Raw genomic sequence first — 57,085 nt, 5'->3', positions numbered from 1 at the left:
TGAACGCGGTTATCTAGTTATCGGCGGGGATTTCGTCAGCGATACGAGCGGTACCGGAATTGTACACATTGCTCCTGCCCATGGGGAAGATGATTACAAGGCAGCGAGACAAAATAACATCAGCATGCTGCAAGTTGTAGACAGCTCAGGCCGTTACACAGATGTCGTTACGGATCTTGCTGGCCGATTCGTCAAAGATTGTGACGTTGATATTGTCAAGCTGCTTGCCGAGAGCAAGAAGCTGTACTCCAAGGAAAAATATGAACACAGTTATCCTTTCTGCTGGCGCTGTAAGTCTCCTTTGCTCTACTATGCTACGGAGAGCTGGTTTATTGAGACCACTGCTGTAAAAGATCAACTGATCGCCAACAACAATACCGTCAACTGGTATCCATCCCATCTTCGAGAAGGACGCTTCGGGAAGTTCCTTGAGGATTTGATCGATTGGAACATAAGCCGCAACCGTTACTGGGGAACGCCTCTCAACGTATGGGTCTGTGATGATTGCGATCATCAATATGCGCCTGATAGCTATCAGGACTTGAAGAACCGGGCCATCGGCGATATCGGAGACAGCCTGGAGCTGCACAAACCTTACATCGATGATGTGAAGCTTAGCTGTCCGCATTGTTCAGGCGTGATGACTCGCACATCCGAGGTAATTGATGTTTGGTTCGATAGCGGGTCGATGCCTTTTGCCCAGTATCACCATCCTTTTGACAACGAAGCCTTGTTCCAAGAGCAATACCCGGCTGACATGATTGTCGAAGGAATCGATCAGACCAGAGGCTGGTTTTTCAGCTTGCTGGCGGTCTCTACCTTATATAACGGGAAAGCCCCATACAAATCAGTAATGGCTACAGGCCATGTACTCGACGAGAATGGACAAAAGATGTCCAAGAGTAAGGGAAATGTTATAGATCCGTGGGAAATCATTAACGAGCTTGGAACTGATGCGTTCCGCTGGGCTCTGCTGACCGATAGCGCCCCTTGGAACAGCAAACGCTTCTCCAAGCAAATCGTATCGGAAGCCAAATCCAAATTAATCGATACCCTTCACAACACTCATGGCTTCTATGTGCTGTATGCCGGGATTGACGGGTTTAATCCAGAGGAGCACGAACCGCTTCCTAAGACGAATGAGTTGGATTGTTGGATTATGTCTCGACTGAACAGCATGCTGGCGGAAGTGAATAAAGGGCTGGAAGCTAACGATTTCCTGAACCCGTCCAAACATATTGAAGCGTTCGTCGATGAGCTCAGTAACTGGTATGTGCGCCGTTCACGGGATAGATTCTGGGAGAATGGATTGTCTGCTGATAAAGTGGCAGCCTACCAAACATTGCGTGAGGTGATGCTGACCGTTAGCCGGGTGCTTGCTCCATTCACTCCATTCATCGCGGAAGATATATACCGGAATTTGGGTGGAGAAGAGCAAAGCGTGCATTTTGCAAGCTATCCATTGGCAGATGAATCCGCAATCGACACTGTATTGGAGACAGAGATGGAGATTGTGCGCCAAATCGTCGAGCTCGCCCGTAATATCCGCAACGAGGTTAGTATCAAGACACGTCAACCGCTATCGGAGCTAATGGTCTCCTTGGACCAACAAGTAGATCTGAAGCGATATGAAGACATTATCAAGGATGAGATCAATGTCAAAGAAATTCGTATCGTTAGTGACGATAATCAATTCGTTGAATTCTCGTTCAAGCTTAACCTGAAGATCGGCGGCCGCAAGTACGGCAAACAGGTAGGTATGATCCAGAGCGGATTACAGAAGCTTACAGCTGAACAAGCTCAGAACGTAATAGATTCTGGTTGGGTCGAGATCAAGGAAGAGGATTCCGCGGAAACATTGCGCATCCCGCTTGAGGAATTGCTAGTGGAGAAACACTCCAAGCAAGGCTTCGCTTCTGCATCCGGCTACCAAATGACCGTAGCTATTAACACAGACATTACCCCTCAGTTAGCTCAAGAGGGATTAGTCCGAGAACTGATTCGCTCCATCCAGGATATGCGTAAGAAGCTGGATCTGGCGATAGAGAAACGTATTCATCTGACGCTCGATGCCGATCAGGAATTGAAAGAAGCGATTAGCAGCTGCGAAGACGTTCTGCGTGATAACGTATTGCTTCTAGAGCTTTCATTCGACAAGCTTGAGGGAATGGAATATGTGATGGTAGATCAGAAATCTGTAGGCATTCTGATTCGCTGATCAGTTAGGAACGAGGAACCGTCAGGCTGTAGATGCCTGACGGTTTATTTGTTATTCATAGCCGAGGGTGTCCCATTCGGTTAACCTATAAATTCTTGAACCCATTCTCCGTTATAATACGCTATTCCAATTTGGGTAAAACTATTATTCAGAATATTGGCTTTATGCCCTGGACTGTTCATCCAATCGTTCATAACTTGCGTCGGGCTGGTTTGGCCTTTTGCGATATTTTCTCCTGCTGAGGTGGATACGATCCCGAATTTCTTCATCATATCGAATGGAGATCCGTATGTCGGAGAATTATGATCAAAATAATTGTTGTTGTACATATCCTGTGCTTTGACCATTGCCACCTTCGATAATTCGCTATTCATGCTAAGGGATTGCAATCCCGCTTTGGATCTTTCTTGATTAACCAAATCCAATACTTGCTGTTCGAATTGGGATGTTTTTGTTGTCTGATCCGTTGTTTCTTTTGCAGGTACCTGTTCCGTTGGCTTTTGATTCGGTCCCTTCACGGGATTTAACCAATCCAAATTTGGAGCTGCGATGGGGGCTTGGTTCATCTTTACAGATGATTGTCCCACTCCCGGCATAGCAATTGATGATGCCTGTGTTACTGTAGGTGCCGGTGTAGTAGTAAGAGCATGAGTTTCAATGCGTGTTTGTTCAGGAGTCACTTGTTTTTGTCTCATGTTATCTTTGGCCGTACAACCTGTTACCAGTACTAGCGCTGCTAATACGATAATTTTTAACATTATTCCAACCTCCTCGATTGTCAAATCGAGTTTAAGGTTAGCCTCAGGAACTTTTTTTATTCCTCATTTGTCGCTCCCTGAATATCCCTAATGTTCTTTGTGAAGCTGTAGTGATTAGACTTGTTTCATCAGCTTGACGACCGTAATAAAAGACTCATTCTCAGGGACCACGACTCTTGTATCGCGATTCAACACTCCTTGTTCATATAAGTCGAATTCATGTTCGAGCAAAGAGGCAAGAGCAGGCTTCTCCAGCAGCAAATCCCATTTGTCCAACGCATGCTTTTGATCCCCATCTAAATCATTATTCAAAGTAACCAGTATTTTCCCGTTCCGGATTTACACAACCCCTGCGCAAAATGGTTGGTTACGTGTTAATTCTTCAACATTCAAGCTTTCATGAGTCATATCAGCCCTCCATCTGAGCATATTCCGCAGCTGCTTACGCTAAAATCTGAACATTAGACTCCTCATCATGAATAACCGATTGCTATTAACCAAATTATAAGGGAAATGGATGCTTTTTCAAGACTAACTTAGGCCATTGAGGTCATGAGTCGATTTCACACATCAAGCGGGAGCCTAACAACCATGAGCGGACTGCAGAGCTTGGCATTTATCTTCATTATGAATATCGTCTATGTATCCTTGTTCACCATTCGTATCATTCTCGTCATGAAAACCAGAAGAGTGCTTGCTTCATTCATCAGCATGATTGAAGTATTTGTCTATCTGATGAGCCTGACGATTGTACTGAATAATATCGACAAGCCCTTGAATCTAGCCGCTTATTGCATCGGTTGGGGGAGCGGTGTATGGCTCGGGATCAAGATTGAAGAATGGCTTGCCCTTGGTTACGTCACGATGCAGATTGTAGTCGATTCCAGCTCCAGCTCATTACCCCTCCTGTTAAGGGACAAAGGCTTCGGGGTGACGAGTTGGTCTGCTGAAGGCCGGGACGGATCGCGGGTGGTGATGGAGGTTCTGGCTAAGCGCAGCCTGGAAAAACATCTGATGCGCTTCATCCAGGAGCATGCTCCCAAGGCTTTTGTCATTTCGTACGAACCGAGAACATTCCGCGGCGGATTTTGGACCAAACGATTGAAGAATGAAAGACCCTGATTCAGAAAAAAAGCACCTATACCAAAAAGACGGCAGGTAACCACATGATACGATTCGAAAATATAAGCAAAACTTACGATGATGGTTTCGAAGCGCTGAAATCCATTAACATAACATTCAAGGAAGGCGAATTAACGGTCTTGATTGGCCCGAGCGGGTGCGGAAAGTCCACCTTGATGAAACATATCAATCGCTTGAACAATCCTACTAAAGGCAAAGTCTACATCAGGGAAAAGGACATCTCGCAGATCGATCCCATTAAGCTCAGGAGAAGCATTGGCTATGTAATCCAGAATGTGGGCTTGTTCCCTCATATGAATATAGCCAAGAATGTTGCCGTAGTGCTGCAATTGTTGAAATGGGACAAGGATAAGATTGATCAAAGAGTAGACGAGCTGCTCAGAATGGTCAATCTGGATCCGGAAACATATCGGAATCGGTATCCTTCTGAGTTAAGCGGCGGTCAGCAGCAACGTATCGGAGTAATACGGGCACTTTCTGCCGAGCCGGATATTATTCTGATGGATGAACCCTTCAGCGCTCTCGACCCCATTAGCCGAGAACAGCTTCAGGATGAATTAGCCCGGCTGCAGCAGGAGCTCAAGAAGACAGTGATCTTTGTTACGCACGACATGGATGAAGCGATAAAAATCGCCGATACCATTGTTCTGATGAAAGCCGGTGAAGTGGTGCAGCATGGAAGTCCCGAGCATATCCTCAGACATCCTGCCAATGACTTCGTCAAGGATTTCATAGGGGCGAAACGATTGCAAACCGAAACACTCTCTCCTGATCTTACAGTTGATGATGTGATGGTGGGCACTCCTGTAACAGCCTCTCCCGGACGCGGAATGGCAGAAGCAGTCAAGATTATGGAAAAACATCGCGTCGATTCCTTGATCATTGTTAGCAAACAAAAAGAATTGCTTGGGCATGCTACTATTTATCAAGTGTTAAAGCACTACAAGGATGAGTTTATCAAGTTGGGCGATGTGATGGTGCCCTTTCCCCATACGGTCGAGTCTGGTACATCCCTGGCCCTTGCCTTAGCACTCTTAACGGAACACGGTCTGCCATACGTTCCGGTCACAAGAGAAGGTCAGTTCGTTGGGCTTATAACCAAAGGCAGCGTGGTCCGTCATCTGGCTGAAGTATACAATCCGGATGAGATGAGCGTGGATGAGCTGACAGCGCTGGCTGAACAGCAGACAGAAGATAGCATAACCACCATTGAAGATTCGGGAGAGCCGTCGGAAAAAGAAGAAGACATGGCATCGTCCTCACATAAGGGCGGGACGTATGAATAACGGGCTGAGTCATTATTTCTCTTTTGTTCAAAGCCGAATGGGTGACATCCTCACAGCATTATCGGATCATATCGTGATCTCCTTGACTTCTGTTCTGCTCGGAGCTCTCGTCGCGATACCGATTGGAATTGTGCTCGCAGGCAATCGTATAAGCTGGTTGAACGGCATAGTCTTCGGGATCGCGAACGTGTTGCAGACGGTACCGAGTCTCGCTCTGCTGGCTATCCTGATTCCCATTCTGGGGATTGGCCGCACGCCTGCTATATTCGCGCTTTTCTTGTATTCGCTGATGCCTATTATGCGCAACACATATGCCGGCTTCCAGACTGTAGACCCCAATGTGCTTGAGGCTGCTCGCGGGATGGGGTATAGTCCCGTGCAAAGGCTCCTCCTCATTCAGCTCCCGCTTGCTTTTCCTTATATCATGTCAGGCTTTCGGGTCACGACCGTTTATATTATCAGTTGGGCAACGTTAGCAACCTTAATCGGAGCAGGCGGTCTCGGACAATTGATTTTTTCAGGCCTCGGGGTAAACAAGAATGAGCTTATTATCACAGGCGCTCTATTAGCCGTTCTGTTGGCTCTTGCGGCTGATTACCTGCTCGGGCTTGCTGAGAAATGGGTTACGGCCAAAACCAGAACCACGCCCGCCTCAAATATATAAGCAAGGGCACAATAGAAGGAGTTTGAGACCATAATGATGCAAACCTCACGATGGCGACGGATGTTTATTCTGCTATGCATGATTATCCTTCTTGGCGTAATAACCGGATGCGGTAACCGCAATACGATTCGAATCGGAACCCAGACCTTCTCCGAGCCGAAGATTATTGCCCAAATGTATAAGCAGCTTATTGAAGACCGTACCGATCTGAAGGTCGATATTCTCCCCGATCTGGCTTCAAGCACGGTAGTCTTGGATGCCATGACGAAGAATGATACTCAGATGGCGACCCTGTATTCAGGGATGATCTTCGATAATTACTTTCCTCTGGAACAAACGAATGATCGTCGAAAGGTGTTGGAGCAGGCTCAAAAAGGATTCGACCAATATTACGGTCTGAAATGGTTCGATCCTTACGGATTCGAGAACACCTATGCATTCACGGTCCGCAAGGACTTGGCTGCTCAGCACCAGTTAGAGAAAATATCGGATATGAGAGAAGAAGCTCCTTCCATGAGACTAGGCGTTGATACGACTTGGTTGGAAAGAGCGAATGACGGTTACCCGGCTTTTAAGCAAGTGTATGGAATTACGTTCGGCAAAACATATCCGATGGAAGTTGCCTTAGTCTACAGCGCTGTTGCAAATAACAAAATGGACGTTGTGCTGGCCTATTCCACAGACGCCAGGCTCAAGGAATATGATCTCAAAACATTGGTTGATGACAAGCAGTTTTTCCCGCCATACGATGCTTCCCCGGTCATTCGGAAAGATGTGTTAGAGAAGCACCCTGAGCTGAACGAAATTATCCATCTGCTGATCGGCAAAATCGATGCGCAGACGATAATTAATCTGAATTACGAAGTAGATGTGCAGAAGCGGAATGAGAAAAAAGTGGCGGAGCAATACTTGAAACAAGTAGGGTTACTGAAATAGGGAAGGGGCTGCTTGAGTGGAGTTTTTTGTTCGTTACGTCAGAGAGAATTGGCCGGACTTACTCGTCTTGGCCTATCAGCATATCCTTATGGTGGTGCTTGGGCTTATTCTGGCCTTGGCTGCAGGCATTCCTCTTGGCGTAATCGCTTCGCGGAATAAAAGGATGGCTAGTGTGATTCTTACTTTAGCGAATATTATTCAGGTGTTTCCCAGCCTGGCGCTGCTTGTAATGCTTATGATTGTATTCGGACTCGGGTTCACGACGGTTGTGATCGGGCTGTTCCTCTATTCCCTATTGCCGATTATCCGCAACACTTATGTAGGGCTTACTCAAGTAAGTCCTACCCTTATAGAGGCCGGTCGAGGGATCGGCATGAGCCCGCTCCAGGTTATGATGAATGTTCAATTGCCGCTCGCCCTCCCTTTTATTCTGACTGGGATCCGCATCGCAGCCGTGATTGCTATAGGGGTAGCGACTATAGCACCCCTCGTAGGCGGTGACGGGCTTGGCCGTGAAATCTATTCCGGCATCAACATGGACAACTCCGCGCGGCTCTATGCGGGGGCCGTCCCAGCCGCTCTGCTTGCTTTGCTGGCAGATTTCGCGCTAGGTCGCCTGCAACGCCGTACAACAGTGGCTAAGCGGGCTTAATCGTGACGACCAATAAGCTGCTGGATTACGCTCACCAACGAGTGTAATCCAGCAGCTTGTTAGTTATCAGCCTTTGGTAACAACGGTCAATCCCAAACTATTCAAACATCTGCAAACGCTTGTTCAACGAGCCGCGCGGCACACCGAAGGCTTCTGCCCGTTTCATACGAACGGGTGCGCCTCGAACGATCTTGAGCGCACTGTAGTACTCAATATACGGCCAGCCTGTCTCGCCGCGGGCAAAAGCATACTGGCTAAGCGCTTTTAACCATGTTTCATATGCTTCATCCGGAATGTCGATGGATACCTGCGGCTCGAAATCGTCCGCATCCTCCCAGTTGTCGGTGAAGTACATTTTACGTGCAAAATGATTAGGCAGCGGGCGCTCAATATTTTTAAGTGCTGCATAGAATTGTGCGTCCTGCACGATGTAGTGTGTGTTGGAATGATCCTTATGCATGCTGTTCTTCCAATGGGTGATCAAGATATCCGGCTTAACTTCGCGTATGACATCAGCGACCTGATACTTGATCTCATCATTGACAGGCAGCTCAGCATCTTTATAGTCGAAAAACTTCACATCAGCGCCAATAATGTCAGCGAACTTATGTGCTTCCTCAATTTTCTGCTTCGCATACTCTTCAGGAGTCAGCTTTTGATGACCTTTCTCACCGGGGGTTAAGTGCAACAAGGTTACCTTATGCCCTTCCTGAACGTACTTCGCCATAGTTGCGCCTGCGCAAAGCTCCATATCGCCGGCATGCGCTCCAATAGCCAAGATGTGTGATTTGGTCTGCTCTGTGCTCATGATAGTCGGTCATCTCCTTGAACGATTAGTAGATTACGCTTCGATAAGTTTCATAACATGAAAGCTGCGGGAGATCGAGAAGCCGGCTTTTTTATACAAATAACCGGCAGGTGTAGTTTCTCCAGTCCACAGGAACCAGGCTCCATGCAATCCTTGTGCCCGCATCGAGGTAAGGCAATCGTGCAGCAATATTTTGCCGAGGCCCTTCCCTTGCTGTCCTGGATCGACACCGAACGGCCCGAACCTTTCCTTCACTCCTTCATACCCGCCATGCAGGCAAAATCCAACCAGCTTGCCATTCTCACGAGCTACCAAAATGCTTGATAGCGGCAGCCCCTGCAGAACTCCCTCTCTAATCGCTCTTCCCCAGTCCGGGTTGAACACATTGGTTGCAAACTGGATAACCTCATACAAGTCACTGTCCTGAGCTGAACGGAAGGTGTAGCCTTCACTTCGCCGTTGCCGTTTCAATTCCGCTATATCTTCAGGTGCCTCATAATCGACAAGCGAGTAATCCATCGCGATAGGGGAATACAACCGCTTGAACCCAAGACTGAGCAAGAGTGCATAACCAGTTGGATAGTTCTTCTCGTCGATACCCGGTACAATATAGTTCGGCGCGTAAGAAGAGAAGAAAATGTTAGTGCGCCCCTGTTCACGGAGAAAAGAGGTTGCATTGTTCATCAATTGAGTCGCAATACCTTTACGACGCTCTTCTGGTGCTACAAAGAAGAACGGGATCCAACCGTTATCCGGCTCGAGCTCGGTCCCATGCATAGGCAGCAGACGGCGAACCGCATAAACACAACCAATAATTCTTTTCCCAAGATCTAGAGCCACTTGCAGCCCTTTCGGATCGAAATTAGCGTCAAGCAGCACGAGATTGCGGAAGCGCATCTGGGTTATGGGATCCTTCTTCAAACAGCGATTCCACAGCTCAACTAGCTGCAGCTCGTCACCCGATTGATATGTGCGATACGTAATCATGGGACAGGTCAACTCCTTTTAAGTCATGATGGTGGTCATTCCGGAAAAGCAAGCTTACCCATAATCGTATGTTGTCTAGCACCTGTTGCGGACGGCAGGTTGTTCGGGATGCCATGGATAAGATTATTCGCAAAGATGGCGAAGGCGACTGCTTCCTTTGCGTCCCCGGAGATGCCAAGCGAATCCGAGGTGCTGATCCGCTGCTCAGGCAGCAGCTCGGCGATCATCCGCAGCAGCGTCAGGTTGTGGGCGCCGCCGCCGGAGACGAACACCTCCTCGATCTGCATGAGCGGCAGCACGAAGTCGCGGTAGCTCTGTGCGATCGAGTGGGCGGTGAAGGCGGTGAACGTAGCGACGATATCTGCGTCGCTTAAGCCCTGCTGCTGCATGCGCTGGATATAGTCGAGCGCATAGGCCTTGCCGAACAGCTCCCGGCCGGTCGACTTCGCTGGCTTGCGAGCGAAGTACGGGTGGCTCATCATCTGTTCGACGAAGCTTGCATCTGCCGTGCCGCGAGCAGCCCACTCGCCTCCGGCATCGTAGCTGTGCTTGCCGCCAGACAAAGTGTACACCGCCTGGTCGATCAGCATGTTGCCGGGACCTGTATCGAAGGCTACTACCTGCTCCGGCTGCCCGTTGGCCGGTATGGCTGCGCAATTGCCGATCCCGCCGATATTCTGGGCGATGCGCCCCTGCGTCTCATGACGGAACAAGATGAAATCGCCATACGGAACAAGAGGCGCCCCTTGTCCGCCAACGGCCATATCAGCCGTCCGGTAATCGCCGACGACCGGCTTGCCCGTCTCCTTGGCGATTACAGAAATATCCCCAATCTGCAAAGTAGACCGAATCAGTGTCGGATCAGTTGGATCATCCTCCGGAATATGCCAGATGGTTTGACCGTGGGAGCTGACGAGATCGATATCATTCATGCTTAAACCGGCTTCTGAGACGGCTTTCTTAACCGCGTCAGCCAGCACATAAGCCATTCGAAAGTTCATTCCGCATACTTGTGCAACATCGGAATGCTCGACACTGCATAGCTCCTTGATCTTCTCACGCAATGTATCGTCGTACGATGTTGAGGTGAAGTGAACCAGCTCGACCTTAGAACCGAGCCCGCTCCCTTCGATGCGGACTATAGCCGCATCCACACCGTCCAGTGAAGTTCCTGACATTAGACCGACGACAAGTCGGCTAGGTTTGTTAAGCAGCTCTGCCAACATTATTGTTCGCCTCCATGTCCAGCCGCATATAAATTCCCAATGGAAACGGGTAACTTACCGGGAGCTGGTATATGTCCTAATAAATGTTTCGCAGCCGATTGCAGCGCGAGCGGTCTTGATTCATAAACGGCAATATAAGCCGGCACTTCCGGGAATTGCAACAAATCATATGGATTGCGCAGAGCAACAACAATCGGACGCTTGCCGAGCTCCATGATGCGGCGCACCAATTCACCTTGCGCCGGTTGGAACGCTGCGTTATACGTAGCGACTACGATCTGCTCATAGCCTGCGGCGAGCTTCACGAGCTCATCCACTCGCTCGGCGAGCGCAGCCAGCGCGACGACGCGCTCGTCTACGGCGGCGCCAAGCGCCCGCAGCGCGCCTCCAAGCGTGGTCGGCGCGGCGTATGCCTCGTCGACCTGCGACACCGCCGCGGGCTGCACGCCGAGCGCAAGCGTCGGCACGCCAGGCGCCAGCGGCAGCAGGCCCGCCTCCGCGCGGACGCGCGTGACGCTGGCCTCGCTCAGCGCTTGCGCCGCCGCAGCGTGCTCGCTGCCGCCAACGCTCGCGAACGCCTCGCTCGCCGCTGGAGCAGCCGTGCTAGCGGCGATGGCCGCTGCCGTCACGCCGCGCTTCTGCTTCAGCGCCAGCAGCCTGCGCACCGAAGCGTCGAGCCGCGCCTCAGTCAAGCGTCCGCTCGCTACCGCCTCCACTAGCGCTTCGATCGCCGCATACTGCAGGTCATGCCGATGGCTGAGCAGCACCGTGTCAGCCCCTGCCTCGATCGCCATAACGGTCGCCTCGACAGTCCCATAATGAACGGCAATGGCGTTCATCTCCATGCAATCGGTCATGATGACGCCCTCATAGGCAAGCTCTTCACGCAGCAATCCAGTCAAGACGCGGCGGGAAAGCGTTGCAGGCAGCTTATCCGGTTCGAATGCGGGGAAATAAATATGAGAAGACATAATAGCATCCACGTCGGCTTCAATCGCTCTGCGGAAGGGCGGAAGCTCCACCTCATAGATGCGCTCACGCGGATGGCTGATCGTCGGAAGATCAAGATGAGAATCGACATCCGTATCTCCGTGACCAGGAAAATGCTTCGCTGTCGCCACTACTTGCGCATCCTGCAGACCGCGTATCGCTTCTACTCCGAAGTCTCCTACCCGAGAGGAAGACTCTCCAAACGAACGCACGCCAATTACAGGATTGTTTGGATTGTTGTTCACATCGAGATCAGGAGCAAAATTCAAATTGATCCCTAATGCGTGAAGCTCCTGGCCTGTTATGTTAGCTGCCTGGTAAGCCGCTTCCGCAGATCCGCCAGCTGCAATGGCCATATTACCTGGCATTAAGGCAACGCCTTCGGTCAACCGAGCGACCATCCCGCCTTCCTGATCGATTGAAATCCAGAGCGGTTCCACGCCGGCTTCGAGCGCAGCACGCTGCAAGGAAGCATTCATTTCGGCAACCTGCCGGTTATCGCGAACATTCCTGGCGAACAAGATCACTCCGCCAATCGCATGCTCCTTGATCAGCTTCACAATATCTTCATTCGGCTCCAACCCGTCGAAGCCGCATTGAAGCATTTGCCCTATTTTCTGGCGAATCGTCCATTTGGACAGATCGACTAATTCCATATGGTTCGTGGAGTCATTTACAACATTGCTGCCCTGTGCCACTTCTCTCTCCTCCTCCGTTCTCTATGTCTAGGTCTAATATAATAAATACGGCGCTCGCTCCTGCTCCCACCTCAATACATCTTGCGACCAATCCTTGATGATGTTCTGCAGTCCTGCTTCCTCGTTAATCGTGGTTCGTACCCGATCACTGCCAGTCAAGTAATCGATGAAATTTTTCCGGCCTTCCTTGAAGGGAGGAATCCATTCGAACTTGTCTCTGTACAAACGAATCACCGTATGCAGCAAATACAAGCCGCTCTCTAATGACTTATAGGCTGCTTTATCCGTAACGAAGGTATGAACCCCGTTGCATAATACCCCATGATGTTTCGAGAACATGGGAGTAAATGTGACAGGATGAAAATGTACACCAGGCAGCCCGAGACGATTCATCTCGATACTCAGCTCTTCCCCATCGATCCAGGGTGCGCCGATTTGCTCAAACGGTTTCGTTGTGCCCCTGCCTTCAGACAAATTCGTCCCTTCGAACAAACAGTTGCCTGTGTAGACTCTCACTGTGTCCATAGTGGGCATATTCGGAGACGGCATCAACCATGGTAATCCTGTCTCCGGGTATTCCATTTCACGGCTCCACCCACTGAGAGGCACTACCCGCAAATCACATTTACGTCCCAATCGATCATTCACATATCGTGCATATTCACCAATCGTAAGACCTGTTCGGAACGGCACCCTGAAGGCGCCAACCATCGATTCGAATCCAGGCTCGAGCAGCCCGCCTTCACACATAAGTCCGCCAGTCGGATTAGGCCGATCCAGCACAACGAAGGTCTTCCCTGCTTCTGCACAAGCTTCCATCATATAGAGCATGGTGGTCATGTAAGTATAGAACCGAACTCCAAGGTCCTGAATGTCAAATAAGACCGCATCAACATGCTCCAGCATGGCGGCGGTCGGTTTCTTGTTCTTCCCGTACAAGCTATATACATGAATCCCTGTACGGCTGTCCAGTTCATCCTCGAATAATACGCCGGCTTGTCTTTCCCCGCGAAGACCGTGTTCGCAAGCATACAAAGCCTGCAGATGAACGGAAGTCATCTCAGCGCATATCTCAATCGTGGAACGGAACTGACTGTTCATACCGGTAGGATTTGTTAGTAATCCGATTTTAGCTCCGGCGAGATGCTGACTGGCCCATTCTGCCAGTTGATCCGCACCTGTTCTCACAAGCAAGCTATTCTGGTTCATCACGAATAACCACTCCTTTTTTTTGGGTAGCCCAAATAAAGGAACTGTGTCCCCCTATTCCGGCAAATCCATTGCTTGTTTAAGCTACTCTTACCGCAAAGAAGCCAAGGTCTGATCATTCCCTCTATCCTGAGAAAGCTCAGATTCCCAGTTATCTTGCACCTTCACACGACCCGATCCGTTATCTGCGTCTTCCTTCCGAATCAGGTTAGCCGTCAACATATTCACGTACACACTGATCATCCCTACATACAAAAACGCAAAACCTACAACCGTAATTCCCAGAATGACAGCCAGGCAGATGATCTGTACGAAAGCTCCAATCGTGTACAGAGGATTAGCCAGAAACAGCTTCACACTGCGCCCGATTGCTGTAAATACGCCAACACCCTCCTGCACAACCAATGGTAATGTGTACACCTGAGAAACGATCGCCATAGCTACAAAATAAGTCTGGAAAACAGCAAGCGCAAAATACAAGGTTCCGCCCTTACCTCCGTAATACCACCACGATGAAACCAGGATCATAATGAAGATCACCATTAATGCGCCGAATACAAGAGATGCTGGAAAAAACTTTACTGCGCCTTTCCACATCGTACGAACCTTGCCCTTGTCTCCGGACAGGATACGATGGGTAGCGTGCAGGACTCCCGTGCACAAAGGGACATATAACAGAACAGCAAATACTACAGCAAGTCCTACCGGGAGGAAGAACACGAACGGAAGCAGCACTAGAGAGCTTACGATGCTGAATAGAGCGATCGGCACAATCTCCCGATACACCTGAACCCCTGATCCCGTAACGATTTGACTTAATTTTTTCATCGTCCTGCTCCCTCCTCGGTGAACTCTGCCTTCATTGACATGCCTTTACGTTAAGCTACTTTTAATAAGAAATCCGATCTTCCGTAGATGGATCAAAGAACACTAACCGATTCCGATCGATTACGAACGTCTTCATTTGACCAAGGCGAGCTTCTGTCTCTGGATTAACACGAGCCGTCACCATGCGGTTGCCAATACGGAAATAAATCAGGTTCTCTGCCCCAAGGTTCTCAATGACTTGAACCTGTGCGCTCAAAGTGTGCTCCTTGGAAACCGTATGTGCGAAATCCTCGCCATAAATGTGCTCCGGACGAATACCCATCACTACTTCTTTTCCTTCATAGGCTTGCAAGCCTGCTGCCATTTCAGCCGTAAGCTGGAAAGAAGCTCCTTCAACAACTACCTTGCCGCCCTCGATCCTGGCATCGATAAAGTTCATCGCAGGTGAACCAATGAATCCAGCGACAAACATATTATTAGGTCGATTGTATAGTTCGGTCGGAGAGGCAATTTGCTGGATGGTCCCTTTGTTCATTACAACGATCCGCTCACCCAGAGTCATAGCTTCCACTTGGTCATGCGTTACGTAGATGATCGTTGCGCCAAGCCGCTTATGCAGCTCTGCAAGCTCAACACGCATTTGGATACGCAGCTTTGCATCCAGGTTAGATAACGGCTCATCGAATAAGAATACTTGCGGATCACGTACAATGGCACGACCTACGGCAACACGCTGACGTTGACCTCCGGACAGCTCGCGAGGCTTGCGATCCAACATATCCTGAAGCCCCAGAATATTGGCAGCATTATTCACCTTGGCTTCAATCTCTTCTTTGGGACGTTTCAAGTTCTTGAGCCCGAAGGACAAGTTTTCCTTGATCGTCATATGCGGGTACAAAGCATAATCCTGGAACACCATCGCGATATCGCGATCCTTCGGATGCATATCGTTGACGATGCGGTCGCCGATTATGATATCTCCGCTTGACTGCTGCTCCAAGCCAGCCATCATACGCAAGGATGTGGACTTCCCGCAGCCTGAAGGTCCAACGAATACTACAAATTCTTTATCGTTAATAACGAAGTCAGAGCCTGTCACTGCAGTAAAGTTTCCTCTTTTAGGATCCACATACTCTTTGACAACGTTTTTGAATTCGACTCTTGCCATTTAAGACCCTCCTTAAACATTTGTTTCTCGTCACTTTGTGGATTTGGGAATTGGTATTATCCTTTTACAGCGCCAATGGTGATCCCTTGCAGGAAGTACTTCTGCAGCGAAAAGAACAGAATAAACATCGGCAGGGCGCCAATCGTAGCACCAGCCATGATCGCTCCATAGTCCGTTGATTCGGCAAAGCGGAAACTGGCTAATCCTACCTGAATCGTCCTCATGTCGTTACTGCTCGTAACGAGCAGGGGCCAGAAGAAATCGTTCCAGTTGGCCACAAAGGTGAAGATCGCAAGTACGGCTAGACCCGGCTTGGCCAAAGGCATAATAATTTTCCAGAAAATTCCGAACTCGCTGCAGGCGTCGATACGCGCAGCGTGAATCAACGAGGTTGGCAAGGAGGACATATATTGCTTCATTAAGAAGATGTTCCCCACGCTAGCGATACCCGGCAACAAGATGGCCGTATAGGTATTTCCTAGATCAAAGACATTAATCATCAATACGTATAGCGGAATTAGCGTAACTTGAGCAGGAATCATCATCGTACTAAGGAGCACCCAGAAGATGGAGTTGCGTCCTGGAAATTTCAATTTAGCAAAAGCATAACCAGCCAGTGAAGCAAAGAAAACGTTAGTCACTGTCAAGATGGAAGATACAAGCAAGGAGTTGAATAACCAACGCAAAGCCATTGTTTTGCCGAAGAATCGTTCATACGGCTCGAGCGACCATATCTCTGGCCACCATTGCGGTTGGAATGAAGCAGAAGCTTTGGAATCCTGAAAGGAACCGATGATCATCCAATAGAGCGGAACGATGGAGATCAGTACCCAGAGGAGCAGCACCGCTACGGCAACACCTATAAAAAAGATTTTGGATTTGGATTGCAACGTACACACCACCCTAATATTCGATATCGGAGGAGAAGAACTTAAATTGGATGACGGATACAATAATAATCATGGCCGCCAAAATAAATGATTGTGCAGATGCTAGTCCGAAGTCCGAGAACTGGAATGCAGTCTGATAGATCAAATATGCGATTGTGGTCGTAGCGAAGTTCGGTCCGCCTTGTGTCATCAGGTAAACACTAATAAACACTTGGAAGGACGTGATAACTCCGGTAACAGCCAAATACAATGTGGTCGGTTTAAGCAGAGGCCAAGTGATCTTGCTGAATTTGGCCCAACCGCTGGCGTGGTCAATATCCGCCGCCTCATACAAAGACTTCGGGATACCGCCCATTGCCGCCAAATACAAGATAATCCCGGCTCCATGCGCGCCTAAGTAACTCATCAGCATCAGCGAGAAAAGCGCCGTGCTCGATGATCCTAACCATACCTGAGCGTCCACTCCAAAGATACCAATCACCTTGTTCATCAGGCCAGCAGGAGTTGGATCGAAGATGGCTAACCAAACAACCGATATGGTTACCCCCGAAGCAACAGCAGGCAAATAAAGCGATGCTTTGAAAAAAGTTTGCCACGAATTTTTCATCTGAAAAATGAAAAAGGCTAACACAAATGTGATGATGATGTTAACGGGAACCGTACCGATCGTAAACAAGACTGTATTTTTGATAGATTTCCAGAACACATCGTCATTGATCATATAGGCGTAGTTGTCCAGGCCAATCCATTTGGATTTCAATACGTTATACTTCTGAAAGCTCATAATAAAAGCAGAGATAACAGGGTAGAGCGTAAATACCACAAATAATAATACAGGAATCGAAATAAACAAATATGCGGAGCCATACTCTTTCCAGAAACGGGTAAAGGAAGAAGCGGCCGGTTTGGATGCAGTTACACGATTGTCCACCAAAGGTTCCTCCATTCTCGCAGGCATAAACGGTTTTCGCCGTCCACGCGGGACGGCACCGTTAAGCGTTCAAACCAAATACTGATGTGCTAGCATACCACAGACGATCACTTCTCGAAAAAAGAGAGCCCCTATATGTGAGATCAGTCAGGGCTCAATTTTCCATTAAACTTATAGCTATATTACCACAAAGCGTGGGGGGTATTAATCCAAATTCTTCGAAGAGTTACCCGCAAACCCGGGGTCCCCGAAAAGTAATAGGAATAATCTACAACGCTTTGCTTAAGAACCCGGGGTCCCCAAAAAGTAATCGGTATTTGCCACAAAGCTCTACTTCACTTTTTGGGGTGAATTGGGGGTTTATTTTAGCATTTGTGTTCCTTTGGATTTGAAGTCTTCAGCCGCTTGCTCAGGAGTTTTCTCACCAGCAAGAAGCGCTTGGAAAGTCGGTTTAACTACTTGCTCACGGAACTGCTTCAACTTAGCTGCTTTATCAAGATCGATTGCAAGCGATACGTTCGGTGATGCATTGTTACGCATATTTGTTGCAGCTACAACGTTCTCCGGCTTAGCAAGACCTTTACCTTCGAACAATTTCGCTTGGGACTTACGAACGAATGGCAATGCCAACTCATTAGCGGAGTTACCGCCTTTAGCGCCTGTTAATGCTTCCATTACCAAGAATGAATTTTTAGCATGCTGTGCGCCCTTATCGCTCTTTTGACGGAACATAATGTAGCCTTCGCCGTTTCCAGATGTTTTACCATAACCAGTAATGGAATCGCCGTGAGGAACTGGAAGTTGAACGTACTCAATCTTCTCGCCTTTTACTTTACCAGCGTCGATATCTTTATTACGGTTAGCAATCATAACATCGTAGTAAGGGATTGCTTTACTGATAATAGCAGCTGTTCCTGCATAGAACATTTCTGAACGTGCTGCCGGAGCAAGCGCTGCTGTTTCTTTTGGCATATAACCTTCTTTGCGAAGAGTGTCGATGAACTTCATGGTGTCAAGAATTTTGGCATCATTCCAAACGAAGTTACCTTTCTCATCAACAGCGTCAACCAAACCGTTCGCACGGCTCAACATATCGATGAAATCAGTCGATGTTCCATCTGTTACGATTGCATATTGTTGCTTGCCGTCTGGAAGCTTCTTGTTAAGCTTCTTAGCAGCGTCCAGGAATTCGGACCAAGACCAACCTTTTTCTTGAATTTTCTTATAGTCGATTCCAGCTTCAGTCAGGATGCGTTTGTTACCGCCCCAACCCCAAAGGGATTGATAGATCGGCAATCCATACTGCTTACCGCCCATTTGCATCGTTTCCAATGTTCCTGGTTGGAAATCTTCTTTAATTTGAGGAGTCAAGTGAGTATCCAGCGGAAGCGTTAATCCAGTGTTCACATAAGCACCGCTCAACGCCCCGAAATACAAATCAGGCGGATCTCCAGCATTCAGAGCAACGTCGAATTTCTTAGGACCTTCAGCCCAGGAAAGAACTTCATACTCAACCTTAATATGCGGGTATTGCTTATTGAAATCAGCGACCAAATCTTTAATGTCATTCTCATAAGTACCATGTACCGGGTAGGTCCATACTTTAACAGTATCAGGCGTCGTATCCACTTTTGTAGTGTCCCCGCCAGCTTGTGGTGTTTCTTCTTTCTTGCCGCAAGCCGCAGTAACAGCGACAAGCACTAAGACCATGAATAGCGCTAGCCATTTGTTCATCTTCATTCCTGTTTTCCCCCTATAAGTAGATTGGTTCAATACGTATGATTTCAGTTTGCATGGAAAATCAATAAGTTATTCGCAGTTTAGGAAATACTACGTTCAACAACCGTTCATTACCACGCAGCATGAAAACATGATAGCAATTCCGCTGAAAAATGAAAACTGAGTGGGACCGCTTTCACATAGTTATTATAACGCCACTGAAATATTATTTCAACATATTTTTATTTTTTGTAAATTTTATTTTACAAGACTTTGAGATTCACTTATACTCATATTAGAACCTCTATGTCAAGGAACAGGTGATGAAATGAAGCAGTTATTTGTTGGAATCGATGGCGGCGGTACGAAGACCGAAGCGGTTGTAATGGATGCCGACTGCAGGATCGTGCTCCGGCTAACCGGCGAATCGACCAATCCCCATGCCGTAACATTTCCTAAAGCTCTTCAGAACCTCGGTAATCTGCTTGACGCTATTCGATTCAATCCGGGTACATCTGAGTGGCAATCGATGGCAATTGGCTTGTCCGGCGTAAGTACCGAAGCAGAGCAAGCGACCGTTCACCGCTATCTGGAGCAATATAAGCAGGAACGCGGACTAAGATTCCAATGTTCGTTGCTGAACGATGCGCAGATCGCGCTCATGGCCACCCTTCAGCGAGAAGAAGGAATCATCGCCATATCTGGAACAGGCTCCATTATATATGGATTGACTCCAACTGCAGAGCAGTATCGCACTGGAGGCTGGGGGCATTTATTAGGAGATGAAGGCAGCGGGTACGATATTGGGGTACGAGCTCTAAAGGCAGTCATGCGCAGCTACGACGGCATAGCTCCTCCGACCCTCATGACATCATTAATTGAAGACAGCTATGGCTTTACCTCGATTACAGAGCTCAAACCTTTTATTTATCGGGACGCTATCCATAAGAGCGACATTGCGAAATTCGCAGAGATCGTAATAAGAGCAAGCGGTCAAGATGACTCAGCCGCTCTAACTATTATACAGCAAGCCGCTGGTGAAATGGCGAATGCTGCGATTACACTCATTGGTAAAAACGATTGGTTCAAGTCTTGTGATCTTGTCATGACAGGCTCTATATTCGCTCATAGTGAATTATTTAATCAAACTTTTCGTAATGCGATACGAGCGGCGTTTGCGGAAATAAAGTTTCATACCGCTTCCCATTCACCCGCTTATGGAGCCGCGCTTCTAGCGCTTAAACATAATATTGAGCCATTAATAGTAAAGGAGTCTGATTGACATGAGCAACTTGTTAAACGAACTTATAACGGAACAGGTCAATCCGAGAACCCGCAACATTGACTGTTTGTCCACTGAAGAAATTGTATGCCTTATTAATGACGAAGATCGGCTAATTGCCGATAAAATCAAGGAGCTTACTCCTGTCATAGCAAAAGCCGTGGATTGTATCCTCCGCTCCTTCCGCAGCGGCGGTCGCCTTCTGTACATTGGAGCAGGTACGAGTGGACGTTTAGGTATTCTGGATGCCAGTGAGTGTCCGCCTACTTACGGAACAGACCCTTCTATGGTGCAAGGGATTATCGCGGGCGGTGATCGTGCGATCAAAGATCCGGTAGAAGGTGCTGAAGACAGTCCGTCAACAGGTGCAGACGATATAGATCACCTTCAAGTCGGAGAGAATGATACAGTCGTTGGTATTGCTGCAAGCGGACGCACCCCTTACGTATTGGGCGCCATGAAGCGCGCTCGAGAGCTTGGTGCGACTGTCATCGGTCTATGCAACAATCACGATACACCTATGCGTGAATACTCCGATCTTGTTATTGAAGCCGTTGTTGGACCGGAGGTCGTATTGGGCTCTACACGTATGAAAGCTGGGACCGCACAGAAGCTTATTCTTAATATGTTGACCACAAGCGCAATGATCCGTATGGGTAAAGTGTACGATAATCTGATGGTCGACCTCAACCCGTCGAACGGCAAGCTCGTCCACCGCGCCAAACGTATAATCGGTTTAGCGACCAATGCTACTGACGCGGCCATCGAGCAAGCGTATGAGCAAGCAGACGGCCATGTGAAGACAGCGATCGTTATGCTGCTCGCTGATGTGGACCGTGCTAAAGCAGATCAACTGCTGGAGCAGACTGACGGCTTCGTGCGCGAGGCAGTGAAGCTGAAGTAATTCTGCAACTGGTTATCTGGCGAATCACTGCCTAATTAGCCAATATAGACATTATTATCCCTCAAACAAAAAGCAGGAGCCTAATCAGGCATCCTGCTTTTTTTCTGTTGGGTAGCTATATATCCGATGGTACTCTTGTTGCTGCTAACCCTTGAACAGCTCTTCATGAATCGCATCTAACGAATAGCAGCTTACAGGACCTGCTTCACGGCTGATCCATTTGCCTTTGGTGAAGTCGGGGATAGCGACCGGCGCACTGCCTAGTGCAACAGAATCCTCCGACAATACTGTTATCGCCATCCATACCGCCGTATCGTACACATCAATCGGCGTCTGAGTCTGGTTCATGACGCTCTCTGCAAATGCGCGGAGTACCAAGTAATCCATCCCGCCATGTCCGCCGCGTACACCTTCATCCAGGTACTGCTTCCAGATTGGGTGCTCATATTGCTCACGGTATTCATCGAATGACTCCCACTGATGCTCTGGACTTCTGCCCTCGATATGGATCGAGTTCTTATCCTCCATCCATATGCCCTTGGTCCCTTGCACTCTCCCCGCTCTCGAATATGGACGCGGGAGGGTCGTATCGTGAATAATATGAATCGTTTCGCCGCCGGCGCATTTGATCATCGTTGTCACGATATCGCCTTGGGCGAAGTTGATCTTGGCGAGCGGATCGGTCTCTCCGAACTTCTCAGTCGCCCAGTGCTGGATTCCGCGAGCTTTGGATGACATGGACGTTAAGGTTAACAATCGGTTGCCTCTGTTAATATCTAATACCTTGGAGATTGGACCGAGTCCATGGATCGGATACAGCTCACCGTTACGGTTCAAATAATTGCGGTAGCGGTTATGTTTTCTCTGCTCACCCAACGCTACTTCATCGCGCAGATCATGCTCATACCCGCATTGACAATGAATCAATTCGCCCAGCAGTCCTTGCTTCACCATATTCAGCACGGCAAGCTCTTCACGGCCATAACAGCAATTCTCGAGAAGCATGCAAGGCATACCCGTCTGCTCCGAGGTTCTGACCAGCTCCCAGCATTCTTCCAAGGATGCTGCTCCTCCCACTTCGATACCAGCATACTTGCCTGCCTTCATTGCCGCAATGGCAATCTCTGCATGAGTTACCCATGTGGTAGCAATAATAACACCTTGAAGATCCTCACGAGCTAGCAGCTTCTTGTAGTCGGTATAACCGTCTGCTAGAGTTCGTCCTGATTTCTGTACGATTTCAAGTCCGAGCTCAAGCCTTTCCTCGTATTGATCGCATATTGCCGTAATCTCCACATCTTCCATCGCAAGCAAGCACTCAAGCAGACCTCTGCCGCGTCCACCCAATCCGATGACGCCTAATTTGGCTACAGCATTCGTTTTCCCCATCGCTCCCAATCTCCCTTGGCCGCAAATATTAAAATCATGCACTTCTGATGACGTTACAAATCACACACAATCAATCATATACGAAATCATACGATCAATCAATGCTCAAAAACAAACAAATTTTCCCCTCTAAGGTCGCAAACGTTCTATCATATAAGAGCAGACATAGCTGTTAATCCGGGTATGTTTCTCGTCAATATGCGCTTCATTGAAGTGCAAGGGAACATCGCAGAATGTCATGTGGTCCGCTCCTTTTATGCTTACAATCTGCAGCTTCCGTCCTGACACACGCTTCAATTGCTCAACCCCTGAAAGGAACGGTTCTAGGATAGCAGGTGACATTACCCCTTCAAGCTGTTCAAAGGTTGTCTTTTCCTGACGCACAACGAGGAAAGGTGTCTGCAGCGCACCCTCTTCCTCCAAACACATTAAATGAAAGCTTGGATCCAGCATTACGCCGGCCTGGATGCGTTGGTCTCTTCTAGCCGCCTCGAGCACCGCCGCTCCGCCTAGCGAATGTCCGATTAAACCAATGGATTGCAAATCAAATATTCCTCGCAGCACAGGATCATTGTCGTGTAGCAGCTGCAGACTATCCAATACATATAAAAGATCTTTTGCTCTAGTCTCCTTCAGTCCGTACCAGCCTTCGAAATCCGCACTTTCCAAGCTGCCCACTTGCTCCGATTGCTTGACAGCGGTCCCGTCCGGAAACACCGTAATGATAGATTCATAGGTTGACCCCAACGCAACTACAACAAAGCCGCTCTCTACTAAATGCTGAATGTTGTAGGAATACATGTCCCTCACAACACCGAATGCAGGAGAGTACAGGATAACCGGTCTGGCGCTCCCGTTATAAGGCTCCTCATTCCGGAGTATACGAGTGCCAAGTTGTTGCAAATGCTGCGAATCCACACCCATGTCACTAAGCATAGTAAGCACAGTCTTTTCAGCAGGAGCAAACAGGTCCAAATATTTCTTCGTCCCCCCATTGCCAGAAACATTGTTGATGGGATAATACACGCTCACTGCAATGCTTCGATTCACATTCCGCGAATAGGGATCCGGCCTGCTCTCATCTTCAAACATGCGGACCGCTTGTCCAATTGCCATACTTATTCAACCTCGCTTCAATATTGCTTTTCCAGATTCACAAGGTTCCTCGAAGGTGTTCTTCCTTGAACGTAATCCTGCAGATTACGAAGCACAATCTCCATCGCCCGCTCATGATAATTTACCGTTGAACCGGAATTATGCGGGGTCATGATGACATTGTCCATTTGCCACAAAGGACTATATTCCTCCAATGGCTCCTTTTCGAACACATCGAGTCCTGCGCCGGCAATTCCTTTATTCTTAATCGCTTCTATTAGTGCACTCGTATCCGTCGTGCCGCCTCTTCCGATATTGATATAATAGGCCGAAGCTTTCATGGCCTGAAATTGTTCAGCTCCCATCAGATGTTGCGTATCTTTGGTCAAAGGCAGCGTATTGATTACATAATCACTGTGAGCAAGCATTCCGTGCAAGCCCTGACGATCGAACATTTGATCTACAAAAGGAGATGGCTGACCGGATTGACGGAAACCAAGTACCTTCATTCCAAAAGCTTTGGCAAGCCTTGCCGTTTCTTCGCCTATGGCTCCAATCCCTAATATTCCTATCGTTGCTCCGTGAATTTCACCTAACTCACCAACATTGACCCATTTTCCTTGAGCTTGATTAAGGGTCGTATGATGCATTTTTCTTGCAAAAGACAGCATCATGGCGAATATCGTTTCGGAGATTGGGAAGGCATGAACCCCGCTTGCATTCGTCAGCATAACACCATGCTGGATAAACTTCTCGAGCGGAATTCGATCGACGCCAGCTCCCCAAGCCTGCACCCAGCGGAGCTTACTCCCTGGTTGAAAGCACTCCTCCAGAACGGACTTTCCCCATCCGATCACAATCTCGGCCTCTCGAAGACGGGGCTTCAGCACTTCCTTATCGGTGCCATGCACGATCTCCCAATCGGGCGCTATCTGAGCGATCCGTTCTACATCCTGCGCAGCCAATGATTGCAGACATACGATTAGTTGTTTAGACATTGTGCGTCAGCTCCTTCAGCTTGTTTATACACTCAGTATATACCAGATTGGCTAGTTGTTGGGGATGGATGACTCACAGCTCTCAAAGAGCCGCTCTGCTCGGTTCCAAACGGAATATCCGCGTTAGAGCAGTGACAAGCACCGTTCCCTGTTTATGTTGAACAAAAAGAAGCGCCATCCGGCGCTTCTGCGAATTATGAAGGTTGCTCTGCAATTAATTTATTGATCTGATCCCGCTTAGCGAGCAACCACTGCGGGTCTTGCGGATATACATTGAAGGTGATCGGTTTGTCTAATCCCTCTTCTAGCAGCCCGAGCACCCGCTCGCGGCCTATAAGAGCTTCTAGCTTCTGAAGGGCGCGCAAATCCTGCAACGCCTCGAAGAACACTTCAAGTCGCAGCGATTCAATTGGACCGTCTGGACCCGGGTACACCACGAATGGATCTCCTGCCGGGAAAGCATGCCCTGCATCCGTAACACGGTAAGGATCGATTGGATAGCGAGAATATTGCGAGTAATAGAAATTATAGCCCCAGTGCAGGAACCCGGCGATGTTGAATTTGTAGAGCTGCAGCCCTAAGATTCGATTGCGAGCTGATGGCATACAGATGAACCGATTGGACACTTCCTGATATTGAGAGCAGCAATAGTACGTCCATAAGTTCTCCACCTCGTTCTCCAGGAAGGGTTCGATGTGGTTATTGGCCGGGATCGGCCGCTTTACCAATCCGCGCTCGTAGAAATCATATGCAGATAAGGCGTCCATCATCGGGAATTCGCCAATGAATTGGCGCAGCCAGTTACTTGCACTCTCATAGGACTCCAGATGCTGCGTAGAGGGCTCATCTGATACGTGGAAATAACTGCGCTGCTCTAATCCATGCTCCCGAATGAAGCTCACTAGCTGTGGCAGGAATTGAGCCAGGAAGCTCTTATAGTCGTCTCCTGTTGCATCCGTCTCCCAACCGAAGATTTTCTCAGTTGTACCGCTAGCCGTCTGAGTTACGATCTTAGGGGCGTGTTTGGCTCCCCATTGCGTGAAGAGATGAGAGAATTCGAAATATTCGACCCCGAGCTCATTACACATGTCTACCCAGCGCTTCAACCGATCGAAGCCGAAGCTATACTTCCCCGGGCCGTCTACCCTCACATCGATTAATTGCACGGTGGGACGCTCTCCCCCAATCTTCGTATCCAGAGGAGGAGTGAACAGAGGAGTCAGAATCATATTGATTCCGTGGGCTACTGCCGTCTTGATGAAAGAGCTTATCAACTCCCAATGACGTTCGCTGAACACTTCCACGCCATAATAAGTCGCCAAACAATCCGTATGGAACCATTCAGTATGGATTAATTGCTGCGCAGGCAGCGAAGCGCCAATAACGGTCAGCTCAAATGTGTTCTCACCTAAAGCTTGTCCTTCATTCGACTCGAATTGTATGGTAATGGGGTACGTACCAGGCTTAACGCTTCCATCCAACGAAACCGTTACCCATAAGGATCGCCATTGCCCTGGAACCAAAGAGATTCCTTCATTATCAGTCACAGGAAAAAGCGGATCCGGGTACAATCCAGGTGTTGTACGTAGTACATTGTCATCATGATTAGCATAGATAGGCATCTCGCACACAACTAATCCGACGGTACGGATGGAGACGACAGAGCTAAGAGCAGACACAACCTTAGCGCGTGCATGCTTCAGCAATTGATTGGAGCGATAAGCAATTTGGAACGAGAAGGTTTCATTTGCGAGAGCCGAGCCACGCAGGACGGGTTGGTCGCGTAATTCTTCGTCAGCGAATACTTTTGCAAGCGAGCTGAGACAGCAGGTTTCTAATGGATGAAGAACAATAGACAAGGAAGTTGCCTCCTTCAAAGTTCAAATTATGTTCATCATAACACAACCAAATGCTCCTATCCATACACATTCGAAACGAAACGTAATAAAAACGAAAGTAAATGAATCGAATTAATCACCTTGTTGGACAATGTAGTCTTCAAGCTGTCCCAGCGCCTTTAATTGTAACGGGTTCGAGATACCATAGAAGAACCCGTGGTCAGCACCCTCGCAAAAAATAACTTTCGATTCCGAACCTGCCTCGCGAATTTGATCACTCATTCTCTGTACCAGATCATGCGGAAAATACTTCTCATTCTCCACGTTGAAGAACAGGAAGTTCGGGCAGCCATTATGCACATAGTAATCCGGAGAAGCTTTCTGGAAATCACTACTTTTATCCTCGTATCTAGCACCGATTACTTTCTCTATACTTTCACGGATCGTCTCGTTCATATCGGGCCATTCCACAAGCGTCCCAGGTCCGTTAATTGATACGCAAGCATCTGGTTTACGCCATGCACCAGTCAATTTAACCTCTGCTTCTACCTGATCCGGCCGCATAAGAGCAAGCAATGAACCTAAGTGAGCACCCGCGGAGCTGCCGATTACGATCACTTTGTTATATCGAACCTGCTTGTCCGCAAGCAAACGAATAAACCGATCATAGCCTTCCATGATGTCCACAAGCTGATCGGTCCACTTTGCATTAGGCGCAAGTCTATATCCCACGCTCGCACACCAGTAGCCTTGGCCAGAGAAGTGCTCCAAATGATGGTGGAACGAGTCTCGGCTCCCTGCAGACCATCCTCCTCCATGAACGTAGAAAAGAACTGTCGACTTGGCCTCTATCGACGGCTCGGCGACATCGAGCGCTCTTTTTAACTGTAGGGGATGATCGAGATATACGGTACATAAATTCATATTACAACCTCCTCAATTTTCGTTTGTGTTCACTTACTTCTATAGGCAGGTCGGAATATCCTGTTCTATGAATCTAGAATAGTACACAAAAACCCATTGTTGACCTCCACGGCAGCTAGCATGAACCGCTGCTTGAGAGCAACAATGGGTTGTCTTTTCCATTTGGCCAAGCTGTAATAATTAATACACTTTCTTAGTATCCCGATCTTCCTTCAGCATCTCCACTGCTTCCCGGAATCGCAACGAGTGGACGATCTCCCGCTCACGCAGAAATTTCAACCCATCTTGCAAGTCTACGTCATCGGTCATATCAATCAACCACTGATAGGTGGCTCGTGCTTTCTCCTCTGCTGCAATGTCCTCATATAAATCCGCAATAGGATCACCCTTAGCCTGAATATAAGCAGCCGTAAAGGGCACTCCTGCCGCGTTCTCATAAAACAGCGCACTGTCATGGCTTACGTAATGCGCCCCTAGCCCAGCTGCTTCCAGCTGTTCCACCGACGCGTCTTTGGTCAGCTTGTAAATCATGGTGGCAATCATCTCAAGATGGGCAAATTCCTCGGTGCCTATATCCGTAAGCAGTCCAATAACTTTATCCGGAATGCTGTACCGTTGATTTAAGTATCGGAGAGCTGCAGCCAGCTCACCGTCCGCTCCGCCATATTGCTCAGCGAGATATTTGGCCATACGGGGATCGCACTTGCTTACTTTTACGGGATACTGCAGCTTCTTCTCATAGACCCACATTATTACTCACACCACTCTTTCGCTCAGGTTAGACTTGCCAAGGCCAAGGCGAATTTCTCCAATCCCAAGGATAACGGCTGTAGCTATGACCGAATTGCAGCAACGGACCATAAACACGCTCATATTCACTTGCCAATTGTGCGCGGAAATGAGCATACTGATTGAATTGCTCGATTGCTTTCATATCTTCCGGATGCGTGTCGAGATACAAGGTCAACTCGACCAGGACAAAGTCCGCCGCTTGCAGCCTATGCAGCAGCTGATAGTATTCGGCATTGAGCTCCATTTTGGATTCCATACTTTAAGGTCCTCCTTTCATCGTCTCTTCGATTGATAGGGGCTGAATAAGAGCGGCCACAGTGTCCCTCTTCTGAGAGCTTCTTCTGGGGGGAATTGAGGAAGGTTGGGCGGCTGGTAGGGAATGAATAGCTGGGGTGGTGTATCGTAAGTTTTAACTAGAACCGGGGGACAGGGGTCGAAAGGGCTGACATAGGGGAACCATTCGCGTGTTTGTTTAATCTGTTCCATAATCTCTTTCATGTGAACCTCCTTAAGCATTGTCTGCACAGGCTATTATGTAACATATGAGCACAGCCCAGAAATGATTAATATAGAACAAGCTGTGATTGTGAATTTATTTCCCAGAGACTTGGCCCAAACTAACCTTATATCTTTTCAAGTAAAGAGCAAGATGAAATGAGGGTTGTCCATATTTGCTTGGCAGGAATTGAATCAGAGGGACAAAAGACGAGGCCAATTCTTATATAAAAGTGTAAAAAGTACAATGGATGACGGAAACACTGCATTGTCATTACTGCTAACCGCGAGGATAATAGAGGAAAGAAGTCATTCACCTCATTCCATATGTTTAAGGAGAGATAGCTATGTCGTCCGTTACAGGTAATATATTACAAATTAATGAGGAACAGCTCCAACAATTTGAGGAACTTGGATATATCCGATTCGATAACTTATTCAAGGAAGAAGAGATCGATCCCATCCGAGTTATCATCGATTCAATCGACGAGCAGTCCGAACAAGCTCACCAGAATCAAGCGCCTTCTGATTCAATTAGTTCTGCAGGTAAAATCAACTTCACCTCCCAGTTGAATTTCATGCACCCCGATCTGCAGAGATTCGCTACTGATGCACGGTTTGTTGCTCTCAATACGGCGATATTGGGACCAAACGTTCAGCTGTATTGGGATCAGTCGGTCTATAAGCGTCCGGAGAGCACACGCGAGTTCCCTTGGCATCAGGATAACGGGTATGGACCGATTGAACCTATGATGTATGTGACTTGCTGGCTCGCACTCGAGGATGCAACGATAGAGAATGGGTGTGTGTGGATACAACCTGGAAGCCATAAGAAAGGGCTCGTCCCTCACGTGAAAACCGATATCGGCAAGCTCTGTTACTATGGGGAGGAGAGCGGAATACCGGTTGAACTGAAGAAAGGAAGTATGGTTGCCTTCCACTCGCTGCTCTTTCATCGAAGCGCACCGAATCGCAGTCAAGCTATGAGAAAAGCATATGTACTGCAATATTCGGTTGCCGGCGCATGGAACCCGGAAACGAATGTCGTATTCAACAACGGGCCCGTTATTGCCAGGAATGGTGAAGCTTGTTACTCCAATTTTCAGAATCGCGAACAATGCTAGAGAAGGAAATTCATATCATTAAGGGACCCGCTGACGTTGACGTCACTTCTCCATCAGGTTCCTCTTCACCTCAGCCTGCTCCAGTCGGCAGCGTACAAAGAGAATGGCAGATCAACGTCCATGCCGTCCATGAGGACAGCTATACCACCCTTCATATCCATGACCATGTGAATCCCAATTGGATCGTAAGTCATGTGGTGCAAGGAAGTGTAAGAACCGGTTCGCATAATCAGTTGGAGCTGGCAGAGTCCGGCAGCGTCATGATTCATCCGCCATACATACCATTCGCGGAGTATTCGGATCAGCCTGGAACGCACCAATGGATGTCACTATCGATTGTTGGAAAGTATCAGATGAATCTGTTCGAGCGATACCCTGTCGGTTTCGTCGTTCATCTGGAACGTCCGGAGTTATATCGGGAGACATTCTGTTCGCTTCTAACCCGATGGAATAGCCACACCTCCTCCTTCCGAGAGGTAGGTATTGCTGCTGATACGATGAGCCTGGTTACAATGATTCTAGAGAGCTATGAGCATCAGGCACAAATAACCCAGCAGCCCGCAATTGCTCGTTCTCCGAACAGCCGCTTCGCCGTTCTGATTCGGTATATGCAAATGCATATGGGCCGTAAGCTCTCTCGTGAGGAGCTAGCCGAGCAAGTTCATTTGAACCCGAACTACTTGGATCGCATATTCCAGGAGCTCCATAAGCTTACTCCTATGCAGATGCTGAGAGACATGCGACTGCAGGAGGCACGCAGGCTGCTCGGATATACGGACGCCCCGTTATCATCAATCGCTCAACAATGCGGGATGGGGGATGCCGCTTATTTGAACAGACAGTTCGTCAAAGCCTTTCAAATGACACCAGGTCAATTTCGGGAGTATCTCCGAAATGTTGGAATGAATTATTTGCAGACGAAATAAGAAAAACCTGACCGGAAGTAGTTCACCGGTCAGGTCCTTGGCGTTGGATTTCAGTTGGGCCCGTCGAATCGATTTGTACTATTCCAGCTTAATCTTAAACTGCAGCAGGCCCACCTTGCGCATCGCTTGATAAATAATGACGATGATCGGACCGAGGAACAGCCCTATGACCCCGAATATTTTGAACCCGACATACAAGCTGACAAGTGCTGCTAAAGCGCTGATTCCCACCGCATCCCCCAACACCTTTGGCTCGACAATTCGTCTTACAATCGTTATAACTCCGAACAAGATGAGCAACCCGATCGCGAGGAAGTTGTCCCCCGTGATGAAACCGTACAGTGCCCATGGAACCAGCACAGAACCTACGCCCAGAATCGGTAAAATATCAACGATCACTGTAAGCAGCGCTATCGCTAATGGGTAGTCCACATCAAGGATGAGCAGTCCCGTTAAGGCGATAATGTAGGTCATGGCGCTCAGAATCAATTGAGCACGCAGAAAGCCGAACACGGAGCTGCGAAGATTCACTAACACTTTATCCACTTTGTCCTGTGACTTCTCCTCGAATATGGACAGGAAGGAGCCCTTGAGCTGCGGCAAGCTGAAGCTGAACAAGAACAGGGCCACGAGGAAGACGATGAAAAAGATGAAGAAGTTCGGAATAAATTTGGCAAACCCGATGAAGTACCCCGATATTCCCTTCATTATTCCGTTCAGTGATTCCGTTAAGGTTTTGAGTCCAGTCTCGAATCCGCCTTGAAATTGCTCCGCCATATCTGCAGGCAACGAATTGTAAAACAATTGCGTTCGCTCGGCTGCATCCTTGATATAACGATTCGCTTCATTGAAATAAACAGGAGCTTTATCCCAGAACTCCACGAGCTGCGACACCATCTTAACTCCAAGCAAATAAGCTAATCCGAATAACAACAAAGTAAACAATGTGCATACAATGGCCGATGCAGCAACCCGATTCAACCGAAACAGCTTCATCATGGGGATAATGACAGGCTCCAAAAACAATGCAGCGACAATCGCAAGCAGAAAAGGAGAACCTACTGTAAATAGTCCATACAGAACCGCGATTCCAAGTGCGAGTAATAGAATGACTTTGGAGGACAACTACAACACTCCTTCTTATATATTTGGCAGTTCCGCTTCTGCCCAAGATTGGTCTTCCTTGCGGTATATATGTACTCTTACAATACGCAACCGGTCCACTTCAGCAACTTCGAAAACATAAGAACCTGCTGATACTTTCTGCCCTGTTTCCGGCATTCCCTCTAGCTGCTTGAATAACCAGCCGCCAATCGAATCCACTTCTTCATCCTCGAGCGTGATGTGGAGCATATCGCTTACCTCATCCAGAAGCACTCGTCCTTCAACAGAGGTAATATGTCCCTTCACTTCTACACTGGGACGAAATTCGTCGAATTCATCGTGCAGCTCACCCACGATCTCTTCAATAATCTCTTCACTCGTTAACAGGCCCGCTGTGCCCCCATATTCATCGATCACTATCGCTAACTGAGATTGACGCTTTTGCATTAATCGCAACACATGGCTGATCTCCATCGATTCAGGAACGGTTAATATGGGTCGGATGAATGAGTCCAGCTCATGCGTTACATTGGGGTCAACCGTAAGAAGATCGGTAATATGGACAAAACCAACGATACGATCCTTATCCTGCAGCGCTACAGGATACCGGGTGTGCTTCGTAGCGTACACAAGCTTCAAGTTCTCCTCCCAGCTAAGATCGGAGAAAAGACAATCCATATCGATACGAGGCAGCATCACTTCACGGGCCAGACGTTCAGAGAATTCGAATATATTATCGAACAGCACCATCTCTTCTTTATCGATATGACCGCTCTTAGCACTTTGATTCATAAGAATACGAATTTCTTCTTCGGTATGTGCCGCATCATGCTCGGTTGCGGGTCGTATGCCTATTAACCGGAGCAGCCAATTCGCTGTGCCGTTCAACACTACAATCACAGGAAGAAAGATCTTGTAGAACCACATAAGCGGAGCAGAGAGCCAGAGTGAGGTCACTTCTGAACGTTGAATCGCTAATGACTTCGGGGCAAGCTCACCTAACACGATGTGCATGAAGGTTATGATGGCGAATGAGATCGCGAACGAAATCGTATGAGACAGAACCACATCCACCACACCCATACGGCCAAGAACGGGCTCGACAATTAGACTGGATAGTGCTTTTTCACCGACCCAGCCAAGTCCAAGCGAGGCAAGAGTAATTCCAAGCTGAGTAGCCGACAAATAAGCATCCAGCTTCTGATTTACCTTTAAGGCATAGCGAGCCCGCTTATTGCCTTCATTCACCAACTGAGTAAGCCGAGTCTGCCTTACCTTTACCAAGGCAAACTCTGCGGCTACAAAGAAGCCGTTCAGAAGAACCAGTACTAGAATGAGCAGGAGGTTCCACATAATCGCGTTCCAGTGAAAAACATATTGTTCCAATGCGGGTTAATTCCTCTCGAAGATCGATTGACTGCCTGTTACATCGTCATTAGCCTACGAGCGCGGTGCGTTTCTTGAAATCAACTTCCTTGTAATACGTATCCGCGACGAGAAGATTCGGTCCGCAGCATGCGGCAGCCGGACAATGACAGTCTACCTTCTTATTAAGAGGATGGCTCAGCCATCGGTCGAATATACTCTCGAAGGAATCCGATTTCATATTCCCCAGTGCAGACAGATCAGAGAAATCCGTAACGTACACATCTCCCGTGAACATGCTCACATTAATACGATTGCGTCCATCCGGATCATTACGAACCGTCACGTTAGGCGCCTGCCGCAGCTTCTTAACCATCTGCAGGTCCTTCTCATTATCACTGCAAGCGAAGAACGGAAGCGTTCCGAACAGCATCCAGAGCTCAGGATTCCTGGCATCAAGCAACCGATCGATCGCCGTACGTGTCTCATCCAAGGAAAGCACTGGCAAAGCAGCGGCGAATGCGCTCGGATACATCGGATGGACTTCATGCCGCTTACAGCCCATCTCTTGAATCAGCTTGTGAATAGCGGGAAGTTTATCGTGAGTGCGGTAATTAATCATCGATTCAGCACTTACGAACATTCCTCCTTTGCTCAGAGCAATCGTATTCTCGACCATCCGTTCAAACAGCTTCGTTGCAGTCTCAAGACTAACGGGGTGGGCCGTATTTGTAAAGCCTACACGAAGAAAATCATCCGCGTTCAAATAATTATACGAGATATGCATCACATCGAGATAAGGTACCATCTGCTCATAGCGTGATAACTCCAACGTTACGTTGGAGTTAAGCTGAGTCCGGATGCCGCGCTCACGGGCGTATTTTAATATTGGAACTATATATTCTTTCACGGTTTTCGCGTGATAAGTCGGTTCTCCGCCAGTAATGCTTATCGTTTCTAAACGTTCTACCTCGTCCAATCGCTTAAGTATGGCCGAGAGAGGAATACGTTCTCCCTCTGTCATAGTTAGAGCGTCTCCAACCGCGCAATGCTCGCAACGCATATTACAGAGGTTGGTCATCGTCAGCTCCACGCTAGTAAGCACATGACGGCCGTATTGGCGCAGAGAGCGAATAGGATCCCAAGGATCGTTAGTCGGCGATAGAGAAGCATGACCGAGATTAGGAATGGGGGTACTCAAAGGACTCACCTAAATATCAAATTTCAAAGCATGACAAATCATGTTGATCTCTACATTGTAAACAAAAACCGCCCATCAATCAAACAAATGGACGGCGATCTGGCTCAAATCTAATATTTAGATTAAAGCATATTAGTTAAAACCTACCAAACTCATATACAAAATCACAATACCTGCCAAAATAAATCGATAATAAGCGAAATAAGTCAGCTTCAATCTTCCAACCAGTTTAATAAAAGTAACAACCGCGAGCAGCGCTACAAGGAAGGATACAATAAAACCCGTTGCAAAAAATCCGATATCTGCTGAGGTGAACTGATCATAGCTGCTTAACAGCTCGTAACCGGTAGCCGCACACATAACCGGAATAGCGATCAGGAATGTAAAGTCTGCCGCAGCTGCTCTTGTTGCCCCAGCCATCATCCCGCCTGCAATTGTCGCACCAGAACGAGAGAACCCCGGCCAAAGTGACAAACATTGGGCAATCCCAATGAACAGAACTTGACGGTACGACAATTGGTCCATGTCCGTGGCTGTAATCTGAGGTTGTTGCTTTTCTGCAATAATCATAAAGATACCGCCGACAATGAGTCCGATTACGACCGTTTCTGGTGAAAATAACAGCTTGATTTGATCCCGCAGCAGGAACGCAAGTCCCAGGGCAGGCACAATGGCAATAAGGATATGCAGTAAATTAATTTTTTGCGGCTTCGCTCGCGACACTTGATCTTTGAACCCGAACAATCTCAGCACTCTGCGCCAATAAATTATAGCTACCGCAAATATAGCCCCAAGCTGTATGACAACCTCGAATGTCTCTGCCTTGTCCCCTTCAAAACCAAGCATATGTCCTGCAAGGATCATATGCCCTGTAGATGAAACCGGTAAAAATTCAGTTAACCCTTCAACAATCCCAATAATAATCGCAATCCACAGATCGTACATAAATGACTATATCCTCCTTCAGCTTCATCCATCTAACGGCTAGCGACCCAACAACGTTCCGAGCAATGGATCAACTCATCCGGTCGCTGCAATTGTTCCTTCAACACGTCCCGAATAAATTCAGGGAGAAAAAAACGGGTGTCCATTCCATGGCTTAATGAAGTATAACCACTGTTGAACGTAAACATATCGATCATACCGACCTGATACATATGCTCCAAATCAAGTGGTAATCCGTTGAAGAAAACCCTATGTATTTTGTTCATCGACACGCCATCAGGGTCATACTCAATTCGAATCCCGCTTACACAAAGTACCCCTAACACGTTACCCCGAAAACCAAAACCGCGAATCGGGTGCTCATAGTATTCCGCCAACAAGGATTCTTCCAGAGCCTGCATAATGTCGCTGCCCTTTAGAAGAGTCAGACAAGGATTGATCGGCGAAGGACACATACCAAGCAATTGTCCTGCTGTAACCGGGCCGGCTTCCAACCCATTCAGGAGCTGTCCTGCATTGACCAGACCGATCTCAGCCCCCGTCCACCTTCGAATACCTGAGGCCAACAGATTGCCCAGCTCTGATTCCCCATACCAATCGATGGCAAGACTTGTATGAAGATGCGCAACCGGCTGCTCCAGCTTGTTATATCCAAGCACACGATAATCTTCAATCAAATCAGCCACCTGCGCATCTGCAGGAAAATCGTCAGCCAAAAGACAACATCCCTGTTCCAACGTCACGGTTCCGGTACGAAAATCATACCCAAGCGTAATATCCCCTACGTACTTGCCTAGACTTCCTGTAGCGGCAAGCCACGTATTCCCCTCCCGCTCAGGTTGTTCAAGCAAGTGATGGGTGTGACCTCCAAGAATCAGGTCAATGCCCTCCACCTTGTGAGCTAACAAACGATCCTGTCTCAGCCCTAGATGCGACATCACAATTGTAATATGAACGCCGCACTCCTTCTTTAGCTTGTAAATTTCATCCGCTATCGCCTGAATCGGTTCAAGAGCTGACCAGCCCAATAAAGTATAGAAGCTCTCATAGTAGGCTGTCACTCCAACGATACCGATCCGCAATGTGCCCTGCTCGATTACGAGTGAGGGAACCATCCATTCTGCTTGTTTTCCAGTTTCCAGCTCTAACAAGTTTGTTCCAAGCACAGCAAATTGCGCCTTGCCGTGATAGGCTGCGGAGATCGTGTCTTTTGGGAATGTAAGACCTTCATTATTACCAAGCACAATCGCGTCATAGCCGGTAGCGTTCAATACAGCTATGTTGGCTGCTCCCATACTGCCTTCCGTTTCTACACGCATACGATCCATATGATCACCGATATCTAACGTAATGACAGACTCGACTGGTCTCGATTGCTTCAAATATTGAATAGCAGACGCTATACGGGGCATTTGCTCGAATCGGCTGTGGATATCGTTCGTATGGATGATATGCAACTGTTGATATTCCGCTGGCAAACGAATCCCCTCCTATTCGCACTTTGCTTTTAGTTTATCCCTCAAAGGATTCGTCTTAGGATACGTAAATTCCTGCCGCTCGTCCTTGAACGGGATATTACTCATTGTATGCCTGAGCTTTGATTGACAATGCCACTCCGCTTTCTGTACGATAAAAATAAAACGATCCTAAGAGCAGGAGATTATGCCAGTGAATATTAATATCTTATTGTTTGCAGGATTAGCTGATGCAATCGGGACGAGCCGTCTGAGCCTATCCTTAGACAATGATTCCCTAACGGTCCAGCAATTGAAGGAAACTTTATGTGTACAATTTCCAAGCGCGGCTTCGTTAATACGCCTATCGTTCGTCGCTCGCAATCAGAGCTACGCTTCAGACGATACTGCCATTTCCCCTTCCGATGAAATCGCTCTAATTCCACCCGTATCAGGAGGACAACCTACTGATGCCGACTCCACCACCGTATCGTCTTCTCCCAACGGCTTATTTACCCTGACCTACGAACGGTTGTCTACAGAGGAAACTTGCACCAAAGTACAAGATTCCCGTTACGGGGCAGTAATTGCGTTTGTTGGCACAACCAGGGAATATACGAATGGAAAGCGTACTACATTGCTTGAGTACGAGGCATACGCACCCATGGCTCTTAAGACCATGGAGCAGATCGGCGAAGAAATAGACGCCCGCTGGCCGGGCGCCCTATGTGCGATCTCACATCGGCTTGGTGCTGTACCGCTTGGAGAGATCAGTGTCGTTATTGCCGTAGCCGCTCCCCATAGAGCGGAATGTTACGAAGCAAGCCGTTATGCCATTGAACGGTTGAAACAGATCGTTCCGATCTGGAAAAAAGAAATATGGGAAGACGGCTCGGAGTGGAAGGGCCATCAGCTCGGCCCCTGGAATCCCATGAATGGATAATATAGCTAAGCTTGTGGCTAGCGGGTTATACGAGTTGCTTTGAGATACGAGTTTTTCCAGTAAGGCTTATTTATATCTGTTAACTGTACGCCATCTTCAGGCTGGGGGGAGGAGTGAATCATCATTCCATCTCCCAAGTACAATCCCACGTGTCCCACAACCTCATCAGAACGGAATCTTCCTGGTACATAGAAGAATAACATATCCCCTTTCCTTATATCGTCCTTCCTTACACTAGTCCCTTCCTCTGCCTGCGCTCTTGCTGTGCGGGGCAGATCCACATTTTGCTTGGCGAACAGAAATTGCATGAAGGAAGAACAATCGAAGTAGCCCGTCTCTGAGAATGGACCTGTTCCGAATTGGTATTTGATCCCGAGGTAACGTTTGGCCGTAGCCTCCATCTGATTGAAATCCAACCCGCCATTGGCGTTAAGTGCTGCAGGCTGTTTGTAATGCGAACCTCTAACTCTGCCTAATGTTGGCTGATCCGGGCTCAATGCTGCTTTTTCCCAGAAGTACATATCCTCTTGAGGTGCCGGCGGATCCACGACATACTCTTCTAGGCTCTTGACCCGTATTAGAGCGGGGCTGACGCTAACTTCTGTATCTGTCGAACGAAAGGACATATCGCTTCCGAATAAGTCAGCCAAGGAGTCAACCGGGATGTACAACGCGTTCTCTTTCATCACCGGAGGTAATCCCAACGGAATCGGTTTATCGGCTTTGAGAGCCTTCTGATTATTGGCTTGCAGCTCAAATTCCGGTCCGTTAACACCTAGTTTCATTATATCTTCGTTCCAGACCGTCTTGTATTCCAACACATCCGCTAACAATTGGGCAGAAATGTACCGGTTATTCTCAAATGTCCTTACTGGAATCCTTGCATCGCTCCCATACGGGGTAACACTCAAGATGTGAACGCCTTTGTTGCTTTTCACTTGTTCCAGCACAACCTGTTGTCCCTCTGATTGCTGCTCCACAGGCTGCTTGGTAGTTGTGCATGCTGATACGCTTAGCAGGATCGTTACAAGTAATGCCGCTTTACCTGATCTTTTCACTCTGTTCACTATTGTCATGACCCTCAGCATCCTCCCTCTTCTTCTGTATTAGCGTAACCTTGTCTGTCCATTAGGTTGTGCGCTGCAATCGGAATTATGCGGAAAGGAGGGTTCACTTTTTTTGACAGATGATTGAAAAAACTATCGAGTTCATTTAGGTTCCTGCCCAGTCCTCTACAAATGAGATCCCGATAAAAAACGCGACCTCCTAAGAGGCCGCGCCGTCATGCTGGAAAACACCGTTAGGTTGGCGGAAAAAGGGGCTTCCAAATCCTCCAAATCCCCCAAAGCCAAACGGGCTTCCAAATCCCCCAAAGCCAAACGGGCTTCCAAATCCCCCAAAGCCAAACGGACTTCCAAATCCTCCAAAGCCAAACGGACTTCCAAATCCTCCAAAGCCAAACGGACTTCCAAATCCTCCAAAGCCAAACGGGCTTCCAAATCCTCCAAAGCCAAACGGGCTTCCAAATCCTCCATGCCCAAATCCTCCGTGACCAAATCCCCCGAGTCCTCCGTGACCAAATCCTCCGTGAAAGCCCATATGTGTTGTCCTCCTACTATGATGATATAGACATTTGACCATGTATTGTATGGGCATCTGTCATAATAAGTTCGCAGTTAGGTGTAAAAAATGCTTCTCGGATTCTCATTAAAACTCGGAAAATTGTCAGGGAAACAAGAACTTTTAGCTGCAGCGGTATCGGTGGTAGCCCCCTTAGCTTTTCACAAATCCTTAATCTGTTGTTGGGAATATATCATCGAGTATATTTACCATATTTGTGCATTTGACCTGCAATACTTACCCATACAGAATCGATTCCTCCCACATACACTACATTATCTTTATAAAAGGAGGAGAAGAAATATGGGATTTGATGGTGGAATTGGAGGATCCTTCGGGGGCTTTACTAGCGTTGGGATCATTCTCGTGCTTTTCATTCTGTTAGTCATTGTTTTGCGCGGTGTAATCATCTAATGCGGTTCTTCGTACACTGATTTCAATTTTCCTTTCACTCTGGATTATCCCATGATAAGTACTCCTCTTACTGTAGGTCGGTTCTTTGAACCGGCCATTTTTTTTCACAAAATAGGTGAAAACACACTCCGTATTGCAGACTATATACTCATATTAAACTCTACAAAAACGGAACTCCTCAGTAGTCCATTTTTCGTCCAGTTCCTCATTTTAACTCTTGCTTTAAGTCTTGGTTCTACATATACGTGTTGCTGATCTTCTGTTGTTATATATGGTTGGATTGCTTGATAAAATGCTTTTTTCTGTACTGAGGTAACACCGAATTCAATTATTCCGGCAGCAGTTTATAAGCCTGAACTGGTTAATCTTTGTGGCTAGATCATTCCATTCAAAAGCATAGACATTAACATTCGCCCCGCTCAATTTTGTAAATGTCCATGAGAAGTTTGTAGGTCTTGCCGGGCTAGCGGTAAAGCTACCGGATGCAGATAAGAATGAAATGTTCCCTTGAATATCAAATGCGTAAGCTGATAAGGTGTACGTCCCTCCACTTGCTAATCCAGTGAAGTTATAGCTGGCACTCCCTCCGCTTTGAAAAGCTACTCCATCATAGACTCCATTCTTATAAAAATAGAAGCCGCTCAGCCCCGAAGCGTTTCCCTGAGTCGGGTTATTGTCCCACCCAGATGCAGAGACTTGAATCGAGGTCGAGGTGGACGTTATTTTGCTAATGCTGTTAGCGTAAGGTAACGTTTCGTCCTTCGATCTGATGATATAAGGATCACTTGTTGTTCCGGAGCCTTATGCATTCGCAGGTACGATGGTTATCGAGTAATTCCAGTATTCCTTATCAATCGGAATAACTGTTGAGGTACCAGAAACGGAAGCTTTCCAAAAACCGTCTGCGTACACATCATAGCAGGTAGCTAGGTAAACGCTTGACCAGTTAACGCTCAGTTGCTTACCGACTAAAGCTGATCCACCCACACTCAGCTTACCGATCGGGGGTGAAGGCGCTGGATCAGTTGTATAAGATCCTGCTCCAGTTTCAACTAACAGCGTTCCAGATACTAAGCAATCATTAGCAATGCTATAGGTTGTGTTTGCACTCAAGCCGCTAAATGCTGTTCGATGTTGTGCTTCTTCAAGACTTCATCCACCCATATGTTATGGTCAATGAGTGGCATGCTTGTAGAGAATGGCTTCCAGTTCTCTTTATGCACCTGGGCGATACGCTTATGAATTATCAGACGTTACACCAATAGAACATATACCTGCAAAGGGGCAGTTAGGGATGTGGAATTATCCATTGGAAGGAGTAAGTATACCTTTCGAACCTAAGGAGGAATGATTCACTATGACCATCGTTGAGGTAAGAGAAGAAGGATCTAAAGACATAGAACTCATTCAGCAGCTTCAGTTCTTTGATAATGTGACCGGTGAAGACATAAGAAAAACCATCTGGTTATTGAACAGCTATGTAGACTGGATCGATATCAAAGCGGATCACAGGACAGGAGCTCACAGCCGATGTAACGGCCAATGCAGTTATCCTGAAGGATGAGAGGCAGTCCTACTACAAGTTGTACGTGGCGATAACAAATATCATCCGGTTTGCGATTAACAACATCAGAGATCAGCATGAAGCTATGATTGCTAAGATGTTGTTCCTGGAAGGAAAAAAATACGGGACTGTTCAATCATATATGGAAAAAGGGTTTAAGAAGGCAATCCATCCGATACAGGCCACAACATTTGCTGAGAAGCGTAGGAAAGTAATAAAAAACATCGCAAACAGCCTTAAGATCAACCGAACTCTTGATTTTGTAATCATAGATTATGGACGGGGGCGGAATGAAGAAGGAGAAATAGGTTTGAGACCGTTGAATCCGCAGTAAATCCGAATATATTAAAGGATAAGATGAAATTGTAAAAGACTTGGAGAGATACCAGACACTAAAACATACCTGTTTGCCGGTGGTGGGATATGCCAGAATCCCACATAAGTCGCAAGGGTAGGACAAGCTGGTTTATCTCTCCAATGTTGTACATCTTGATTGAGAAGGTGAGTACAATGTGAAACGTATATTCATCGACCGACGGTTGGCGGCACAGAGTAGCGTGTGAGCACTCACCCCAGTTATGGTATTAGTGTGAGACTTTTGCCTTTGTCGTTCTTGCTAGTCTCTGTAAAGAAACCTTGTAACGGCCTCGGCTCCATAAGACGACTTATGGTCACAGCTTATCCCTTTTGCTGAAATGAGAAAACAAAGGGATTTCTCACAGTATTACCATCCTCCATTCGAACACTCCCTTCCTCCCTAATGATCAACCACCCATTCATTGGACTCTTTTGCGGGGCAAAGCAAAATGAGAGGTTGACACTCCTCGCACGGTGACCGTAACCGTTGCACTAAGGAACTGGATCACGGCGGTAACCCCTCACCGAAATAAGAGGGGGATATAAACCCCCGCAAGACAGACTGTTCCGTCCTACGGACTACACAGACTGTCTTGATCATCAGCGCTGCACAAAGGCACTCCGCCTCGCAGACTTACCTTCGGCAAGACTACTCGGCTCCGCTTAGTTCGATTCAAAAACATACGACCTCTTTATGGGACGAAAAGTTTCAATAGACAGATGCTCAAAAAACAAACCACTTAACGAACATTAAATTCGTTAGTGGCTTTTATTTGTCCGCCGCAGAACAGATTACTCCGCCAAAAACAGAATAGCTGTCTACGGAGTCTTGTGATGCATTGGAAAATGGTGATGGTGATAGTGGTAATGGTGATGGTGATGGTGATGATGATACGTCATATGAGGATGCCCAGGATGATGTCCATGGTGAGGATAATGTGGATTAGATTCTCTTCCTTGAGGTACAGTTTGCTGAGGCTCCCTTTCCTGCATTTGCTGATATATATTTTCTTGACTCATTCGTGTAACTCCCTTCGTTTAGATTACACCATATTATGTGGAGAACCGAAATAAGGGCATGTACCCAAATAAATGGGCTCTGAATTACAACATCCGGTAGTGATCCATCATAACCTGCAAGCCTGGTATTTGTATCGAAGAGACTTGGGCATAAGACGATCAAAACGACTGCTGATACTTACCTAGATATCACCAAAAAAATAGAAGAAGACGAACTTAAAAAGTTCGCCTCCTACACCAAAAGAAAAATCTGAATCGGCACGAAATCGGCACAAACGATTTCGACCAGTATTTAAACAGCCTTTGAGCCTTACTGTAATAAGGCTTATGGCGACTTAACCGATAGAACCTTCCATCTCGAACTTGATGAGACGGTTCATCTCTACCGCGTACTCCATCGGAAGCTCTCTAGTGAAAGGCTCGATGAAGCCCATTACGATCATTTGTGTCGCTTCGGCTTCGGTAAGTCCGCGGCTCATGAGGTAGAACAATTGGTCCTCAGACACCTTGGACACCGTCGCTTCATGCTCCAATGTGATATTGTCGTTCATGATTTCGTTATAAGGAATCGTGTCGGATGTAGATTGTTTATCCATGATCAACGTATCGCATTTGATGTTCGCCTTGGAGCCTTGGGAGTTACGTCCGAAGGAAGCAAGACCGCGATATGTTACTTTACCGCCATGTTTACTGATCGACTTGGATACGATTGTAGAAGTTGTATCTGGTGCCAAGTGAATCATCTTCGCTCCAGCATCTTGATGCATCCCTTTACCGGCAACGGCGATTGACAATACCATCCCTTTGGCGCCGCGGCCTTTTAGTACTACGGCAGGGTATTTCATCGTAAGTTTGGAACCAATGTTACCATCGACCCATTCCATTGTGGCATTCTCTTCTGCAACTGCACGCTTCGTAACCAGGTTATAAATGTTCGGAGCCCAGTTCTGAATCGTTGTGTAACGCGCACGGGAATTCTTCTTACAAATAATTTCTACAACTGCGCTATGCAGGGAGTTCGTGCTGTAGATCGGAGCTGTACAGCCTTCCACGTAATGGACCAGGCTATCCTCATCTGTAATGATGAGAGTACGTTCGAACTGCCCCATATTCTCCGAGTTAATCCGGAAATAGGCTTGCAGAGGAACTTCACACTTAACACCTTTAGGTACGTAGATGAAGCTTCCGCCTGACCATACCGCACTGTTCAGTGCTGCAAATTTGTTATCTGTCGGCGGGACAATCGTCCCGAAGTATTCTCTGAACAACTCAGGGTACTCACGAAGCGCGGTGTCTGTATCTGTAAAGATAACACCTTGCTTCTCCAAGTCTTCCTGCATGCTGTGATACACAACCTCGGATTCATACTGAGCGGATACCCCAGCAAGGAACTTCTGTTCCGCTTCCGGGATCCCTAGCTTGTCGAACGTATTCTTAATCTCTTCCGGCACTTCTTCCCACGTCTTACCTTGTTTCTCAGATGGTTTGACATAGTACTGAATGTCGTTGAAATCAAGATCGTCCATGTTGCCGCCCCAAGTTGGCATTGGAGCCGCTCTGAACAGCTCTAATGATTTCATGCGGAAATCAAGCATCCACTGCGGTTCGTTTTTCATCCTGGAAATCTCTTCCACGATTTCATTGGTCAGTCCTTTTCCTGATTGGAAAATCGACTTATGCTCGTCACGAAATCCATACTTATAGGTTTCCATTTCTGGCATTTTCTTCGCCATTGTAATCCCTCCCTTAATTATGGTCTTGCTTATTCCCCGATAGATGCGAAAAATTTCTTAGTATTAACGAGTGCATCGACTAAACGATCGACATCCTGCTCTGTGTTATACAAATAAAAGCTTGCTCTTGCAGTAGCATTTGCATGCAACCATTTCATCAACGGTTGGCAGCAGTGATGGCCTGCACGAATCGCAATACCTTCTGAGTCCACTACAGTGGCCAAGTCATGAGCATGGATATCAGCCAAATTAAAGGTGACTAGCCCTGCTCTGCTTTGACGAGGACCGTAGATGACGAGATCCTCGATCGTTGACATTCGATCTACCGCATAAGCGGCAAGACTCTTGTCGTGTTCGAGAATGTTATCCAGCCCGACTTCCTGCAGGAAATCGATAGCTGCTCCAAGGCCTACTGCTCCAGCGATGATCGGAGTCCCGCCTTCGAACTTCCAAGGTAAATCCTTGAATGTCGAATCGTAAAGGTCCACCCGATCAATCATTTCACCGCCGAATTCAATCGGCTCCATGCGTTCAAGCAGCTCTTTCTTCCCGTATAGTGCGCCGATACCCGTAGGACCGCACATCTTGTGGCCCGACAACGTGTAGAAATCACAATCCAGTTCCTGCACATCAACCTTCATATGCGGGGTGCTCTGCGCGCCATCTACTAAGAGCTTGGCACCATGACGGTGAGCTATGGCGGCGATTTCTTTCACTGGATTCGTAACGCCCAGTACGTTCGACACATACGCAACCGCTACAATCTTCGTTCGATCGGTAATCGTCGCTTCTACATCCTTCAAGGAGATGGAACCATCGTCTTGCAAAGGAATATATTTGAGCGTAGCGCCTGTCGCCTTAGCGACCTGCTGCCACGGGATGAGATTGCTGTGATGCTCCATTACTGTAATGACGATCTCGTCACCTTCACGGCATATTTCCCGACCGTAGCTGGATGCCACAAGGTTAATTGCTGTCGTCGTACCGCGAGTAAAGATGATCTCTTCCCGATGTGCGGCGTTCAGCAGACCAGCTACCTTGTCGCGGGCTCCTTCATAAGCGTCGGTAGCCCGGGAACCAAGGGTATGCACACCTCTGTGAACATTAGAATTGTCCAGCTCGTAATAGTGCTTGAGGGCATCGATGACTTGACGCGGCTTCTGTGAAGTAGCCGCACTATCCAAGTATACGAGCGGATGACCATTGACTTCCTGATGAAGAATCGGGAACAATTCCCGGAGCTCGGCGCTGTTCAGCATTATCCCAGCTTCCTTTCAACCAGCACCTCAAGCTGCTTGCGGACATTCGCAAGAGGTACTTCGGAAATGACGGGTGCCAGGAATCCATAAATGATCAAGCGTTCTGCTTCAGCCTTCGATATACCGCGAGACATCAGATAGTATACTTGCTCCGGATTGACTTGCCCAACGCTCGCTGCATGACCTGCCTTAACATCGTCCTCATCAATCAAAAGGATTGGGTTCGCATCGCCGCGTGCTCTTGGGCTTAACATCAATACCCGCTCGGTTTGCTGTCCATTCGCTCCAGTTGCACCCTTTTCAATCTTGGTAATTCCGTTTATGATAGCGGTCGCTTCTTCCTTCATGACCGCACGTGTAATCATTTGGCTTGGTGTGTTCTTACCGAAGTGTATGGCGCGAGTAGTCTGATTAAGCTTCTGCTCGCCGCGCCCGATGCTGATGACCTTAGCATCCGAATCGGAGCCGTTGCCTTTCAAGATCGAGGTTGTATCAGCCATCGCATTGCCGCTATTCAGTTCGCCGATAATCCACTCTACCTTGCTATCATTGTCGAGCGATACACGGCGGTAAGTGATATCAGTGGAGCTTACTCCAAAGTTGTGAATGGATGCAAATGTAACTTTGGCTCCTGCTTGAACAACTAACTCTACAACTCCGTTGTGAACTAGGTTCAATCCATCAGCGGAGAAATAATTATCCACATAAGTGACGGAGCTGTTCGCTTCCGCGACGATCAGCACATGAGGAGCGAATGCTGTATCGGCTTCATCTGCGTAGAACAGGGCTTGAATCGGCAGTTCTACATGAACGTTGCGCGGTACGTATAGGAATACTCCACCGTTCCACATAGCTGCATGCAGCGCGGTGAGTCGGTTCTCATCAGGCTTGACCACCGTCATAAAATATTTTTTAACAAGCTCACTATGGGATTGCAGTGCTGTCTCCAGATCGGAGAACACAACGCCTTGTGCTGACAACTGTTCACTGATTTGCTTCCAGGCAATTCCTGAGTTGCGTTGAACGATAACATTGACTGAGTCGCCCTCAGCTTGCAGTAAGTCCTGAACTTGCTGCTCAAGCTGATCTGAGCTGCTTGCCAATTCGGTTTCTTTATAAGTACCAAAAGAACTAAGGTTCCAACGGTCAATTCTTGTTTTCTCTAACTTCGGCAGTTCCAATGAAGCCGCCGATTCCAATGCTTTCACGCGCAGATCAAGCATCCATTGTGGCTCGTTCTTACGGCCTGACAATTGTGTAATGGAATCGCGGTCGATTGGAAGAACGGTTTGTACACTCATTTCCATATCCTCCTGATCGGTTGTTCGTATTTACACTTCTTGACCTACGGTTTCATCCACAATGCCAAGCTCTTCCTTAATCCAATCGTAACCTTCGGCTTCCAGACGTTCAGCAAGCTCTGGTCCGCCTGACTTCACAATACGGCCTTGCATCATAACATGAACATAATCAGGCGTCACGTAACTCAGCAACCGTTGGTAATGCGTAATGATCAGGAATCCGCGATCAGGGCTGCGCATAGCATTAACCCCTTCAGCAACGATTCTCAAGGCATCGATATCGAGACCGGAATCAATCTCATCGAGAATGACGAGCTTCGGATCAAGCAACAACATCTGCAAAATCTCGTTGCGCTTCTTTTCTCCACCTGAGAAGCCTTCATTCAGGTAACGATGAGCAAATTCAGGGTTCATCTCAAGCTGCTTCATCTTGCTTTCCATTTGACGGATAAACTTAATCAGTGAAATCTCGCTGCCTTCCTCACGGCGGGCATTAATGGCGCTGCGAAGAAAGTCAGCATTCGTAACACCTGTGATTTCACTAGGATATTGCATAGCCAGGAACATACCGGCGCGAGCGCGCTCATCTACAGCCATCTCAAGCACTTGCTCGCCATCAAGTGTTACAGTGCCTTCTGTTACCTCATATTTGGGATGTCCCATTAAAGCAGAGGCAAGTGTGCTTTTCCCAGTACCGTTCGGTCCCATGATTGCATGTACTTCCCCGCCGTTGATTTTTAGGTCAATGCCTTTGAGAATTTCTTTGTCTTCAATAGAAGCTTTTAGGCCTTCTATTACAAATTGAGTGTTAGCCATTGTGTTTATACCGTTCCCTTCGACCATGTTATTTGGAATCATTATTAAATGATTCTCATTGATTCTCAATAATAACTTCATTATAACCTATTGTAGTCAACAATAGAAGCCTAAGCACTTTTCATTCTATTTATTGTGCTCTAGTGCAACGAGGATAGCGTTCCGTTGGGCTTGAAATTCCTCATCGGATAAGACGGGCTGAGCCTCGCATCCTGATTCTGAAGGAAGAATCAAATCGATCCAAGATTTACAACCATTGTATTCCGGTAGAATTTCCGCCTCCACAGGGTGAGTGAGCTTGTACACTCTTAACAAAATTAAATGAAGGGGCTGTGACTTTTTCCATCTCAGCCTTTCCTCCGCGAATTCATCCGTCCATATGTGGTGACCCCTGATCCGATTCAGCTCTTCCTGGCTGTAAATCTCGATATCATCTGTGGCTTCCGCATAACATGAAATGGAAACCGTCTTATTGTCCGGATGCCAGCCTTCAATTGTAACGTCAATCTGTTCCTGATCGGATGGCTTGAGAAGATGCTTCTTCTGATGCTCGTATGTTGGATACAAATAAAACTCAAGATTCCGCAGCTCAAAATGACGCGTTTCTTCTACGATCCCGCCCTTGCGCATAATTACGATTTGACGCCCCGCTTCGAGCGCCTGTATGGCTACCGCCCATTCTTTCAAAGCCGCCCCCTTCACAACACCCTCAGCAGCTCCTTGTACATTCGCTATTATCGACATCTCACACCTCCATCATTCAAATTATAAGGCTCCAGAGGAAAACAATGCAAACCCGCTGGAGGAATACAATCCGATCCACAAATGCAACCTAAAGATGCATTCCGGCCTTTCCATTTCGATGAAAAGAAGGTGAGCAGCATGAGAGAAGGTCTTATACCTGCGGTATTGGGAACGGCAGTCACGGCATCGGGTGTTGCGTTGAGAGGGAAATTCCCTGTCGTAGGTTGGGGCATCGTCGGCTTCGGTTTGGCTCATATTGTGCTAGGCGCCATCGATTTGGTCGAACATCGGAGGTAAAATGGGCTGCAGCAAGCGGAGAGCTTATAGCTCCCGCTTCTTACCTTTTAGACAGACATGCAATTAGAACCCTCCATCCTTTGATTGTAAAGGCGAAGGGTTCTATTATTTAAGTCAAATGAATTCTGGTCAGGACATTAGAGCTTCCAGCATCCAGACATGCTTCTCAAGCTTCGTTTGAATGCCAGTCAGTATGTCAGCTGTACCTGCGTCACCTTGCTCGTCGGCTTCTTCAATGCCTTTGGTAAGCTCTGTAGCCAAGGTCTGGAAATCCGCAATCAATGCTTTTATCATCTGATCCGGCGATTCATCGCCCTTAGCTTCCTTAATAGAAGCTGTTGCCAAATGTTCTTTAAGCGTTGCCTGAGGCTTCCCTTTAATAGCCAATATACGTTCAGCCACTTCATCCATGATCAGTGTAGCTTCATTATAGAGCTCTTCGAATTTGACATGCAGTGTATAGAAATCTTTCCCCTTTACAAACCAGTGGAAGCTGTGGAGCTTCATGTACATAACACTCCAATTGGCTACCTGCTTGTTAAGAATCTCGACTATGGACATGGTTGCTACTGCTTGCTTGACCATTTTGTAACGCCTCCTTGTATAATAATTGTTGGGTTTAGGGTTACACAAAATCGCTCCTATTATGTGCTCTGGTATTTGCACACATTAGGTTATAGCTTATACTAGGTGAAGAATACGTATGGAGGTGCTTTTATGACGCATTATCACCCATTAACAGAACTTGAGGCGATAGCCTTTTCCCGGACGATTCCGGATTTGTTTCAACCCGATGCGGACTTGACAAGCCGTGAGATAGGGGACGGGAACTTGAACTTGGTATTTCACATTCAGGATCGCCATTCTTCCGCAAGTGTGATCTTGAAACAAGCGCTGCCTTACGCCAAAGTCGTCGGGGAATCATGGCCGCTTACGCTGGACCGTGCCCGAATTGAGAGTGAAGTGCTGCAGATTCAGGGCAAGCTGTGTCCGAACCTGGTACCGAATGTATACACATACGTTCCGCACCTGGCATTGACGGTAATGGAGGACTTGAGCGATCACGTTATTATGCGGAAGGGGCTTATGGAAGGCAACCAATATCCATTGTTCGCCGACCATATCAGCACGTTTTTAGCCCATACTTTATATTACACATCCGATCTTGGAATGAATCAGCAGGACAAAAAATCCCAGGTCAAGCAGTTTATCAACCCGGAGCTGTGCAAAATAACCGAAGATTTGATCTTCGATGATCCTTATACCAATTCGCCTAACAACAGTTTCGATGAGGCGATTCGGACTGAGGCGGAAGCATTATGGTCTGACTCAGAGCTCCATCTTGAAGTCGCGCGGCTGCGACATGGCTTCTTGACGAACGCGCAAGCCTTGCTTCACGGTGATCTTCATACGGGAAGTGTATTCATTACTTCGGAATCAACAAAAGTCATTGATCCTGAATTCGCTTTTTACGGGCCAATGGGCTTTGATATTGGCGCGGTGATCGGCAATCTGCTGCTTAACTTTGCCGGGCAAGAAGGCCTGAGCGAGACGGACGAGCATCGCACCGAATTCCGCCAATATTTGCTAGACACGATCAAGCAGGTCTGGACAGGCTTCGAGCAAAAGTTCCGTGCTTTGTGGGACAACCATACGGTTGATCGAATCTCGCGCACACCGGGCTTTCAAGATATTTACTTGAACCAATTGCTGCAAGACACATTCGGATACGCGGGTTGCAAAATGGTTCGCCGTGTTGTAGGCTTGGCCCATGTAGCGGATATTGATAAAATTGCGGATGCAGCCAGCAAAGAACGCGCTCAGCGTATTGCCCTTACAATTGGCAAAGCGTTGATCAAACACCATCGTCAAGCTACCTCAATCGATGAGGTGTTGGGGATTGCGAAGGCAGCTGTAAGCTAGTGAACAAGGAGGTTGGACAGATCATGAATGACGATAAATTGGTATTGGAAAGCGAAGCGCGCACACCCCTGCAGTCCGTTCGTTGGGCAAGTGAGCACCTGGATTTGCTCGATCAACGGCTGCTGCCGGAGGAGATCGTGTATTTGCAGCTGACTACCGCGGAGGATGTATGGGAAGCCATCCGCCATCTGAAAGTGCGCGGCGCTCCCGCCATCGGTATTGCGGCAGCTTACGGGATTTATTTGGGCGTACGAGACGTTACCAATGGCGTGGACGCTGGGGAGCGTTTCTTGACCGAAGTGGAGCGGAAGGCCGATTATCTGGCCACGTCGCGACCCACTGCGGTCAATCTGTTCTGGGCGCTGGACCGCATGAAGCGCCGCGCGTTTGCCCTTGTGCGCGAGCAAGGCGAGACCGATCTGGAGCGGCTGAAGGCCGCGATGCTCGACGAGGCCGTGCAGATTCAGGCTGAGGATGAGGAGACGTGCCGGCTGATCGGCGAGCATGCGCTCGCGCTGTTCGAGGACGGCATGGGCGTCCTCACGCACTGTAACGCCGGAGGCTTGGCCACGGCGAAGTATGGCACTGCTACTGCGCCTATGTATTTGGCGCTAGAGCGCGGCATTCATCTGCGTGTCTTCGCAGATGAGACGCGTCCGGTGCTGCAGGGCGCCCGGTTGACAGCGTTCGAGCTGCAGCAAGCAGGGGTCGATGTGACACTGATCTGTGACAACATGGCCGGCATGGTCATGTCCAAAGGTTGGATTCAAGCTGTCATCGTAGGAACGGATCGTGTAGCAGCCAATGGAGACGTAGCCAACAAAATCGGTACGTACAGCGTTGCCGTTCTTGCCAAAGCACATGGCATTCCTTTCTATGTCGCTTGCCCAATGTCTACAATTGACCTCAGTACACCAACAGGTGAGCAAATCCCGATCGAAGAGCGTCATGAGGATGAGATTACACAAGGCTTCGGAAAACGCACTGCCCCGCAAGGGGTCAAGGTATACAACCCGGCCTTCGATATTACGCCGAATGAGTATGTTACGGCTATTATTACGGAGAAGGGAATCGTCCGAGCCCCATACTCCGAAACCTTGCCAACCCTATTCAACAACAATTAAACAGTTCTAAATAACCGTTAGGGGGTGCTTGCAGGCACAGCCCTAACGGTTATTTATATAGCGGTTAGACTACAGCTCTACAGCTCTGTGAATATGTTAAGCGAGCTCTCTCCCCCCACAATTCCTGCTTATGTTTCGAAATTATCTATATAGGCTTAAGTATATACAAAGACATAGGAAGAGGAGGAAACACCGATGATCCATTGCGGAGAACGAATGGCTGGCCTGCGCGATAAGGTTGGCCTTACCCAAGAAGAACTTTCAGGTAAGCTCGGCATTTCCCGTGCCGCCCTCTCTCATTACGAGACGAACCGGAGAGAACCCGATTACTTAACCTTATGTACGATTGCAGATTACTATCAAGTATCACTTGATTATATTTTATGCCGGACTGACGATCCTTCTCTTTCAAAGAATAGCGTAATTGCCGTAGATCTGGCTGAATATCCGGATTCGAATTATCAGGTTACGCTTGACGGATTGCCCCTTACCCCCGAAGAAGCAGAGAAATTCGCAAGCTGTATCCGAGACGAGCGAGTAGCGCGCTAACCATTAATACCCTATATTACGATTGAGGCCGCTCCATGCGGCCTGATGTAGGTCGGGATATAGTTGGAACAATACCGTTCTGCATGTCAATCTCCCCCCGCCCCTAGATCTGTAAATACTTCCCCTAGCCGATTTCACCTCCAGCAACTATAATGTATAGGACCGCTTAAAATCACAAAAAAAGAACGAGAAGGTTCTCGTTCTGAATCATAGCATTTTTAATATTGCTTCGCTTCCTTTCATTCCAGGAACGATTCCCATCTCTTCTGCCGTATGTGTTACAGATTCCAACGGGGCATCCAGTAAGTCTTCCAGCGTCCTTACCCCTGTTGCTCTTCCAGCGACGATATTTCGCGCTCTCAGCTTCTCGTTCAACAGTGCCACATCCAAGGCGCCGCACATGATATAACCTTTATCCGTCGTTACGATGATAAGTGTAGTCTTGGGAAGTTCTACGGTGATTCCCATTACAGTGTGATGGCCAATTTGGATCGGTTTGGCGTTAATCATCTTGCAATCCTCCTTAACACGAATCTTGATCTTTTATTGTATGCGCTCCATATGCCGCGGCATCCGCAATTATCTTGATTAGAACGCAACAATTTCTAGATTTTCATCTTTTCTCAGTACTCAACCAATCGAGAATTAGGTATAGTAATAATAGAAATTTAGCCATAGGACGTGGGAACAATGGGAAACAATACGCCAGCAACGGAAAACAAAAATCATTTGTTTCAAGTGGAAATTCTCCTTGAGAATTCCTCCCATGCTCTAGCGATTGCAGCACTCATGCAAGTGTTGAATCATGAGAAGGTGAAGGACTTCAGGATTACAGGTGGAATGGAGTTGGGCAAAATCATTGAAGCTGCTCTGCAAGCCGCTCCAACCTCCAATGCAGCACCTGCTGCTTCCAAAGGAAAGGGACCGACTGCCAAACAGCCAACGCCAATCGTAAATACTCAAATTCCTGCACCGGCACCAAATTCTGCATCTGCCCATCCCCCTGCTCCTACTCCTGCTCCTGCCTCTGCTCCGACAAAAGCAACCAAAGTTTATACGGATGCTGATAAGGATAAGCTCCAATCCGAGCTGCTCGAAGAGTACAGACAGAGCGGGACACTTATCCGGTTAACCGTTGTAAAAGCCAAGGGAGTAAAGCTTAGCATGCCTTGCAGAATTTTGAATTTCGACGCCTCTAACTCTCAATTGACAATCTATCACGTAGACGAGAAGAGAGTATATTCTTTTAAGTTGAACGAAATAGAAGATATGGTAGCTCATAAAGTTTAACAAGCCGCATCACGTATACGCTCTCTTCTATGGATCTACTATTCTTAGTCCGTCAGTCCAAGCAATTCGACTGCTTCAGGAATAAGATAGAGTAGCTTCATAGAAAGGAGGGCTTTGCATGAAATCTACAGTTTCCAAAGCACAAGTACGGAAGCTTATTGGCAAACCAATTTATGCGGTGAAAAAGGACGGGGCTAAAGTTTCGGGAATTCTTAGAGGTATTAGGGGAAATGAATTGATCCTGGAGCTTCCGAAGAATAAGAAAGTAAAAACCAAAGCAGTTATTCCTTTGGTTCTATTCGATTTATTGGCAGTAGGCACTTTTAGCGGCGGGTACGGCGGATATCCTGGGTATGGTGGTTACGGCGGGTATGGGTATGGCGGTTACGGCGGAGGTTTTTATTGATCCTGTAACTTTATCTGCTAAGATATACGATACGTTATGCCAAAAACCCTTTGAAGATATTCATCTTCAGAGGGTTTTTGGCCGTTGCTAAGAGCGGTATGCAATTATAGGATACTATTTGCGATTCAAGAAACTCTTCGCCAACAATGCCCAGCCTGCAAGGAAGGAGACTCCTCCTAATGGTGTAATAGCACCAAGCGGTCTAATATCCGTTACGGCCATTACATATAAACTGCCTGAGAATAAAACAATACCGATGGTGAGCAGTCTTGCTGACCATCGCAATGCCTTGGTCTCCCCTTGCTTATCAGCCGCAATAGCTAGGACAAGAAGTCCCAAAGCGTGAAACATATGATACTGCACTCCAGTCTTGAAAGCGGACAGAAGGTCATCGTCAATGACATCCTCCAGACCATGCGCACCGAATGCGCCTAGCGCTACGGCTAGCAAAGCTAGAACGCTTCCTAGGGCTCCGTACGTTCGAAACATAGCTGTCCCACACTCCTCTGATTCACCGTAATAATTCCCTCGTTTCATCATAACGAACTTAAGCCTTATTTGCCAGTGTTCAGAAAAAATCCCAAGTAAGGCATACATATTCACATGCATGCGTTACTTGGGACCGTTCACTCCGTTTATCCGTTCAAGGTTGCTTGACCTGGTTTCCAGTTAGCAGGACACAATCCGCCCGCCTGAAGGGCTTGAAGTACACGAAGCGTCTCATCCACACTGCGGCCGACATTCATATCGGTTACCACTTGGTATCGGAGGATCCCTTCGGGGTCTATGATGAACAATCCGCGATGTGCTGCTCCCGTTTCTTCATCAAGTACTCCGTAAGCATGCGCGGCAGCCTTAGTAACGTCTCCGCCGATAGGATATCGGATTGGACCAATCCCGCCTGCATCTCGAGGCGTATTCATCCAGGCGCGATGAGTATGAACACTGTCCACGGAAGCCCCTACAATTTCACAATCGAAATCAAGAAACTCATCATATCGATCACTGAATGCGATGATCTCTGTCGGGCAAACAAATGTAAAATCGAACGGCCAGAAGAAGAAAAGCAGCCATTTGCCTCGATAATCCTCTAAGCTTACTTTTTCACTCAAGGTGTCCAGGTTCTTCGTTGATAATAGTGAAAAATCAGGGGCAGGTAAACCCATTTTTACTACAGCCGGTTGTGCAGTTAATGTTTGTGTCATTGTTGTATCCTCCTAGTTGTTGGGTTAGTTGAGTTGTGGTGCTGTCGCAGATGCGGCCAATGCTTTCTTGATACGGCTTGGGTTAAGACCAAGAATAGTCATCTCACCAATGACCGTAACAGGAACTGACATCATGCCCAAATATGAAAGTTGTTTAGCGTATTCTTCGCTGGTATCTATGTTGCGCTCTTCATAAGTAACGCCCTGGTCCTGCAAATATTGTTTAAGCTGGGCGCAATAATGGCAATTGGTGCTCGAATATACAATTGCTTGCTCTGTTACTTGACTCATGAATTCTCTCTCCTTTTCCTGATTGGGCTTAGGACTGTTATTTGTACTGCGGGAGCACTTGGGTCCGCTTGTTCATAAATTTGTCTACAGCCATAGCTGCTATGGCGCCATCTGCTGCTGCTACAACGGCTTGCTTGACTGGTGTTCGCCTTACCTCACCCGCCCCGAATACACCGGGAACAGGGGATTGCATAAGGGAATCCAGCACCATAAAGCCTTCCTCATCCAAGGGGACTTGTCCTTGCAAGAAGTCTGTCCCTGGCTTGCTGCCCGACAGGAATACGAACACTCCGTCAGCTTCCACAATCTCCTCTTCTCCAGAAGGGCGGCGGACGCGAAGTCCCTCAACCCTCTGCTCTCCAACTACTTCAAGAGGTCGGGTACGGAAGTGAGTGCGAGTATTAGGTACCTCAGGCATCTCCGCTTCACCTTGAAGTTCAGCCCGCGGGATAAAGAAATCTATCTCCACTCCATATTTGGCCAGTGAAAGAACCTCGTCTACCGCCTCTTCCGAGTCACCGATGACAGCAACCTTCTTGCCTGTAAAAAAAGCCCCGTCACAAGTCGCGCAAGTACTGACGCCCTTGCCAAGCAGCCGTTCTTCACCTGGAAGCATCCGATTACGGCCTTTGGAGCCAGTTGCAATAATGACTGCTTTGGACTCATAAATACCGTCCGCCGTGAACACCATTTTCACTTCATCTTCTACATCAACGGCTGTTAAAGTCGTTTGTACATATTCGGCACCAAAGGATTGCGCTTGACGTCTGAATCGGTCGAGCAACTCCTTACCCGTCCATTCCCCTTCAACGCCTGGATAATTGGCTATCTTATGGGTCAAGGCCAGAGCTCCTGCATTTGGAGCTTTATCAATCACGAGCGTCTTGAAGCCGCCTCTGGCCGTATATAATGCAGCCGAAGAACCAGCCGGTCCTCCGCCTATAATGATCACGTCGTACATTCGCAAGCTCCTTTCTTTACTTTAGTTATATTCACTACTAAATTACAATCATTATAATATAGGCGATTAATTATAGTCAATACTTAATTATAATTATTATAAATAAGGAGTGGATAAAGAAAAACCGTCCGATACTGCAGTGACCCCTAAAAGTTAGACAGTTTATTTTGTTAAGCGGAATGTGAGGTCTGAATTCGGTATTGTACCGGGCTCAGGCCTTTTAGTTTTGACTTAATTCGTTTGTGATTATAGTATTCAATATATTTATCTAGTTCTTGTTTGAATTGTTCTATGCTCTCAAATTCCTTCAAATACAGAAAC

At 47.6% G+C, this 57,085-nt stretch carries 59 protein-coding genes and 1 pseudogene (1 of these 60 cut by a window edge); 21 read left to right on the top strand and 39 right to left on the bottom strand.

The features are described from left to right. Window positions 1-2,218, top strand: partial view of an isoleucine--tRNA ligase gene (ileS, locus tag AC58QD_RS17570; protein WP_497335548.1) — the 3' portion only. It extends 881 nt beyond the left edge of the window; 2,218 of the gene's 3,099 nt are visible here — the last part of the coding sequence; its start codon lies off the left edge, out of view; its stop codon occupies window positions 2,216-2,218. An 80-nt stretch (window positions 2,219-2,298) separates the two neighbouring features. On the opposite strand, the gene AC58QD_RS17565 is transcribed toward ileS, so the two are convergent. Both AC58QD_RS17565 and AC58QD_RS17560 read right to left on the bottom strand, forming a co-directional pair. Then, window positions 2,299-2,976, bottom strand: a complete 678-nt coding sequence (locus AC58QD_RS17565; protein ID WP_497335546.1) for a CAP domain-containing protein — start codon at window positions 2,974-2,976, stop codon at window positions 2,299-2,301. Between the two features lie 114 nt (window positions 2,977-3,090). Continuing rightward, window positions 3,091-3,288, bottom strand: a complete 198-nt coding sequence (locus AC58QD_RS17560) for a hypothetical protein (protein ID WP_497335544.1) — start codon at window positions 3,286-3,288, stop codon at window positions 3,091-3,093. Between the two features lie 279 nt (window positions 3,289-3,567). Here AC58QD_RS17560 and AC58QD_RS17555 point away from each other — a divergent pair, with 279 nt between their 5' ends. The 5 genes from AC58QD_RS17555 to AC58QD_RS17535 are packed head-to-tail and all read left to right on the top strand — an operon-like array spanning window position 3,568 to window position 7,657. Further along, on the top strand, window positions 3,568-4,098 hold the full coding sequence (locus AC58QD_RS17555; RefSeq protein ID WP_497335542.1) for a DUF2179 domain-containing protein: 531 nt from the start codon (window positions 3,568-3,570) through the stop codon (window positions 4,096-4,098). 44 nt (window positions 4,099-4,142) lie between these two features. Beyond that, window positions 4,143-5,405: an ABC transporter ATP-binding protein gene (locus AC58QD_RS17550; protein WP_497335540.1), complete on the top strand. Its 1,263-nt coding sequence runs from the start codon at window positions 4,143-4,145 to the stop codon at window positions 5,403-5,405. After that, on the top strand, window positions 5,398-6,069 hold the full coding sequence (locus AC58QD_RS17545; RefSeq protein ID WP_497335538.1) for an ABC transporter permease: 672 nt from the start codon (window positions 5,398-5,400) through the stop codon (window positions 6,067-6,069). The genes AC58QD_RS17550 and AC58QD_RS17545 overlap by 8 nt, the downstream gene beginning before the upstream one ends. 36 nt (window positions 6,070-6,105) lie before the next feature. Next, a complete protein-coding gene (locus tag AC58QD_RS17540; protein WP_497335882.1) occupies window positions 6,106-7,005 on the top strand; it encodes a glycine betaine ABC transporter substrate-binding protein in 900 nt (299 codons plus the stop codon). 16 nt (window positions 7,006-7,021) lie between these two features. Beyond that, a complete protein-coding gene (locus AC58QD_RS17535; RefSeq protein WP_497335536.1) occupies window positions 7,022-7,657 on the top strand; it encodes an ABC transporter permease in 636 nt (211 codons plus the stop codon). Between the two features lie 97 nt (window positions 7,658-7,754). On the opposite strand, the gene AC58QD_RS17530 is transcribed toward AC58QD_RS17535, so the two are convergent. From AC58QD_RS17530 to AC58QD_RS17485, 10 genes are all read right to left on the bottom strand, one after another. Further along, entirely contained in the window at window positions 7,755-8,465 is a 711-nt protein-coding gene (locus tag AC58QD_RS17530; RefSeq protein WP_497335534.1) for a PIG-L deacetylase family protein, read from the bottom strand. 33 nt (window positions 8,466-8,498) lie between these two features. Next, entirely contained in the window at window positions 8,499-9,452 is a 954-nt protein-coding gene (locus AC58QD_RS17525) for a GNAT family N-acetyltransferase (protein WP_497335532.1), read from the bottom strand. Window positions 9,453-9,487: 35 nt separating this feature from the next. Next, a complete protein-coding gene (locus tag AC58QD_RS17520; protein WP_497335530.1) occupies window positions 9,488-10,678 on the bottom strand; it encodes an anhydro-N-acetylmuramic acid kinase in 1,191 nt (396 codons plus the stop codon). Beyond that, window positions 10,678-12,366: a beta-N-acetylhexosaminidase gene (nagZ, locus tag AC58QD_RS17515; RefSeq protein ID WP_497335528.1), complete on the bottom strand. Its 1,689-nt coding sequence runs from the start codon at window positions 12,364-12,366 to the stop codon at window positions 10,678-10,680. The genes AC58QD_RS17520 and nagZ overlap by 1 nt, the downstream gene beginning before the upstream one ends. A gap of 33 nt (window positions 12,367-12,399) precedes the next feature. Continuing rightward, window positions 12,400-13,575, bottom strand: coding sequence for an exo-beta-N-acetylmuramidase NamZ family protein (locus tag AC58QD_RS17510; RefSeq protein WP_497335880.1), 1,176 nt, complete (start codon window positions 13,573-13,575; stop codon window positions 12,400-12,402). A gap of 90 nt (window positions 13,576-13,665) precedes the next feature. Next, window positions 13,666-14,403: a DUF2189 domain-containing protein gene (locus AC58QD_RS17505; RefSeq protein ID WP_497335526.1), complete on the bottom strand. Its 738-nt coding sequence runs from the start codon at window positions 14,401-14,403 to the stop codon at window positions 13,666-13,668. 61 nt (window positions 14,404-14,464) lie between these two features. Continuing rightward, entirely contained in the window at window positions 14,465-15,571 is a 1,107-nt protein-coding gene (locus tag AC58QD_RS17500) for an ABC transporter ATP-binding protein (RefSeq protein ID WP_497335524.1), read from the bottom strand. A 56-nt stretch (window positions 15,572-15,627) separates the two neighbouring features. Then, complete coding sequence (locus tag AC58QD_RS17495) at window positions 15,628-16,461, bottom strand: carbohydrate ABC transporter permease (RefSeq protein WP_497335522.1); 834 nt, start codon at window positions 16,459-16,461, stop codon at window positions 15,628-15,630. Between the two features lie 13 nt (window positions 16,462-16,474). After that, window positions 16,475-17,392, bottom strand: a complete 918-nt coding sequence (locus AC58QD_RS17490; protein ID WP_497335520.1) for a carbohydrate ABC transporter permease — start codon at window positions 17,390-17,392, stop codon at window positions 16,475-16,477. A gap of 360 nt (window positions 17,393-17,752) precedes the next feature. Next, window positions 17,753-19,132, bottom strand: coding sequence for an ABC transporter substrate-binding protein (locus AC58QD_RS17485; RefSeq protein ID WP_497335518.1), 1,380 nt, complete (start codon window positions 19,130-19,132; stop codon window positions 17,753-17,755). Between the two features lie 307 nt (window positions 19,133-19,439). Between AC58QD_RS17485 and AC58QD_RS17480 the strand changes: the two genes are divergently transcribed. After that, entirely contained in the window at window positions 19,440-20,393 is a 954-nt protein-coding gene (locus AC58QD_RS17480; RefSeq protein WP_497335516.1) for an N-acetylglucosamine kinase, read from the top strand. A 1-nt stretch (window position 20,394) separates the two neighbouring features. Then, window positions 20,395-21,297, top strand: coding sequence for an N-acetylmuramic acid 6-phosphate etherase (murQ, locus tag AC58QD_RS17475; protein ID WP_497335514.1), 903 nt, complete (start codon window positions 20,395-20,397; stop codon window positions 21,295-21,297). A gap of 144 nt (window positions 21,298-21,441) precedes the next feature. Here the strand turns inward: murQ and AC58QD_RS17470 are convergent, their stop codons facing one another. The 8 genes from AC58QD_RS17470 to AC58QD_RS17435 form a co-directional block, all read right to left on the bottom strand. Continuing rightward, a complete protein-coding gene (locus AC58QD_RS17470) occupies window positions 21,442-22,686 on the bottom strand; it encodes a Gfo/Idh/MocA family protein (protein ID WP_497335512.1) in 1,245 nt (414 codons plus the stop codon). A gap of 129 nt (window positions 22,687-22,815) precedes the next feature. Further along, the gene (locus AC58QD_RS17465; RefSeq protein ID WP_497335510.1) at window positions 22,816-23,802 is read right to left on the bottom strand and encodes an alpha/beta hydrolase family protein; all 987 of its coding nucleotides are present in this window, start codon (window positions 23,800-23,802) and stop codon (window positions 22,816-22,818) included. Window positions 23,803-23,819: 17 nt separating this feature from the next. Next, window positions 23,820-24,779 (bottom strand): D-2-hydroxyacid dehydrogenase, encoded by a 960-nt coding sequence (locus tag AC58QD_RS17460; protein WP_497335508.1) that lies wholly within the window; start codon window positions 24,777-24,779, stop codon window positions 23,820-23,822. A gap of 194 nt (window positions 24,780-24,973) precedes the next feature. Further along, on the bottom strand, window positions 24,974-26,632 hold the full coding sequence (locus AC58QD_RS17455; protein ID WP_497335878.1) for a glycoside hydrolase domain-containing protein: 1,659 nt from the start codon (window positions 26,630-26,632) through the stop codon (window positions 24,974-24,976). A 117-nt stretch (window positions 26,633-26,749) separates the two neighbouring features. Then, complete coding sequence (locus AC58QD_RS17450; RefSeq protein WP_497335506.1) at window positions 26,750-27,541, bottom strand: alpha/beta hydrolase; 792 nt, start codon at window positions 27,539-27,541, stop codon at window positions 26,750-26,752. Between the two features lie 180 nt (window positions 27,542-27,721). Further along, window positions 27,722-28,291, bottom strand: coding sequence for a manganese catalase family protein (locus AC58QD_RS17445; protein WP_497335504.1), 570 nt, complete (start codon window positions 28,289-28,291; stop codon window positions 27,722-27,724). Between the two features lie 28 nt (window positions 28,292-28,319). Next, window positions 28,320-28,589 carry a spore coat protein CotJB gene (locus AC58QD_RS17440; protein WP_497335502.1) on the bottom strand — a complete coding sequence of 90 codons (270 nt, stop codon included), beginning with the start codon at window positions 28,587-28,589 and terminating at the stop codon, window positions 28,320-28,322. Window positions 28,590-28,606: 17 nt separating this feature from the next. Beyond that, window positions 28,607-28,819 carry a spore coat associated protein CotJA gene (locus tag AC58QD_RS17435; protein WP_497335876.1) on the bottom strand — a complete coding sequence of 71 codons (213 nt, stop codon included), beginning with the start codon at window positions 28,817-28,819 and terminating at the stop codon, window positions 28,607-28,609. Window positions 28,820-29,175: 356 nt separating this feature from the next. Between AC58QD_RS17435 and AC58QD_RS17430 the strand changes: the two genes are divergently transcribed. Further along, entirely contained in the window at window positions 29,176-29,952 is a 777-nt protein-coding gene (locus tag AC58QD_RS17430; protein WP_497335500.1) for a phytanoyl-CoA dioxygenase family protein, read from the top strand. Next, the gene (locus AC58QD_RS17425; RefSeq protein WP_497335498.1) at window positions 29,946-30,878 is read left to right on the top strand and encodes a helix-turn-helix domain-containing protein; all 933 of its coding nucleotides are present in this window, start codon (window positions 29,946-29,948) and stop codon (window positions 30,876-30,878) included. Before AC58QD_RS17430 ends, AC58QD_RS17425 begins: the two co-directional genes overlap by 7 nt. Before the next feature lie 78 nt (window positions 30,879-30,956). Here the strand turns inward: AC58QD_RS17425 and ytvI are convergent, their stop codons facing one another. The 5 genes from ytvI to AC58QD_RS17400 all read right to left on the bottom strand — a co-directional run bounded on the left by ytvI (window position 30,957) and on the right by AC58QD_RS17400 (window position 36,971). Next, the gene (gene ytvI, locus AC58QD_RS17420; protein ID WP_497335496.1) at window positions 30,957-32,003 is read right to left on the bottom strand and encodes a sporulation integral membrane protein YtvI; all 1,047 of its coding nucleotides are present in this window, start codon (window positions 32,001-32,003) and stop codon (window positions 30,957-30,959) included. A gap of 15 nt (window positions 32,004-32,018) precedes the next feature. Beyond that, the gene (locus AC58QD_RS17415) at window positions 32,019-33,335 is read right to left on the bottom strand and encodes a hemolysin family protein (RefSeq protein WP_497335874.1); all 1,317 of its coding nucleotides are present in this window, start codon (window positions 33,333-33,335) and stop codon (window positions 32,019-32,021) included. A gap of 82 nt (window positions 33,336-33,417) precedes the next feature. Then, window positions 33,418-34,548, bottom strand: a complete 1,131-nt coding sequence (yfkAB, locus tag AC58QD_RS17410; RefSeq protein WP_497335494.1) for a radical SAM/CxCxxxxC motif protein YfkAB — start codon at window positions 34,546-34,548, stop codon at window positions 33,418-33,420. 132 nt (window positions 34,549-34,680) lie between these two features. Then, on the bottom strand, window positions 34,681-35,493 hold the full coding sequence (locus tag AC58QD_RS17405; RefSeq protein ID WP_497335492.1) for an undecaprenyl-diphosphate phosphatase: 813 nt from the start codon (window positions 35,491-35,493) through the stop codon (window positions 34,681-34,683). Between the two features lie 32 nt (window positions 35,494-35,525). Continuing rightward, entirely contained in the window at window positions 35,526-36,971 is a 1,446-nt protein-coding gene (locus AC58QD_RS17400) for a bifunctional metallophosphatase/5'-nucleotidase (protein WP_497335490.1), read from the bottom strand. A 184-nt stretch (window positions 36,972-37,155) separates the two neighbouring features. Between AC58QD_RS17400 and moaD the strand changes: the two genes are divergently transcribed. Then, window positions 37,156-37,890 (top strand): molybdopterin converting factor subunit 1, encoded by a 735-nt coding sequence (gene moaD / locus AC58QD_RS17395; protein ID WP_497335488.1) that lies wholly within the window; start codon window positions 37,156-37,158, stop codon window positions 37,888-37,890. Window positions 37,891-37,907: 17 nt separating this feature from the next. On the opposite strand, the gene AC58QD_RS17390 is transcribed toward moaD, so the two are convergent. Both AC58QD_RS17390 and AC58QD_RS17385 read right to left on the bottom strand, forming a co-directional pair. Then, window positions 37,908-38,966: a C40 family peptidase gene (locus tag AC58QD_RS17390; protein ID WP_497335486.1), complete on the bottom strand. Its 1,059-nt coding sequence runs from the start codon at window positions 38,964-38,966 to the stop codon at window positions 37,908-37,910. A 156-nt stretch (window positions 38,967-39,122) separates the two neighbouring features. After that, complete coding sequence (locus AC58QD_RS17385) at window positions 39,123-39,425, bottom strand: hypothetical protein (protein ID WP_497335484.1); 303 nt, start codon at window positions 39,423-39,425, stop codon at window positions 39,123-39,125. Window positions 39,426-39,813: 388 nt separating this feature from the next. On the opposite strand from AC58QD_RS17385, the gene AC58QD_RS17380 reads away from it, so the two are divergent. From AC58QD_RS17380 to AC58QD_RS17365, 4 genes and pseudogenes are all read left to right on the top strand, one after another. Next, window positions 39,814-39,924, top strand: a complete 111-nt coding sequence (locus tag AC58QD_RS17380) for a sporulation protein YjcZ (protein ID WP_497335482.1) — start codon at window positions 39,814-39,816, stop codon at window positions 39,922-39,924. A gap of 1,357 nt (window positions 39,925-41,281) precedes the next feature. After that, on the top strand, window positions 41,282-41,488 hold the full coding sequence (locus tag AC58QD_RS17375; RefSeq protein ID WP_497335480.1) for a hypothetical protein: 207 nt from the start codon (window positions 41,282-41,284) through the stop codon (window positions 41,486-41,488). Between the two features lie 85 nt (window positions 41,489-41,573). Beyond that, the gene (locus AC58QD_RS17370) at window positions 41,574-41,822 is read left to right on the top strand and encodes a hypothetical protein (protein ID WP_497335478.1); all 249 of its coding nucleotides are present in this window, start codon (window positions 41,574-41,576) and stop codon (window positions 41,820-41,822) included. Between the two features lie 1,159 nt (window positions 41,823-42,981). Next, a pseudogene (locus AC58QD_RS17365) lies at window positions 42,982-43,119 on the top strand (tyrosine-type recombinase/integrase); the annotation flags it as partial. An 81-nt stretch (window positions 43,120-43,200) separates the two neighbouring features. Here the strand turns inward: AC58QD_RS17365 and sufB are convergent. From sufB to AC58QD_RS17340, 5 genes are all read right to left on the bottom strand, one after another. Continuing rightward, the gene (sufB, locus tag AC58QD_RS17360) at window positions 43,201-44,598 is read right to left on the bottom strand and encodes a Fe-S cluster assembly protein SufB (protein ID WP_497335476.1); all 1,398 of its coding nucleotides are present in this window, start codon (window positions 44,596-44,598) and stop codon (window positions 43,201-43,203) included. A gap of 29 nt (window positions 44,599-44,627) precedes the next feature. Then, on the bottom strand, window positions 44,628-45,857 hold the full coding sequence (locus AC58QD_RS17355) for a cysteine desulfurase (protein ID WP_497335474.1): 1,230 nt from the start codon (window positions 45,855-45,857) through the stop codon (window positions 44,628-44,630). Continuing rightward, the gene (gene sufD, locus AC58QD_RS17350; RefSeq protein ID WP_497335472.1) at window positions 45,857-47,158 is read right to left on the bottom strand and encodes a Fe-S cluster assembly protein SufD; all 1,302 of its coding nucleotides are present in this window, start codon (window positions 47,156-47,158) and stop codon (window positions 45,857-45,859) included. Before sufD ends, AC58QD_RS17355 begins: the two co-directional genes overlap by 1 nt. Before the next feature lie 30 nt (window positions 47,159-47,188). Next, complete coding sequence (gene sufC / locus AC58QD_RS17345) at window positions 47,189-47,974, bottom strand: Fe-S cluster assembly ATPase SufC (protein ID WP_497335872.1); 786 nt, start codon at window positions 47,972-47,974, stop codon at window positions 47,189-47,191. Window positions 47,975-48,100: 126 nt separating this feature from the next. After that, the gene (locus tag AC58QD_RS17340) at window positions 48,101-48,718 is read right to left on the bottom strand and encodes a DUF1802 family protein (RefSeq protein ID WP_497335470.1); all 618 of its coding nucleotides are present in this window, start codon (window positions 48,716-48,718) and stop codon (window positions 48,101-48,103) included. Between the two features lie 138 nt (window positions 48,719-48,856). Between AC58QD_RS17340 and AC58QD_RS17335 the strand changes: the two genes are divergently transcribed. Beyond that, the gene (locus tag AC58QD_RS17335) at window positions 48,857-49,015 is read left to right on the top strand and encodes an asparagine synthase (RefSeq protein WP_497335468.1); all 159 of its coding nucleotides are present in this window, start codon (window positions 48,857-48,859) and stop codon (window positions 49,013-49,015) included. 129 nt (window positions 49,016-49,144) lie between these two features. On the opposite strand, the gene AC58QD_RS17330 is transcribed toward AC58QD_RS17335, so the two are convergent. Beyond that, window positions 49,145-49,600, bottom strand: coding sequence for a Dps family protein (locus AC58QD_RS17330; RefSeq protein WP_497335466.1), 456 nt, complete (start codon window positions 49,598-49,600; stop codon window positions 49,145-49,147). Window positions 49,601-49,732: 132 nt separating this feature from the next. Here AC58QD_RS17330 and mtnK point away from each other — a divergent pair, with 132 nt between their 5' ends. From mtnK to AC58QD_RS17315, 3 genes are all read left to right on the top strand, one after another. Beyond that, a complete protein-coding gene (mtnK, locus tag AC58QD_RS17325) occupies window positions 49,733-50,938 on the top strand; it encodes an S-methyl-5-thioribose kinase (protein ID WP_497335464.1) in 1,206 nt (401 codons plus the stop codon). Between the two features lie 23 nt (window positions 50,939-50,961). After that, on the top strand, window positions 50,962-52,062 hold the full coding sequence (gene mtnA, locus AC58QD_RS17320; RefSeq protein WP_497335462.1) for an S-methyl-5-thioribose-1-phosphate isomerase: 1,101 nt from the start codon (window positions 50,962-50,964) through the stop codon (window positions 52,060-52,062). 195 nt (window positions 52,063-52,257) lie between these two features. Next, window positions 52,258-52,611, top strand: coding sequence for a helix-turn-helix domain-containing protein (locus AC58QD_RS17315; RefSeq protein ID WP_497335460.1), 354 nt, complete (start codon window positions 52,258-52,260; stop codon window positions 52,609-52,611). A gap of 207 nt (window positions 52,612-52,818) precedes the next feature. Here the strand turns inward: AC58QD_RS17315 and AC58QD_RS17310 are convergent, their stop codons facing one another. Beyond that, window positions 52,819-53,121: a YunC family protein gene (locus AC58QD_RS17310; RefSeq protein ID WP_497335458.1), complete on the bottom strand. Its 303-nt coding sequence runs from the start codon at window positions 53,119-53,121 to the stop codon at window positions 52,819-52,821. A 180-nt stretch (window positions 53,122-53,301) separates the two neighbouring features. On the opposite strand from AC58QD_RS17310, the gene AC58QD_RS17305 reads away from it, so the two are divergent. Next, a complete protein-coding gene (locus tag AC58QD_RS17305; protein ID WP_497335456.1) occupies window positions 53,302-53,901 on the top strand; it encodes a hypothetical protein in 600 nt (199 codons plus the stop codon). 118 nt (window positions 53,902-54,019) lie between these two features. Next, on the top strand, window positions 54,020-54,307 hold the full coding sequence (locus AC58QD_RS17300) for a hypothetical protein (protein ID WP_497335454.1): 288 nt from the start codon (window positions 54,020-54,022) through the stop codon (window positions 54,305-54,307). Window positions 54,308-54,421: 114 nt separating this feature from the next. On the opposite strand, the gene AC58QD_RS17295 is transcribed toward AC58QD_RS17300, so the two are convergent. The 5 genes from AC58QD_RS17295 to AC58QD_RS17275 form a co-directional block, all read right to left on the bottom strand. Continuing rightward, complete coding sequence (locus AC58QD_RS17295; protein ID WP_497335452.1) at window positions 54,422-54,796, bottom strand: DUF423 domain-containing protein; 375 nt, start codon at window positions 54,794-54,796, stop codon at window positions 54,422-54,424. A gap of 146 nt (window positions 54,797-54,942) precedes the next feature. Beyond that, complete coding sequence (locus AC58QD_RS17290; protein WP_497335450.1) at window positions 54,943-55,512, bottom strand: peroxiredoxin; 570 nt, start codon at window positions 55,510-55,512, stop codon at window positions 54,943-54,945. A gap of 24 nt (window positions 55,513-55,536) precedes the next feature. Then, window positions 55,537-55,803 carry a glutaredoxin family protein gene (locus AC58QD_RS17285; RefSeq protein WP_497335448.1) on the bottom strand — a complete coding sequence of 89 codons (267 nt, stop codon included), beginning with the start codon at window positions 55,801-55,803 and terminating at the stop codon, window positions 55,537-55,539. Window positions 55,804-55,840: 37 nt separating this feature from the next. Beyond that, entirely contained in the window at window positions 55,841-56,764 is a 924-nt protein-coding gene (locus tag AC58QD_RS17280; RefSeq protein WP_497335446.1) for an NAD(P)/FAD-dependent oxidoreductase, read from the bottom strand. Between the two features lie 170 nt (window positions 56,765-56,934). After that, a partial coding sequence (locus AC58QD_RS17275) for an IS3 family transposase (protein WP_497335870.1) occupies window positions 56,935-57,085 on the bottom strand: 151 nt, incomplete at its 5' end.

The organism is Paenibacillus sp. J2R1T-4, from assembly GCF_059692235.1.
Note: the sequence above shows the minus strand (reverse complement) of the source record. Positions and strands in the feature narration are given on the sequence as shown.

What these genes read in the sequence shown, in the direction of transcription:
- AC58QD_RS17510 (WP_497335880.1), bottom strand. Translation starts at nt 13,575, where the DNA reads ATGAACCAGAATAGCTTGCTTGTGAGAACAGGTGCGGATCAACTGGCA.
- AC58QD_RS17505 (WP_497335526.1), bottom strand. Translation starts at nt 14,403, where the DNA reads ATGAAAAAATTAAGTCAAATCGTTACGGGATCAGGGGTTCAGGTGTAT.
- AC58QD_RS17550 (WP_497335540.1), top strand. Translation starts at nt 4,143, where the DNA reads ATGATACGATTCGAAAATATAAGCAAAACTTACGATGATGGTTTCGAA.
- mtnK (WP_497335464.1), top strand. Translation starts at nt 49,733, where the DNA reads ATGACGCATTATCACCCATTAACAGAACTTGAGGCGATAGCCTTTTCC.
- AC58QD_RS17530 (WP_497335534.1), bottom strand. Translation starts at nt 8,465, where the DNA reads ATGAGCACAGAGCAGACCAAATCACACATCTTGGCTATTGGAGCGCAT.
- AC58QD_RS17460 (WP_497335508.1), bottom strand. Translation starts at nt 24,779, where the DNA reads ATGTCTAAACAACTAATCGTATGTCTGCAATCATTGGCTGCGCAGGAT.
- AC58QD_RS17340 (WP_497335470.1), bottom strand. Translation starts at nt 48,718, where the DNA reads ATGTCGATAATAGCGAATGTACAAGGAGCTGCTGAGGGTGTTGTGAAG.
- AC58QD_RS17405 (WP_497335492.1), bottom strand. Translation starts at nt 35,493, where the DNA reads ATGTACGATCTGTGGATTGCGATTATTATTGGGATTGTTGAAGGGTTA.
- AC58QD_RS17305 (WP_497335456.1), top strand. Translation starts at nt 53,302, where the DNA reads ATGGGAAACAATACGCCAGCAACGGAAAACAAAAATCATTTGTTTCAA.
- AC58QD_RS17555 (WP_497335542.1), top strand. Translation starts at nt 3,568, where the DNA reads ATGAGCGGACTGCAGAGCTTGGCATTTATCTTCATTATGAATATCGTC.
- AC58QD_RS17520 (WP_497335530.1), bottom strand. Translation starts at nt 10,678, where the DNA reads ATGTTGGCAGAGCTGCTTAACAAACCTAGCCGACTTGTCGTCGGTCTA.
- AC58QD_RS17280 (WP_497335446.1), bottom strand. Translation starts at nt 56,764, where the DNA reads ATGTACGACGTGATCATTATAGGCGGAGGACCGGCTGGTTCTTCGGCT.
- AC58QD_RS17285 (WP_497335448.1), bottom strand. Translation starts at nt 55,803, where the DNA reads ATGAGTCAAGTAACAGAGCAAGCAATTGTATATTCGAGCACCAATTGC.
- sufB (WP_497335476.1), bottom strand. Translation starts at nt 44,598, where the DNA reads ATGGCGAAGAAAATGCCAGAAATGGAAACCTATAAGTATGGATTTCGT.
- AC58QD_RS17335 (WP_497335468.1), top strand. Translation starts at nt 48,857, where the DNA reads ATGAGAGAAGGTCTTATACCTGCGGTATTGGGAACGGCAGTCACGGCA.
- AC58QD_RS17485 (WP_497335518.1), bottom strand. Translation starts at nt 19,132, where the DNA reads ATGAAGATGAACAAATGGCTAGCGCTATTCATGGTCTTAGTGCTTGTC.
- AC58QD_RS17465 (WP_497335510.1), bottom strand. Translation starts at nt 23,802, where the DNA reads ATGGCAATTGGACAAGCGGTCCGCATGTTTGAAGATGAGAGCAGGCCG.
- AC58QD_RS17540 (WP_497335882.1), top strand. Translation starts at nt 6,106, where the DNA reads ATGCAAACCTCACGATGGCGACGGATGTTTATTCTGCTATGCATGATT.
- AC58QD_RS17315 (WP_497335460.1), top strand. Translation starts at nt 52,258, where the DNA reads ATGATCCATTGCGGAGAACGAATGGCTGGCCTGCGCGATAAGGTTGGC.
- sufC (WP_497335872.1), bottom strand. Translation starts at nt 47,974, where the DNA reads ATGGCTAACACTCAATTTGTAATAGAAGGCCTAAAAGCTTCTATTGAA.
- AC58QD_RS17565 (WP_497335546.1), bottom strand. Translation starts at nt 2,976, where the DNA reads ATGTTAAAAATTATCGTATTAGCAGCGCTAGTACTGGTAACAGGTTGT.
- AC58QD_RS17295 (WP_497335452.1), bottom strand. Translation starts at nt 54,796, where the DNA reads ATGTTTCGAACGTACGGAGCCCTAGGAAGCGTTCTAGCTTTGCTAGCC.
- AC58QD_RS17435 (WP_497335876.1), bottom strand. Translation starts at nt 28,819, where the DNA reads ATGGAACAGATTAAACAAACACGCGAATGGTTCCCCTATGTCAGCCCT.
- moaD (WP_497335488.1), top strand. Translation starts at nt 37,156, where the DNA reads ATGCCAGTGAATATTAATATCTTATTGTTTGCAGGATTAGCTGATGCA.
- sufD (WP_497335472.1), bottom strand. Translation starts at nt 47,158, where the DNA reads ATGAGTGTACAAACCGTTCTTCCAATCGACCGCGATTCCATTACACAA.
- AC58QD_RS17545 (WP_497335538.1), top strand. Translation starts at nt 5,398, where the DNA reads ATGAATAACGGGCTGAGTCATTATTTCTCTTTTGTTCAAAGCCGAATG.
- AC58QD_RS17480 (WP_497335516.1), top strand. Translation starts at nt 19,440, where the DNA reads ATGAAGCAGTTATTTGTTGGAATCGATGGCGGCGGTACGAAGACCGAA.
- AC58QD_RS17355 (WP_497335474.1), bottom strand. Translation starts at nt 45,857, where the DNA reads ATGCTGAACAGCGCCGAGCTCCGGGAATTGTTCCCGATTCTTCATCAG.
- AC58QD_RS17445 (WP_497335504.1), bottom strand. Translation starts at nt 28,291, where the DNA reads ATGTGGGTCTATGAGAAGAAGCTGCAGTATCCCGTAAAAGTAAGCAAG.
- AC58QD_RS17525 (WP_497335532.1), bottom strand. Translation starts at nt 9,452, where the DNA reads ATGATTACGTATCGCACATATCAATCGGGTGACGAGCTGCAGCTAGTT.
- AC58QD_RS17430 (WP_497335500.1), top strand. Translation starts at nt 29,176, where the DNA reads ATGTCGTCCGTTACAGGTAATATATTACAAATTAATGAGGAACAGCTC.
- AC58QD_RS17425 (WP_497335498.1), top strand. Translation starts at nt 29,946, where the DNA reads ATGCTAGAGAAGGAAATTCATATCATTAAGGGACCCGCTGACGTTGAC.
- AC58QD_RS17390 (WP_497335486.1), bottom strand. Translation starts at nt 38,966, where the DNA reads ATGACAATAGTGAACAGAGTGAAAAGATCAGGTAAAGCGGCATTACTT.
- AC58QD_RS17415 (WP_497335874.1), bottom strand. Translation starts at nt 33,335, where the DNA reads ATGTGGAACCTCCTGCTCATTCTAGTACTGGTTCTTCTGAACGGCTTC.
- AC58QD_RS17385 (WP_497335484.1), bottom strand. Translation starts at nt 39,425, where the DNA reads ATGGAGGATTTGGAAGCCCGTTTGGCTTTGGAGGATTTGGAAGCCCGT.
- mtnA (WP_497335462.1), top strand. Translation starts at nt 50,962, where the DNA reads ATGAATGACGATAAATTGGTATTGGAAAGCGAAGCGCGCACACCCCTG.
- murQ (WP_497335514.1), top strand. Translation starts at nt 20,395, where the DNA reads ATGAGCAACTTGTTAAACGAACTTATAACGGAACAGGTCAATCCGAGA.
- AC58QD_RS17310 (WP_497335458.1), bottom strand. Translation starts at nt 53,121, where the DNA reads ATGATTAACGCCAAACCGATCCAAATTGGCCATCACACTGTAATGGGA.
- AC58QD_RS17290 (WP_497335450.1), bottom strand. Translation starts at nt 55,512, where the DNA reads ATGACACAAACATTAACTGCACAACCGGCTGTAGTAAAAATGGGTTTA.
- AC58QD_RS17450 (WP_497335506.1), bottom strand. Translation starts at nt 27,541, where the DNA reads ATGAATTTATGTACCGTATATCTCGATCATCCCCTACAGTTAAAAAGA.
- AC58QD_RS17330 (WP_497335466.1), bottom strand. Translation starts at nt 49,600, where the DNA reads ATGGTCAAGCAAGCAGTAGCAACCATGTCCATAGTCGAGATTCTTAAC.
- AC58QD_RS17380 (WP_497335482.1), top strand. Translation starts at nt 39,814, where the DNA reads ATGGGATTTGATGGTGGAATTGGAGGATCCTTCGGGGGCTTTACTAGC.
- AC58QD_RS17300 (WP_497335454.1), top strand. Translation starts at nt 54,020, where the DNA reads ATGAAATCTACAGTTTCCAAAGCACAAGTACGGAAGCTTATTGGCAAA.
- AC58QD_RS17370 (WP_497335478.1), top strand. Translation starts at nt 41,574, where the DNA reads ATGATTGCTAAGATGTTGTTCCTGGAAGGAAAAAAATACGGGACTGTT.
- AC58QD_RS17440 (WP_497335502.1), bottom strand. Translation starts at nt 28,589, where the DNA reads ATGGAATCCAAAATGGAGCTCAATGCCGAATACTATCAGCTGCTGCAT.
- AC58QD_RS17375 (WP_497335480.1), top strand. Translation starts at nt 41,282, where the DNA reads ATGACCATCGTTGAGGTAAGAGAAGAAGGATCTAAAGACATAGAACTC.
- AC58QD_RS17500 (WP_497335524.1), bottom strand. Translation starts at nt 15,571, where the DNA reads ATGGCAAGAGTCGAATTCAAAAACGTTGTCAAAGAGTATGTGGATCCT.
- AC58QD_RS17470 (WP_497335512.1), bottom strand. Translation starts at nt 22,686, where the DNA reads ATGGGGAAAACGAATGCTGTAGCCAAATTAGGCGTCATCGGATTGGGT.